Annotated in this window: 53 protein-coding genes and 4 pseudogenes (1 of these 57 cut by a window edge); 21 read left to right on the top strand and 36 right to left on the bottom strand. The window is 61.0% G+C overall.

Annotation, left to right across the window (positions count from 1 at the left end; translation table 11 throughout):
• Together AC1RDS_RS13460 and tnpC are read left to right on the top strand one after the other, a co-directional pair.
• Positions 1-132 (top strand): IS3 family transposase (locus AC1RDS_RS13460; protein WP_492227112.1); only part of this gene is annotated, 132 nt, incomplete at its 5' end.
• 31 nt (positions 133-163) lie between these two features.
• Positions 164-1,657, top strand: coding sequence for an IS66 family transposase (tnpC, locus tag AC1RDS_RS13465; protein WP_492227113.1), 1,494 nt, complete (start codon positions 164-166; stop codon positions 1,655-1,657).
• 116 nt (positions 1,658-1,773) lie between these two features.
• On the opposite strand, the gene AC1RDS_RS13470 is transcribed toward tnpC, so the two are convergent.
• Genes AC1RDS_RS13470 through phnC form a run of 4 tightly spaced genes read right to left on the bottom strand, consistent with a single transcriptional unit; the run spans position 1,774 to position 5,274 of the window.
• Entirely contained in the window at positions 1,774-2,757 is a 984-nt protein-coding gene (locus AC1RDS_RS13470) for an NAD(P)-dependent oxidoreductase (protein WP_060984578.1), read from the bottom strand.
• Between the two features lie 8 nt (positions 2,758-2,765).
• On the bottom strand, positions 2,766-3,566 hold the full coding sequence (phnE, locus tag AC1RDS_RS13475; RefSeq protein ID WP_003056093.1) for a phosphonate ABC transporter, permease protein PhnE: 801 nt from the start codon (positions 3,564-3,566) through the stop codon (positions 2,766-2,768).
• On the bottom strand, positions 3,563-4,441 hold the full coding sequence (gene phnD / locus AC1RDS_RS13480; RefSeq protein ID WP_492227099.1) for a phosphate/phosphite/phosphonate ABC transporter substrate-binding protein: 879 nt from the start codon (positions 4,439-4,441) through the stop codon (positions 3,563-3,565). Before phnD ends, phnE begins: the two co-directional genes overlap by 4 nt.
• Entirely contained in the window at positions 4,435-5,274 is an 840-nt protein-coding gene (phnC, locus tag AC1RDS_RS13485) for a phosphonate ABC transporter ATP-binding protein (protein WP_164124043.1), read from the bottom strand. The genes phnD and phnC overlap by 7 nt, the downstream gene beginning before the upstream one ends.
• 171 nt (positions 5,275-5,445) lie before the next feature.
• On the opposite strand from phnC, the gene AC1RDS_RS13490 reads away from it, so the two are divergent.
• Complete coding sequence (locus tag AC1RDS_RS13490) at positions 5,446-6,333, top strand: LysR substrate-binding domain-containing protein (RefSeq protein ID WP_027011074.1); 888 nt, start codon at positions 5,446-5,448, stop codon at positions 6,331-6,333.
• Between the two features lie 138 nt (positions 6,334-6,471).
• On the opposite strand, the gene AC1RDS_RS13495 is transcribed toward AC1RDS_RS13490, so the two are convergent.
• The 4 genes from AC1RDS_RS13495 to AC1RDS_RS13510 all read right to left on the bottom strand — a co-directional run bounded on the left by AC1RDS_RS13495 (position 6,472) and on the right by AC1RDS_RS13510 (position 8,393).
• Positions 6,472-6,747, bottom strand: a complete 276-nt coding sequence (locus AC1RDS_RS13495) for a transposase (protein WP_204298269.1) — start codon at positions 6,745-6,747, stop codon at positions 6,472-6,474.
• A gap of 80 nt (positions 6,748-6,827) precedes the next feature.
• Positions 6,828-7,139: an IS66 family insertion sequence element accessory protein TnpB gene (gene tnpB, locus AC1RDS_RS13500; RefSeq protein ID WP_108497518.1), complete on the bottom strand. Its 312-nt coding sequence runs from the start codon at positions 7,137-7,139 to the stop codon at positions 6,828-6,830.
• A 20-nt stretch (positions 7,140-7,159) separates the two neighbouring features.
• Positions 7,160-7,567: an IS66-like element accessory protein TnpA gene (gene tnpA, locus AC1RDS_RS13505; protein WP_233250285.1), complete on the bottom strand. Its 408-nt coding sequence runs from the start codon at positions 7,565-7,567 to the stop codon at positions 7,160-7,162.
• Positions 7,568-7,949: 382 nt separating this feature from the next.
• Positions 7,950-8,393 carry a helix-turn-helix domain-containing protein gene (locus AC1RDS_RS13510; RefSeq protein ID WP_304305421.1) on the bottom strand — a complete coding sequence of 148 codons (444 nt, stop codon included), beginning with the start codon at positions 8,391-8,393 and terminating at the stop codon, positions 7,950-7,952.
• A gap of 180 nt (positions 8,394-8,573) precedes the next feature.
• Between AC1RDS_RS13510 and AC1RDS_RS13515 the strand changes: the two genes are divergently transcribed.
• Positions 8,574-9,008: a hypothetical protein gene (locus tag AC1RDS_RS13515; RefSeq protein WP_304305420.1), complete on the top strand. Its 435-nt coding sequence runs from the start codon at positions 8,574-8,576 to the stop codon at positions 9,006-9,008.
• Here AC1RDS_RS13515 and AC1RDS_RS13520 read toward each other — a convergent pair.
• Entirely contained in the window at positions 9,005-9,307 is a 303-nt protein-coding gene (locus AC1RDS_RS13520; protein ID WP_304305419.1) for a helix-turn-helix domain-containing protein, read from the bottom strand. The two genes, AC1RDS_RS13515 and AC1RDS_RS13520, sit on opposite strands and share 4 nt — an antisense overlap.
• A 112-nt stretch (positions 9,308-9,419) precedes the next feature.
• Between AC1RDS_RS13520 and AC1RDS_RS13525 the strand changes: the two genes are divergently transcribed.
• The 5 genes and pseudogenes from AC1RDS_RS13525 to AC1RDS_RS13545 form a co-directional block, all read left to right on the top strand.
• Positions 9,420-9,872 carry an HAD domain-containing protein gene (locus AC1RDS_RS13525; protein ID WP_304305418.1) on the top strand — a complete coding sequence of 151 codons (453 nt, stop codon included), beginning with the start codon at positions 9,420-9,422 and terminating at the stop codon, positions 9,870-9,872.
• A 338-nt stretch (positions 9,873-10,210) separates the two neighbouring features.
• The gene (locus AC1RDS_RS13530; RefSeq protein WP_304305417.1) at positions 10,211-11,761 is read left to right on the top strand and encodes a class I SAM-dependent DNA methyltransferase; all 1,551 of its coding nucleotides are present in this window, start codon (positions 10,211-10,213) and stop codon (positions 11,759-11,761) included.
• Positions 11,751-13,145 (top strand): restriction endonuclease subunit S, encoded by a 1,395-nt coding sequence (locus AC1RDS_RS13535; RefSeq protein WP_304305416.1) that lies wholly within the window; start codon positions 11,751-11,753, stop codon positions 13,143-13,145. Before AC1RDS_RS13530 ends, AC1RDS_RS13535 begins: the two co-directional genes overlap by 11 nt.
• A gap of 38 nt (positions 13,146-13,183) precedes the next feature.
• A complete protein-coding gene (locus AC1RDS_RS13540) occupies positions 13,184-13,900 on the top strand; it encodes a hypothetical protein (RefSeq protein ID WP_304305415.1) in 717 nt (238 codons plus the stop codon).
• A 60-nt stretch (positions 13,901-13,960) separates the two neighbouring features.
• A pseudogene (locus AC1RDS_RS13545) lies at positions 13,961-15,616 on the top strand (type I restriction endonuclease subunit R); the annotation flags it as partial.
• A 47-nt stretch (positions 15,617-15,663) separates the two neighbouring features.
• Here AC1RDS_RS13545 and AC1RDS_RS13550 read toward each other — a convergent pair.
• From AC1RDS_RS13550 to AC1RDS_RS13575, 6 genes are all read right to left on the bottom strand, one after another.
• A complete protein-coding gene (locus AC1RDS_RS13550) occupies positions 15,664-15,936 on the bottom strand; it encodes a hypothetical protein (RefSeq protein ID WP_066784848.1) in 273 nt (90 codons plus the stop codon).
• Positions 15,872-16,435, bottom strand: coding sequence for a DUF4113 domain-containing protein (locus AC1RDS_RS13555; protein WP_082759047.1), 564 nt, complete (start codon positions 16,433-16,435; stop codon positions 15,872-15,874). The genes AC1RDS_RS13550 and AC1RDS_RS13555 overlap by 65 nt, the downstream gene beginning before the upstream one ends.
• On the bottom strand, positions 16,410-16,763 hold the full coding sequence (locus tag AC1RDS_RS13560; RefSeq protein ID WP_066784845.1) for a 50S ribosome-binding protein YggL: 354 nt from the start codon (positions 16,761-16,763) through the stop codon (positions 16,410-16,412). The genes AC1RDS_RS13555 and AC1RDS_RS13560 overlap by 26 nt, the downstream gene beginning before the upstream one ends.
• A gap of 110 nt (positions 16,764-16,873) precedes the next feature.
• On the bottom strand, positions 16,874-17,263 hold the full coding sequence (locus AC1RDS_RS13565; protein ID WP_066784842.1) for a hypothetical protein: 390 nt from the start codon (positions 17,261-17,263) through the stop codon (positions 16,874-16,876).
• A gap of 331 nt (positions 17,264-17,594) precedes the next feature.
• Positions 17,595-18,842 (bottom strand): hypothetical protein, encoded by a 1,248-nt coding sequence (locus tag AC1RDS_RS13570; protein WP_492227100.1) that lies wholly within the window; start codon positions 18,840-18,842, stop codon positions 17,595-17,597.
• Between the two features lie 284 nt (positions 18,843-19,126).
• Positions 19,127-20,866, bottom strand: a complete 1,740-nt coding sequence (locus AC1RDS_RS13575) for a hypothetical protein (protein WP_492227101.1) — start codon at positions 20,864-20,866, stop codon at positions 19,127-19,129.
• A 40-nt stretch (positions 20,867-20,906) separates the two neighbouring features.
• On the opposite strand from AC1RDS_RS13575, the gene AC1RDS_RS13580 reads away from it, so the two are divergent.
• The gene (locus AC1RDS_RS13580; protein ID WP_066784837.1) at positions 20,907-23,741 is read left to right on the top strand and encodes an SEC-C metal-binding domain-containing protein; all 2,835 of its coding nucleotides are present in this window, start codon (positions 20,907-20,909) and stop codon (positions 23,739-23,741) included.
• Between the two features lie 387 nt (positions 23,742-24,128).
• Here AC1RDS_RS13580 and AC1RDS_RS13585 read toward each other — a convergent pair whose 3' ends face one another.
• Genes AC1RDS_RS13585 through AC1RDS_RS13595 form a run of 3 tightly spaced genes read right to left on the bottom strand, consistent with a single transcriptional unit; the run spans position 24,129 to position 28,398 of the window.
• Positions 24,129-25,811 (bottom strand): AMP-binding protein, encoded by a 1,683-nt coding sequence (locus AC1RDS_RS13585; protein WP_492227102.1) that lies wholly within the window; start codon positions 25,809-25,811, stop codon positions 24,129-24,131.
• Between the two features lie 35 nt (positions 25,812-25,846).
• A complete protein-coding gene (locus tag AC1RDS_RS13590; protein WP_007854945.1) occupies positions 25,847-26,287 on the bottom strand; it encodes a nuclear transport factor 2 family protein in 441 nt (146 codons plus the stop codon).
• A gap of 32 nt (positions 26,288-26,319) precedes the next feature.
• Positions 26,320-28,398, bottom strand: coding sequence for an NADPH-dependent 2,4-dienoyl-CoA reductase (locus tag AC1RDS_RS13595; RefSeq protein ID WP_066788834.1), 2,079 nt, complete (start codon positions 28,396-28,398; stop codon positions 26,320-26,322).
• A 147-nt stretch (positions 28,399-28,545) separates the two neighbouring features.
• On the opposite strand from AC1RDS_RS13595, the gene AC1RDS_RS13600 reads away from it, so the two are divergent.
• The gene (locus tag AC1RDS_RS13600; protein WP_066788839.1) at positions 28,546-29,076 is read left to right on the top strand and encodes a PadR family transcriptional regulator; all 531 of its coding nucleotides are present in this window, start codon (positions 28,546-28,548) and stop codon (positions 29,074-29,076) included.
• 450 nt (positions 29,077-29,526) lie between these two features.
• Here the strand turns inward: AC1RDS_RS13600 and AC1RDS_RS13605 are convergent, their stop codons facing one another.
• From AC1RDS_RS13605 to AC1RDS_RS13655, 11 genes are all read right to left on the bottom strand, one after another.
• Positions 29,527-30,207 carry a TetR/AcrR family transcriptional regulator gene (locus AC1RDS_RS13605; RefSeq protein ID WP_066788831.1) on the bottom strand — a complete coding sequence of 227 codons (681 nt, stop codon included), beginning with the start codon at positions 30,205-30,207 and terminating at the stop codon, positions 29,527-29,529.
• A 96-nt stretch (positions 30,208-30,303) separates the two neighbouring features.
• Positions 30,304-31,455: an acyl-CoA dehydrogenase family protein gene (locus AC1RDS_RS13610; protein WP_066788828.1), complete on the bottom strand. Its 1,152-nt coding sequence runs from the start codon at positions 31,453-31,455 to the stop codon at positions 30,304-30,306.
• 43 nt (positions 31,456-31,498) lie between these two features.
• Positions 31,499-32,287 (bottom strand): ABC transporter ATP-binding protein, encoded by a 789-nt coding sequence (locus AC1RDS_RS13615; RefSeq protein ID WP_409886579.1) that lies wholly within the window; start codon positions 32,285-32,287, stop codon positions 31,499-31,501.
• Between the two features lie 60 nt (positions 32,288-32,347).
• Entirely contained in the window at positions 32,348-33,598 is a 1,251-nt protein-coding gene (locus tag AC1RDS_RS13620; RefSeq protein ID WP_082759273.1) for an ABC transporter substrate-binding protein, read from the bottom strand.
• 84 nt (positions 33,599-33,682) lie between these two features.
• On the bottom strand, positions 33,683-34,741 hold the full coding sequence (locus AC1RDS_RS13625) for a branched-chain amino acid ABC transporter permease (protein WP_260668949.1): 1,059 nt from the start codon (positions 34,739-34,741) through the stop codon (positions 33,683-33,685).
• Positions 34,738-35,622: a branched-chain amino acid ABC transporter permease gene (locus AC1RDS_RS13630; protein WP_492227103.1), complete on the bottom strand. Its 885-nt coding sequence runs from the start codon at positions 35,620-35,622 to the stop codon at positions 34,738-34,740. The genes AC1RDS_RS13625 and AC1RDS_RS13630 overlap by 4 nt, the downstream gene beginning before the upstream one ends.
• Positions 35,619-37,586, bottom strand: a complete 1,968-nt coding sequence (locus tag AC1RDS_RS13635; protein WP_066788817.1) for an AMP-dependent synthetase/ligase — start codon at positions 37,584-37,586, stop codon at positions 35,619-35,621. The genes AC1RDS_RS13630 and AC1RDS_RS13635 overlap by 4 nt, the downstream gene beginning before the upstream one ends.
• Positions 37,583-38,380, bottom strand: coding sequence for an ABC transporter ATP-binding protein (locus AC1RDS_RS13640; protein ID WP_066788815.1), 798 nt, complete (start codon positions 38,378-38,380; stop codon positions 37,583-37,585). Before AC1RDS_RS13640 ends, AC1RDS_RS13635 begins: the two co-directional genes overlap by 4 nt.
• Before the next feature lie 112 nt (positions 38,381-38,492).
• Positions 38,493-39,254, bottom strand: coding sequence for an SDR family NAD(P)-dependent oxidoreductase (locus AC1RDS_RS13645; RefSeq protein WP_056642823.1), 762 nt, complete (start codon positions 39,252-39,254; stop codon positions 38,493-38,495).
• A gap of 33 nt (positions 39,255-39,287) precedes the next feature.
• Complete coding sequence (locus AC1RDS_RS13650; protein ID WP_066788812.1) at positions 39,288-40,526, bottom strand: thiolase family protein; 1,239 nt, start codon at positions 40,524-40,526, stop codon at positions 39,288-39,290.
• Positions 40,527-40,655: 129 nt separating this feature from the next.
• Positions 40,656-41,705: a CaiB/BaiF CoA transferase family protein gene (locus tag AC1RDS_RS13655; RefSeq protein WP_421563350.1), complete on the bottom strand. Its 1,050-nt coding sequence runs from the start codon at positions 41,703-41,705 to the stop codon at positions 40,656-40,658.
• A gap of 137 nt (positions 41,706-41,842) precedes the next feature.
• On the opposite strand from AC1RDS_RS13655, the gene AC1RDS_RS13660 reads away from it, so the two are divergent.
• The 3 genes from AC1RDS_RS13660 (at position 41,843) to AC1RDS_RS13670 (ending at position 45,031) form a co-directional block, all read left to right on the top strand.
• A complete protein-coding gene (locus AC1RDS_RS13660) occupies positions 41,843-42,625 on the top strand; it encodes an enoyl-CoA hydratase/isomerase family protein (protein ID WP_067511708.1) in 783 nt (260 codons plus the stop codon).
• 12 nt (positions 42,626-42,637) lie between these two features.
• Positions 42,638-43,861: a phenylacetate--CoA ligase family protein gene (locus AC1RDS_RS13665; RefSeq protein ID WP_066788308.1), complete on the top strand. Its 1,224-nt coding sequence runs from the start codon at positions 42,638-42,640 to the stop codon at positions 43,859-43,861.
• 69 nt (positions 43,862-43,930) lie between these two features.
• Positions 43,931-45,031, top strand: a complete 1,101-nt coding sequence (locus AC1RDS_RS13670; protein WP_066788307.1) for an MBL fold metallo-hydrolase — start codon at positions 43,931-43,933, stop codon at positions 45,029-45,031.
• A 311-nt stretch (positions 45,032-45,342) separates the two neighbouring features.
• Here the strand turns inward: AC1RDS_RS13670 and AC1RDS_RS13675 are convergent, their stop codons facing one another.
• Positions 45,343-46,641, bottom strand: coding sequence for a Y-family DNA polymerase (locus AC1RDS_RS13675; RefSeq protein WP_260668950.1), 1,299 nt, complete (start codon positions 46,639-46,641; stop codon positions 45,343-45,345).
• A 20-nt stretch (positions 46,642-46,661) separates the two neighbouring features.
• The gene (locus tag AC1RDS_RS13680) at positions 46,662-47,108 is read right to left on the bottom strand and encodes a LexA family protein (RefSeq protein ID WP_057228325.1); all 447 of its coding nucleotides are present in this window, start codon (positions 47,106-47,108) and stop codon (positions 46,662-46,664) included.
• A 36-nt stretch (positions 47,109-47,144) separates the two neighbouring features.
• On the opposite strand from AC1RDS_RS13680, the gene AC1RDS_RS13685 reads away from it, so the two are divergent.
• The 5 genes and pseudogenes from AC1RDS_RS13685 to AC1RDS_RS13705 form a co-directional block, all read left to right on the top strand.
• Positions 47,145-47,843: an SOS response-associated peptidase gene (locus tag AC1RDS_RS13685; protein ID WP_066786906.1), complete on the top strand. Its 699-nt coding sequence runs from the start codon at positions 47,145-47,147 to the stop codon at positions 47,841-47,843.
• A 188-nt stretch (positions 47,844-48,031) separates the two neighbouring features.
• Positions 48,032-48,481 (top strand): HNH endonuclease, encoded by a 450-nt coding sequence (locus AC1RDS_RS13690; protein ID WP_082759142.1) that lies wholly within the window; start codon positions 48,032-48,034, stop codon positions 48,479-48,481.
• A 411-nt stretch (positions 48,482-48,892) separates the two neighbouring features.
• Positions 48,893-49,573: a DNA/RNA non-specific endonuclease gene (locus AC1RDS_RS13695; RefSeq protein WP_260669001.1), complete on the top strand. Its 681-nt coding sequence runs from the start codon at positions 48,893-48,895 to the stop codon at positions 49,571-49,573.
• Positions 49,574-49,628: 55 nt separating this feature from the next.
• Positions 49,629-49,955: pseudogene (locus AC1RDS_RS13700) on the top strand (HU family DNA-binding protein); the annotation flags it as partial.
• Between the two features lie 107 nt (positions 49,956-50,062).
• A pseudogene (locus tag AC1RDS_RS13705) lies at positions 50,063-50,176 on the top strand (IS5/IS1182 family transposase); the annotation flags it as partial.
• A 157-nt stretch (positions 50,177-50,333) separates the two neighbouring features.
• Here AC1RDS_RS13705 and AC1RDS_RS13710 read toward each other — a convergent pair.
• From AC1RDS_RS13710 to AC1RDS_RS13730, 5 genes are all read right to left on the bottom strand, one after another.
• Positions 50,334-50,732 carry a hypothetical protein gene (locus AC1RDS_RS13710; protein ID WP_492227104.1) on the bottom strand — a complete coding sequence of 133 codons (399 nt, stop codon included), beginning with the start codon at positions 50,730-50,732 and terminating at the stop codon, positions 50,334-50,336.
• A 140-nt stretch (positions 50,733-50,872) separates the two neighbouring features.
• Positions 50,873-51,697, bottom strand: coding sequence for a hypothetical protein (locus AC1RDS_RS13715; protein WP_242455313.1), 825 nt, complete (start codon positions 51,695-51,697; stop codon positions 50,873-50,875).
• A gap of 9 nt (positions 51,698-51,706) precedes the next feature.
• A complete protein-coding gene (locus AC1RDS_RS13720; RefSeq protein WP_059400412.1) occupies positions 51,707-52,498 on the bottom strand; it encodes a hypothetical protein in 792 nt (263 codons plus the stop codon).
• A 202-nt stretch (positions 52,499-52,700) separates the two neighbouring features.
• Positions 52,701-54,014, bottom strand: a complete 1,314-nt coding sequence (locus tag AC1RDS_RS13725) for a hypothetical protein (RefSeq protein WP_059400411.1) — start codon at positions 54,012-54,014, stop codon at positions 52,701-52,703.
• 277 nt (positions 54,015-54,291) lie between these two features.
• Entirely contained in the window at positions 54,292-55,002 is a 711-nt protein-coding gene (locus AC1RDS_RS13730; protein WP_059400410.1) for a hypothetical protein, read from the bottom strand.
• A gap of 481 nt (positions 55,003-55,483) precedes the next feature.
• On the opposite strand from AC1RDS_RS13730, the pseudogene AC1RDS_RS13735 reads away from it, so the two are divergent.
• Positions 55,484-55,900 (top strand): annotated as a pseudogene (locus AC1RDS_RS13735) (error-prone DNA polymerase); the annotation flags it as partial.
• 260 nt (positions 55,901-56,160) lie between these two features.
• Positions 56,161-56,299, top strand: partial view of a hypothetical protein gene (locus AC1RDS_RS13740; RefSeq protein WP_059400408.1) — the start only. Its footprint extends 143 nt past the window's final position; the window shows 139 of its 282 coding nt (coding positions 1-139); its start codon is at positions 56,161-56,163; the stop codon falls past the right edge of the window.

The following is a 56,299-nucleotide window of genomic DNA, read 5'->3' on the forward strand; positions in this document are numbered from 1 at the left end:
AGCGTCACAGTTGAGCAGTTCATTGAAGTGCTCGACGACTACATCCGTTGGTACAACGAGAAGCGGATCAAGATCTCCCTGGGGGCCCTCAGCCCGATCGAATACCGGGTGAGCCTTGGACTTGCGGCATAAAACCAGTCCAAGTTTTTATCCGCACCCCCTCCTGGGGATTAGTGTGTCACTTCTGCGTGGAAATCAACAGCTTGCCTTCAAGCAGACCCTCATCGACAAGCTCACGCACGAGAACGCGCTCTTGAAGCGCATGAAGTTCGCCGCCCAATCAGAGCGCTTCAGCCCTGAGCAGAAGAGCCTGCTCGACGACGAGATCGAAGCGGACCTGGCGGCCGTGGCCAGCGAGATCGACGCGCTGGCGCAGACGCAAGCACCGGCCACCCCCGAGAAGAGACAGGCCAAGCGGATGCCCTTGCCGGCGCACCTGCCACGCCGCGAGATCCGCCACGAACCCACGTCCACCACGTGCGCGTGTGGCTGCCAGATGAAACGCGTGGGCGAGGACGTGGCCGAGAAGCTGGACTATGTGCCCGGCGTCTTCAGTGTCGAGCGCCACATCCGCGGCAAGTGGGCCTGCGCCCGGTGCGAGACCATTCAACAAGCGCCGGTCGAGGCGCACGTCATCGACAAAGGTATCCCCACCACCGGCCTGCTGGCCCAGGTGCTGGTGGGCAAGTACGCCGATCACCTGCCGCTGTACCGGCAGGAGGCGATCTTCGGCCGCGCTGGCCTGGCCATCCCTCGCTCGACCCTGGCGCAGTGGGTGGGCACCTGCGGGGTGCGGCTGCAGCCGCTGGTCGATGCCCTGAAGACCGAGATCCTCAGCCACCGGGTGCTACACGCCGATGAGACGCCGGTGGCCATGCTCAAGCCCGGCGATGGCAAGACGCACCGCGCCTACCTCTGGGCCTATGCGCCGGGGGCCTTCGAGAGCATCAAGGCTGTGGTCTACGACTTCTGCGAATCCCGCTCGGGCGAACACGCCCGGCGCTTCCTGGGCCACGGCACCGACAAGGCCTGGAAGGGCTGCCTGACCTGCGACGACTTCAGCGGCTACAAGGCCTTGATCGCCAGCGGCGTGACCGAGGTGGGCTGTCTGGCCCATGCCCGGCGCAAGTTCTTCGACCTGCACGCGGCCAACCAGAGCCAGATCGCCGAGTTCGCCCTGCAGCAGTTCGCCCGGGTCTATGAGATCGAGCGGGACGTCAAAGAGCTGGACACCGAGCAACGGCAAGCCGTTCGGCAGCAGCAGACCCGGCCGATCCTGGACGCTCTTAAAGAGTGGATGACGCTGCAACGGCGCCAGGTGCCCGACGGATCAGCAACCGCCAAGGCGCTGGACTACAGCCTGCGGCGCTGGGATGCGCTGACCCGATTCGTGGATGACGGACAACTGCCGGTCGACAACAACTGGATCGAGAACCAGATCCGGCCCATTGCCATCGGTCGTAACAACTGGCTGTTTGCCGGCAGCCTGCGTGCGGGCCAGCGAGCGGCCGCCGTCATGAGCCTGATCCAGTCGGCCCGTATGAACGGGCACGACCCGTATGCCTACCTCAAGGACGTGCTCACGCGACTGCCCACGCACAAGGCCAGCCGCATCGTCGAGCTCCTGCCACACCGCTGGAAACCCGCCGACGCCTGATCACCGGCCTCGGTAGGCCTGGGTTTGCCGGACGCTTACGTTGCACCCAGCCATAGGACATAGGCTTTGAAGCCGCGCCCATTTCAGCTGGCGTGCAAACCGCCGAGCAACCATACCTATGCTGCCGCGCTGGCCTCGACAGCAACATCACTCAAACTCTCGCCCCTGAGTGAGCGGACTAGGTTCTCAGCAGCCCGCATTTCAATTTCGAACCGTACGCGTCTCACAGCCGAGCCGATGTGGGGAGTGAGTACTGTTCTGGCGTTGTTGGTCAATCCCGGATGAATTTCGCGAGGTCTGTCTGGAAGTAGCCAATCTTCCATCTCATAGACGTCAGCGGCGTACGCGCCAAGTTGCTCATTCGCCAAGGCATCGACAACCGCCCTTTCGTCGACCACAGACCCCCTACCCACGTTTACAAGGATCTGGCCCTTTTTCGATAGTTGAAGCATCCTGGAGTCAACCAGGTGGCGCGTATCGCTAACAAGAGGCACTGCCAGGAACACATAGTCCGATGTGCTGACAGCCTCATCGAGCGTGACCAGTTCGACCTGATCTAGACGCACACTTGGGTCTACACCAAGCAGCCGCGCGCAGCCAAAGCCCGCGAGTCGCGCCAATATGGCCTGCCCAACTTTTCCGAGACCGATCACGCTGGCCACCGACCCATGAAGCCCGGTTCCGTATAGAGCTGGCCTCCACCCAGAGTAGCCTGCTCTTGTAGCGGCGTCACCCTGAAGCACGTTCCTGCCAGCAGCAATAGCCAATCCGATGGCCAGCTCGGCTGTGGGCTCTGTGAGGAGGTCAGGAACAAAGGTGACGCTCACCCCGGCTTGTGCGCAAGCCCTCAGGTCGAAGTTGTCGTACCCCTTGAGTGCACAGGAGATGGTCTTGAGCCTGGGAGCGTTCAGCAGCGACTCTTTGGTCACACTGTCTGTCATGAAGGCCATCATGGCATCAGCATCCACGAGGTACTCCCTGAGCTGGCTGGGGCTCCAGGGTTCAGGCCCTGGATTCATGATGACCTCACCCTCAGCCTGGAGCTTCCTTAGAACCTCTTCATGAACTGGCTGCGTTACGACGATTTTCCGATGATTCATTTTTCGATTTACTTGAGACGCTTTCGCAGCATCGATCCAATGCTGTCAACCACGAGGACACAGGCAAGAATCGACAGAAGGATGGCTGAGACCTCGTCATACTTGACAAGGCGAAGTGCTGCCATCAGCTCGAAGCCGATGCCACCTGCACCGACAATGCCAAGTACTGCGGAGGCCCTGAAGTGGTACTCCCAGCGATAGATGGTTATGTCTGCCAACTGTGGAAGGACTTGGGGGATAACGGCATGCGAGATGACCTGAAAGCGGCTTGCGCCTACCGCAGCAGCTGCTTCAAGTGGCTTCGGATCCACGTGCTCAATGGCTTCCGCGTAAAACTTTGCGACCATTCCCGTGGAATGCAACGCCAGTGCGAGCACCCCAGGTAGAGCACCAAACCCTACGGCTGCCACGAACAGAATGCCAAGAATGATTTCTGGCACGGACCGGAATGCCGCCAGGATGACTCTGGCCACTCTTCCCACCAAAGGATTGGGGGTGGTGTTTGGAGCCGCCAGGAGCGCCAGCGGAAGTGAAAGCACGATAGTCAGTGCTGTGCCGGCAATCGACATCGCCAAGGTGTCCCTCAGCGGGATGACCCAGTGCTCCCAGCGGTCGAAGTTGGGAGGGACCATCTCAGATGAGAGCTGCTTGACAGCCGGGGCGCCTTCGATGAACCGCTGTGCATCGAAGAACCCCGTGACGTACAGGGCTACAAGGCAAACCAGAAGGACGAACGCTGTATTGCGCAGTCCAATGAACTGCTCCCGCTTGTCGCGACTGATGATGTTCTCGAATGCAGCCGAGGTCATTGCATACGGCCCAAATCAAGCTTCAGGATGGTTGCGGTATCCCTAAGGACGTCATATGCAGCGTCATCAGTGGCGGCAAACGCCTGGACACGAAACGCCTTGAGCACCTCAGCATCCTTCATGTCCAGAAAGGAAGAGCGGATGGCAGCTTTGAGCTCAGGCTTGAGGTCCCCCTGCATGACGATCGGATAGTTTGGAATGGGAGCAGAAAGGTCAAGCTGAACAATCTTCGTGGCATCAATGCTTCCTCGAGCGATGAGGTTGTCCAGAATCGGCTTGGACAGAGCCCCGGCTGGAATCTGACCCGACTGCACCGCACGTGCGACCGCGTCATGTGCCCCAAGGTGAACTGGCCGATAGTCCTTCTCACCATCAAGCTTGTACTTCTTGAGCAGGTGTGCACGTGGTGCAAGGTGGCTTGATGTGGACGCCTGGTCGCCAAATCCGAAGGGCTTGCCGCGCACGTCTTCAAGCGTTTTCACCGGCCCTCCGGCCGTTGCGATGAGGACCGACTGGTATGTGGGCGACCCACGTTCAACGCCCACCGCAAAGGGCTCAATCCCGGACGCCTTAGATTTGGCCAAAACGTACGAGAACGGTCCAAAGTACGCTACCTCAATCCGACCGAACCGCATTGCCTCGATCATCGAGGAGTAATCGGTAGTCACCACAATCTCAACATCCTTCTTGAGCTGCTGTTCAAGATAGCGCTTAAGAGGCTGCGCGTTCTGGATGATGCTGGCAGCGTTCTCATCTGGAAGAAGGGCGACACGAAGCTTTGATGGATCCTTTCCCTGCGCATGAGCCCACAGAGGAAGGAGTGCAGCAAAAGAAGCTGCGCTGACAACAAGAGAGAAGTTACGGCGATTCAGCATGGCAAGAGTTCCTTGGTTTGACTGGATTGAAGAGTTCGGGGGCTATCAGTGGACGCACTCGTGTTGGAAGCGTTGGACTGCTTTGCATAGAGGTTCCGCGCAACATCGGGACTCAGCTGCTCTGCCCTACCCTCGAATACAACAGCTCCCTGGCGGAGCCCAATGATTCGGTCTGCAAACGAGCGCGCGAGCTCCACCTGGTGAAGACTCACGATTGCGGTGAGGTGGTCCTTCTTGCAGATCTCATGCAACAAGGTGAGCACGCTATGTGCGGTTGCCGGGTCCAGGCTGGCAACAGGCTCATCGGCCAGCAGGACTCGTGGCTTCTGTATTAGCGCCCTAGCTATGCCTACGCGCTGCTGCTGCCCCCCAGACAAGGCATCAGCCCGGGATAGCGCCTTTTCGAGCAGCCCGACACGCTCAATCACTGTGAGCGCCTCCAGCTTGTCCTTCTTGCTCCACGGCCATAGCGAAGCGAATGCACCCCTGTCACCGAGCTTTCCCATCAGAACATTCCTTAGGACCGACTGACGTCCAATCAGATGATGCTGCTGGAAAACCATCCCACAGCGCTTGCGGTGCTCTCTCAGCGTCTTTGCGTTGACTACCCCACCTGCCAGGCCAGGTATCGATACCTCGCCTTTTGTGGGCAGCACCAGTCCATTGATGCTTCGTAACAAGGTGGACTTCCCTGCGCCCGAGGCGCCCAGAAGCACCAAAAACTCTCCCTGCTTCACATCCAGACTCGTCGGGTGCAAGGCCACGGTCGAGTCACCGTAGCGGACGGAAACTCCCTTGAGACTCAGAACGTCTCGGTCCTTCTCCAACTTCATGTTGTTACCTTTGCAAGTTTCTGCCTGCGAGCAGCGCGAGAGCGCTTATGACGCACATTTGCCGCAGAAAGAAGTTCGATACGGCTAGGCATGCGTGCAGTTTGTTCGTGGAACGTGTCATCAATATGAAACTTGCATCCCGAAAAATAGGGGTATCTATAGATAACACCTATGTCTGGACTCACGCTACTTGCGGCTTTGAAAGCCTTTGATGCGACGGCAAGGGCCGGAAGCATGACTGCTGCTGCGAAGCTGCTTGATCTACAGCAGCCCACCATCTCAGCGCATATTCAGCGCCTGGAGAATGAGTACGGCGTGGAGCTTTTTCTTCGTCAAGGCCGCCGGCTTGAGCTGACTACCTTTGGCAGGACTCTGCTGGACTACACGCGGCGGGCATTCAGCGGCGAGGAAGATGCGCACGCCCTTTTGGCAGCAGCCAAAAACCGATTCGTCGGGCGTCTTGTGATTCACGCGATCGGCCCGTACAACGTAGTCCCTGTTCTGAAGGCCTTCGGGAGCCGCCATCCCCAGGTCGAGGTCTCTGTCCGTGTAGGCGACTCCCGCTCAATCACGGAAAAGCTCCTCGACTACCAGGGTGATGTCGGCGTGGTCCTCAATCACGCCGAGCACCCCGAACTCCATTGCATGCCATACAGGTCACAGCGCCTGGTGGTCTTTGCGAACCGAGAGCACGCCCTAGCCCGGTGCGGTGAGATAGTGCTCAAGGACCTTCAGAGCCAGCGCTTCGTCATACGTGAGGAAGGTTCAACGACAAGAAGAGTCTTCGAGAGCGAGCTAATTGCCCGCAATATCAACATCCAGGTTGCGCTGGAGATGGGAAGCCGGGAGGCTGTCCGCGAGGCAGTCGCACAAGGAATAGGACTAGGCGTCGTTGCCGAGACAGCCTATGTTCCAGATCCGCGTCTTGTGAAGCTGAAGATTCTGGATACAGCAATGGCCACCCACGTCGACTTCATCTGTCGTCGCGAACGACAGAACGCTCCGCTGATAGCAACGATTTTCGACTTGGCAAAAGAGGTGAGAAGAGGCCTGGCCTAAAGATTCACGAACTTGGCGACAGGGCCCGAGTGGATCATTCATGCCAAGCCTATCGTTAGGGAAGGTCTGCACAACGCTCGTTGCGACGAGTGCAGATGCGCGAGTTTTCAGATGGCGGCAACTGCGGCGTGATTCGGGTCATTCGAGGGCCGATTCGCACCCCGTTGTCGACCCTTTCGGCCGCTGCGGACGCACTCCCTGCAGGTCTTCTTCGAGCGCGTCTTCCAGCAGACTGCGCTGATCGGCGTTCAATGCCTCAGTCTTGGCGGCGAACTTCAGCCGCTTGAGGATGGCCATCTCGTAGCTGAGCTTGTCCAGCAGCGTCTGCTTGTGTTTGAGCTCGCTCATGAGGTGCTGCAGCATCTGGCGCATTTGCGCCTCGTCCATGCTCTGCAGATCCACCGGTTCGTTCATGGCCGTCATCATCCCCGATGGGTGGGCAGCCGCCTACTGGCATATCCACGAATTGAACGCCATAGCACGGGCGACCAACATCACAGCACCGTGATCACAGCGTCTTCTCCCAGGCGCTGCCAGGACAAGCCGGTGACCAGTGCCTGCAGTTGCTCGGCGCTCAGCGTCAGTTGGGGACCCAGGCGCTCATCGCCCCAGACAAACTTGCCTTGGTTCAGGCGCCTTGCGGCCAGCCAGACGCCAAAACCATCGTGCACCAGTACCTTCAGGCGGTTGGCCCGTGCGTTGGCAAAGAGATAAGCGTGGTGCGGGCGGGCCGCGCCAAAGACTTGCACCACTCTGGCCAGGGCCGTCTCGGGGCCGGTGCGCATGTCCAGCGGTTGCGTGGACATCCAGACCGCATCGACCCGGATCACCGCAACACCTCGCGCAAGAGCGCCCCGCACTGGCCCATTGGGCACTGCAGACTGACCACCAGTTCGCCGCGTTGCAGGCGCACCTGGACTGGCGCAGATGGCGGCGGTAAAGGCGGGGATGGCGCAAACGCAGCCAGCGCTTGCTCATCATGGGTGCTGGCGGCCATTGCCGTGAGCGGCAGCGAGATGAAGCCGGGCTCAGCATCCGTACCGACGCCCGGTTGCGCGCGCACAGGGCCCGCCTCCCGAATCCATCGGTGCACCATGTTCGCGTGCAGTCCGTGCGACAAGGCCACACCACCGACACTGGCTCCGGGCTGCGCGCACGCTGCCACCAACTGTGCCTTGAACGCTTTGCTGTATTCACGCCGGCGCGGCCGGCCTTCGCTTGAAAACTGTTCCATCGTCTCCACGATCCTCCAATCGTGGACACGATGCCCGCTTCTCACGGCGCTTTCAATATGGGGTCACCGGACGGATACGATGTACGCGCGCGGCATGACGGTGCGCGAGATTCAGGGCTTCCTCGCTGCGTAATCCAGTTCTTTCGACCAGGTAGTCCAGTACCGCCCACAGTATGACCACTGGTCCTGACCACTGGTCGCGTCTCTCTCTGAGTGAATTTTCAGTAACTTATTGTGGATAACTATTCGCGGCCCAGCGATTGTGAATAACTTGCCTCCAGCATTGAAAACCTATGCTGCTCAGACAGCCCACTCCGTCCTGCGGGCCGACAAGGGAGCTTGAGAAATGTTTGCGCTGAAAAACTTCAGCCTGGACAGAAGCCTACAGCCAGAACCCACGCTTATTCACATTAGCAAACAGCGCTGAGAGTGCTCCGAGATCCTTCGTGTCAAGCAGCATTTCAGTAGTGCCATTGAGAGAGGTCGGCAACTGGGTGCCGTGGATTTCTCTCGACTGCTTGAGAACCTGGTCGAGCAAACTGCTTCGGGGAAGGAGTATGTAACGCACCTCGCAGTCCAAGCCATCGGCGAGCTTGGCCAGCGTTTTCAAAGAGATACTTTGATTTGCTTCTGCCTGCTCCAGCTTGCGCACGCCTTGGGCCGTCATTCCGGTCCGTGTACCAAGGGCCGTTGAACTCATGCCTAGGGCGAGGCGGATGGTCTTCACCCAGCCGCACCTCGGTGTGACATCGCGATGCAGCTTCGCGAATTCGCAAAACTGCCGATCAAGTTCTGCCAAGCGGGTGAAATCCAGACGGCTTTTCAATTTTCACGGATTCCTGGAAAGCAACTGATTGGTTGCCAAAGTTGTGCTGCGGGGCAACCGGATGCATTCCATTCGCCAGTGGCAACGCTACGAGCGAAATAACGCCTTGGAGCTCGGTTATCTTCGCGCTCCCCGGTTCCGAATGGGACCAAATAGTCTCACATTTCTTGAACAACCGACATGCTGCGTGTGGAAAAAACTACTCTTGGAACATTTGGAGAGCCTGAACTGGCAGGCCTCATCAACTCGCGAGGGTGGAAATCAGTCTTGCCTGATGCTTTAGATGATCAGCATCTGCTACTCGTCTCAGAGCAACTGAGGGATTTGCTTGCAGGCAAGGGCTGGGACGATAACCAGGGGCCTGGCAGCGCTGCCCTACCGATCACTTTGTTGCTGCTGTCGGAGGCGGGTGCCGAGCGGCTGAGTAAGGGCTTTGCTGTCGCGATGAGTACATTGCATGAGGCGATGACTCTTCTAAGCATCACTATTGATAGAGAGATCGTGAGCCGGATTTTGCATCGTAAGGATGGCCCCACTGGCGCTGAACTGATGGAAAGCCTGCGTGTCCTTACTCACAACGACGTCGAACACGGCCGGTCACCTCGCCCGGCCTAACCCAAGGTCAAAGCTTGGAGGTCGGCCTTCACGGTCTCAATGATTTCGTCGAACGATGCCAGCTCCAAACCTTGGCAATACGCTGTCGCGATCAGCGTCATAGGATGGATCTGCAAACTCTCAGCCAATCCCTCTATGGTTCGGATGCTCGGCACTTGGTGGCCTTGTTCAACGCGGCTGATGTGCCGTCGGCTCGTCGCAAAAAGCATGTCTTCCTGAGTCACGCCCCGTGCAGCGCGCAACACTTGAAGCGCGCGACCAAAGTCAGCTTTGGGTCGGAGTTGTTTTCGGGAAGACATACTCCCGATTTCCGCCCAATGAGACCAATAAGACCACGACCAACTAGTCTCATTGCAAATCCCGTCGTAAGAAAATTCTCCGCGTCAGGAGTCTTCCCTTGGATGTCGCCCAATGCCTATCGTGTTTCTGGATTTCGACGGTGTTCTACATCCGGAGCATTGCCATGAGTTAAAACACTTTAGCTGCTTACCCGTGTTTGAGAGCGTTCTCAGCCAGGTTCCCGACTGCAAGCTGGTGATCGCGAGTACTTGGAGGCTGCAAATTCCAGTAGAGCGTCTTCGAGAAAAACTGGGGCCCAATGTGGCTGCCAAGCTCGTGGGAGTTACCCCCCAATACTGCTATCTTCGCGACGTTCCGCCTACGCTAGTTGGTTACGAGCGGGAAGCCGAATGCCATGCGTGGCGACGCGCCAATCAGGTTCTCAATGAGCCGTGGCTTGCGATTGATGACCGTTCCTGGCTTTACAGGCCGTTTTGCAAATCGCTTTTCCTGACCAACAGCCGCACAGGTTTATGCACTACAAGCGCGGAACGGCTTGTCGCACGGCTTCTGAAGCTTCTTTGAAAACGTGCACCCTCAGAAACTGACTGAGCTGCGGTACGGTCTAGACGAAGCAAGCCCCCGGTGCGACCTCTGCGAAAGCATGCCCCTGGGGGCGACGTTGTTGATCATATGCAGGTCGAATATGAATGACTGCGAAGGAAACGAGTGAAGCGCTGTCGCCAGGGAGCGTTGGCCAGGTAGGTTGCCATTCAAGTTGAAGCCTGCGCCCTCAAGACAGTTGACCGAGCGCAGGGACCTGTATCCATCTGTGATCGTGACGGTAAGATGGGACGAGTGATTTCTATGCGTCCAACCCGCTCTTTTGAGCCGGGTTGTGCGGCCAAATTCTCTCAGCCTCCATGCTCGACGACATCAAAAAAACCCTTTGGGCCACCGCCGACAAGCTGCGCGCCAACATGGACGCCGCCGAATACAAGCACCTGGTGCTCGGCCTCATCTTCGTCAAATACATCTCCGACACCTTCGCCGCCCGCCGTGCCGAGCTGACGGCCCGCCTCACCAACCCCGACGACGAATACTTCTACGGCGACGCCGACCCCGCCGACATTGAAGCCGAGCTGGAAGACCGCGACTACTACAAGGAGGCCAACGTCTTCTGGGTGCCCGAAGGCGCGCGGTGGGAAGCCCTGCGCAATGCCGCCAAGCAGCCCGACATTGGCAAGCGCATAGACGACGCCCTCACGCTGATCGAGGCCGAGAACCCCAAGCTCAAAGGCATCCTCGACAAACGCTACGCCCGTGCGCAATTGCCCGACGGCAAGCTGGGCGAGCTGGTCGATTTGGTCTCCACCATCGGCTTCGGCGAAGACGCAGCCATTGCCCGCGACGTGCTGGGCCAGGTGTACGAATACTTTCTGGGCATGTTCGCCAGTGCCGAGGGCAAGCGCGGCGGGCAGTTCTACACGCCCGCCAGCATCGTCAAAACCCTGGTCGCCATCCTGGCCCCGCACGAAGGCAAGGTCTACGACCCGTGCTGCGGCTCGGGCGGCATGTTTGTGCAGAGTGAGAAATTCATCGAAGCCCACGGCGGCAAGCTGGGTGACGTGAGCATCTACGGCCAAGAGGCCAACCCCACCACCTGGCGCCTGGCCGCCATGAACCTGGCCATTCGCGGCATCGACTACAACCTGGGCCGCGAGCCAGCCGACACCTTCACCCGCAACCAGCACCCCGACTTGCGGGCCGATTACATCCTGGCCAACCCGCCCTTCAATATCAGTGACTGGTGGCACGGCAGCCTGGAAGGCGACCCGCGCTGGGAGTTTGGCGACCCACCCCACGGCAACGCCAACTACGCCTGGTTGCAGCACATGCTGCACCACTTGAAGCCCACGGGCCGTGCAGGCATTGTGCTGGCCAACGGTAGCATGAGTTCCAGCCAGAACAACGAAGGCGTGATCCGCGCCGCCATGGTCGATGCTGACGTGGTCGAAGTCATGGTAGCCCTGCCCGGCCAGCTGTTCTTCAACACCCAAATCCCCGCCTGCCTGTGGTTCCTGGCCAAGAAAAAGGCGCGCAAGGGCGAGGTGCTGTTCATCGACGCCCGCAAGCAGGGTCGCATGATCAGCCGCGTGCAAGCCGAGCTGACAGACGACACCATTGCCCATATCGAAGCCGTGGTGGCCGCCTGGCGCGGCGAGCCGGGCGCAGGCAGCTATGAAGACGTGAAAGGCTTTTGCCGCAGCGTGCCCCTGGCCGAAATCGCCCAGCACGGCCATGTGCTCACCCCCGGTCGCTACGTGGGTGCAGAAGACGTGGAAGACGACGACGAAGCCTTTGCCGACAAGATGCAAAAGCTCACCGAAAAGCTGGGCGAGCAAATGGCCAAGGGCGCAGAGCTGGATGCGGTGATTCGGGCGAAGCTGGGGGGGCTGGGGTATGAGTTCTGAGTGGGCCTCTCTAACGATTGGTGACTTGGTGCGGGAAGGAGAGGCTACCGTTCAAACAGGCCCATTCGGCTCACAACTGCATAGTCACGACTACGTGGCCTCTGGGACCCCAGTGATCCCGACTGAAGCCATTGGAAGAGGACGGATTCTTGATATCGACGTGCCTCGCGTAGACGCAGCGAAGGCGTCCGAGCTTTCCCGACATCGGCTTCGTGTTGGCGATATCTTGTTTGCACGACGCGGAGCGCAAGCTACAGGCCTATCTGCAATTGTCGATGAAAGATTTGAGGGTGCACTCTGTGGAACAGGCGCTTTACTACTCCGCCTCCAAAGTCCCCGAATTGACCCGCAATATCTAGCGATGTTCTTGTCTAGTGAGACTGCTTATTCATGGCTGAGGACGCACGCGGTGGGGGCTGTGATGCCCAATCTGAACACAGCCATCATTCAAGCACTCCCCGTCTCATTGCCTGGAATTCATGAGCAGCAACGCATTGCAGGGTTTATAGGTGCGCTCGACGACCGCATCACTCTCCTGCGAGAAACCAACGCCACCCTCGAAGCCATCGCCCATGCCCTGTTCAAATCCTGGTTCGTTGATTTCGACCCCGTGCGCGCCAAGATGGAAGACCGCACGCCCGAAGGCATGGACGAGGCCACCGCAGCGCTGTTTCCCGATGGGTTTGAAACGTCGGAGTTGGGGGAGGTGCCGAGGGGGTGGCGAGAGTCGACCCTTGGCGAACTGATCGAGTTGACCAAAGGATGCTCTTACAAGGGTGACGGTCTGTCAGAGGCTGAGGGCGCATACATGTTCAACCTCGGGTGCTTCAACGCCCATCGAGTGTTTGCCTCAGAAAAAGTCAAGCGATACACGGGTGAGTACAAGCCGCGCCACTCTGTGCAAGCGGGCGACCTAATCATCGCGAATACCGACATGACGCAAGCCCGCGACATTCTTGGCCGTCCCGCATTTGTGCCTATAGGATTCGACCCAGGCTTCATCTCCCACCACGTCTACAAAGTCACCGTGCGTCCTGAGTGGCAAGAAAAAGCGCGAGCTATCCGCAGTCTTTTGTTCTTCGCTTTACAGGAAAGTGCTTTTCGGGAGCGTGCGATTGGATTTGCAACTGGTACTACCGTATTGGCGTTGCCTGCGACGGCAGTTCTTGGCAGTCCAGCACTTATTCCAACCGCCGATCTGCTCGACGTGTTCGATGGTGCTGTGCAACCCATCTTCGAGGCTATTTCAATCAATGAGCAGAGAGTCACCACACTGGCCGAAACGAGAGACACCCTGCTCCCCCGCCTGATCTCCGGCCAACTGCGCCTGCCCAAAGCCCAGGCCGCTACCGAGGCCGCGTTGGGCGCTGCGCTGCAGGCATGACGGACCTTTTCGCGGGCACTGGGTCACCATCGTGGGATATGTCGCGCACCCGCGAACTGGTGTGCGCACGGTGGGGTGAGAACGAGTTAGAGGCTTTGCGCCCCGTGCTCCGTGCAGTCACCACCCGGCTTATCCATGCGCGCATTCATTTTCAGGACTATCAGCGATTGGTGAATGAACACCTGCGCCAGCCTTTGGAGTCAGGCACGCCCTGGTGGGTGCTGATGTGGGTGGATGAAGTGAAGGGAATGGGCGCCAGCAACTACTTTTTTGTAGCTGCTGAGGGCTATGTGTATGCCAGCGTGCAGGCGCAGCATGCGATTGCAGACAACTTGGCGCATGTCCTGTACTACAGCCTGGGGTGGAACGTGGACCAACGAATCCCCCTGGGCAGGGTGTCGCTGGGCACGGTATGCGCCCAATTGGCGCGAGAGACGACAACGGCGCCAGAGCTTGCCCCAATCCAGCAGGCCTTGGAGGCGTTGAGCACAGCCCCCGCATACCAAGCGCTCGCGGATGTGACGAACCACATCAAGCACCATGGCGGCCTGCCCGTCAGGGTGGGATGGGGCGACTCTGAACAAACGCCGTTTGAGGTGCTGTTGAGCGCTTTCTCGCGCAAGCAACAAACACAACCGCCACGGGAGATTGCCGCATTTATGGAGGAAACCTACGAAACCATGAGCCGTGTGGTGGTGACTACGGGATTGGCCTTGAATGAATGGCTACGCCACTCTACACACGCTAGTGCATGAGGCGAGTGCGAACAAAAGAATCATCGAGGGAATTGCACAATGACCGAAGACCAACTCGAACAAGAAACCCTGGCCAAGCTGCGGCTGAAAGACGAAGACCTGCCCAGCATTGACGACGAAGTGGATGAGCTGGCCGAGGACGAAGAAGAAAGCCAGCAGGCCAAGCTCAAAAGCCGCTGGGCCGCCCTGGAAAAGATTGTCGGTGCCGAACCCCGTGTCGCCAGCGTGGCCGCTGACCTGGTCGCGCACTTTGAAGAGCGAAGCACCGCCCAATCGGGCAAAGCCATGGTCGTGGCCATGAGCCGTGACATCTGCGTGCACCTGTACAACGAGATCATCAAGCTGCGCCCTGACTGGCACGACCCAGACCCCGAGAAAGGCGCCATCAAGATCGTGATGACCGGATCGGCCAGCGACAAAGCCCTGCTGCGCCCCCACATCTACGACGGCAAGGTCAAAAAACGCCTGGAAAAGCGCTTCAAAGACCCCCCCGACCCGCTGCGCCTGGTGATCGTGCGCGACATGTGGCTCACCGGCTTCGATGCCCCCTGCGTTCACACCCTGTACGTGGACAAGCCCATGAAGGGCCATAACCTCATGCAGGCGATTGCCCGCGTGAACCGGGTCTTCAAGGGCAAGCAAGGCGGCCTGGTGGTGGACTACATCGGCATTGGCAACGAACTCAAAGCCGCCATGAAGGAGTACACCGCCAGCAAAGGCCGGGGCACTCCCACCGTAGATGCCCGCGAGGCGTATAGCGTCCTCATGGAAAAGCTCGATGTCCTGCAATCCATGCTGCATGGCTGCGATTACAGCGACTTCCTCACCGGGGGCCACCAAACCCTGGCAAGGGCCGCCAACCACATCCTGGGCCTGCGGGAAGAAGGCGGCAAGGACGGCAAACGCCGCTTTGCAGACACTACCCTGGCACTGACCCAAGCCTTCTCGCTGTGCTGCACGCTGGACGAAGCCAAGGCAGTGCGGGAAGAAGTCGCCTTCATGCAGGCCGTCAAAGTCATCTTGACCAAACGGGACATTACCGCCAAGAAGCGCACCGACGAACAGCGCGACGAAGCCATCCGGCAAATCATCAGCAACGCTGTGGTGTCTGACCAAGTAGTGGACATCTTTGACGCTGTGGGCCTGGACAAACCCAACATCGGTCTGCTGGACGATGAATTCCTGGCGCAGGTGAAGAACCTACCCGAGAAGAACCTGGCGGTGGAACTGCTCGAACGTCTGCTCGAAGGCGAAATCAAGAGCCGCTTCGGCACCAACGTGGTGCAGGAAAAGAAGTTCTCCGACCTGCTGGGCAACGTGATCAAGCGCTACCAGAACCGCTCGATTGAAACCGCCCAGGTTATGGAAGAACTGGTCGAGATGGCCAAGAAGTTCCGCGAGGCCGCCAGCAGGGGCGAGCAACTGGGCCTGACCGAAGACGAAGTGCGCTTTTACGACGCCCTGGCCACCAACGAATCAGCCGTTCGAGAACTCACCGACGAAACCCTCAAGAAGATCGCCCATGAACTGACCGAGAACCTGCGCCAGAACTTGTCCGTGGACTGGTCCGAGCGCGAGAGCGTGCGGGCCAAGCTGCGACTGATGGTCAAGCGGGTCTTGCGCAAGTACAAGTACCCGCCAGACTTGCAGGAAGAGGCGGTGGACTTGGTGCTGCGGCAAGCCCAGGTGTTTGGAGACAACTGGGGCAGCACCTAGCCGGACTCCGGGGCGAACCGACGCGCCAATATTGATGAGCACTTCGCTCAGGGATTCTTGGTACCGAAGGCTTTCACGGCATCAAGCAAGCCCTTTGCGAGCGTGCGGATGCCGCTCAAGTTGTAGCTGCCACCGATCTGTTCATAGGCATAGCGGGCTTGAATGAAGTAGTTCGAGCACTCGGCAAGTAGCGGTGCCAGCTGTTCTCCTGACGCCTCCAGAAACTCAGACTCAATAGCAGCCTGAGTAGGCAGTTCAAGAGACGCAAACACAGCTGCGCCGACAAAGCGCGCCTGATTGCCGGGTTGAGGCATGAGCATAAATTGGCGGACCTGTTGCAGGTACCTCCCCCACCTCCAACATGTCCTCCCAGCGCGTGGTGTAGGCCGGTGACCTGCGCTCCTGTCGCATAGTCCAACTGGCAGTCTGTCCCTGGGCCTGCACTCCGGCGCTGGCGAGCTTCACCGTTCCACGTCCATAGCGCTGGTTGAGTTCATCGAGCACCCCCATCAGCCGCTCCCGAGAGCCTGCGTGGCTCTCCAGCGGTTCTAGCTCAAGCTCTCCTTGTTTGAGGCGTGCGCTGTGCAAGTCCAGCAGCATGACGCCGGCCTTGATGAATGCATAGCCCGGTCGGTAGATTCGGCGCAGGCCAGTCATGGCGGCACTGGCACCCATTTCAGTGCCCCCGGTGCTCCCAGTTCCACCACCCGCTTGGTTTTCCAAGGGCCGCGCCGGTGAATGGGGCCGACCGTTCATGAGTGTCCCCTTGAGTTCGTGATCGAAGAGCGGGCGCTCAAGGCGCCTCGTCGTACCAGGCATCTCGCAGAGGGCCGACCTTGATCTCGGCGAGATCCGGCCATCGCTCGAGCCAGCTCTCGAAGGCGGCGCGATCAGCGTCCGTGACGCTCCCGCGACGCGCGGCCACGAAGCCGCAATTGACCCCTCCGCCTAGACTCAGCGCTCTGGGCGCGACGAGGTCCTCGAGCAACTGATCGATGAACCGATCCTGCACATCAATCGACGGTGCCACGCGCCAAGTCAACTCGTAGTCGAATCCCAGCACTTGGAACTCGCCGATGTGCAGCTTCTTGCGAAGGCGCCGGGAGCGAGATCGTTTAGGTGGTGGCAGCACAAGTAGGTCAGTCATGGGTATTTCATGTGGGGGGGTATGCCGTACGTTGTGGCGGGATGTCGCACGACAGGTATAGCCCGGGCTCAATCAACCGAAAAGAAATCGGACACTTCTCCTTGGCGATTTCAGAAGCCATCGGGTTGGTCGGATTGCAAGGCGCCATCACCAACCGCCCACTGCAGCTCATCCACCACCCTGCGCATGATCCACACACACTGCGCATCGGTGCACCATCGCTTGGCCAGCAAGCCTTTCAGCGCAGCCTTGACCGTCGTCTCTTGATTGCCTTCGTAGGTCGCCAGCTTCCTCTGGCAGTACGGGACCATCTGCGACACCAGGTCGTCACACATCTGGAAGACCGTCAGAACTTCGCCCGGCGACATGCCCGGTGCATAGAACCTGCCACCTTCCTCGACCAGGTTCATCTTGGGCTGGGCGCCAGAAACAGCTGCCACGGTTGCTGTCACAGGGAAGTCGTCTGGCACCCCTGGATAGTTGGTTCGGTTCATCGTCATATCGGCTCCATATTGACTGATCCCAATGCCCACGTCGAGCTGCTGCAGGGCATGCTCCCTTCAGGGGACTGTTGGCCCTTTGGGGCGGCGCCAGCCGATTGGTTTGTGCCCCCTGGCCAACGGAGCAAAGCCGTTGCGCCGCACTCGCCCAGAGAACAGCCGCCCCTTCCACACTGGCCCCGGCTTCTTGCTGATGACGAACCCTTTTGACTTGCCTCGGGCGGCGACACTCTTGATGATGGAGAAGTACACCCGGGTTCCGACCTTCCAGTCCATCTCCTTCGGCAAAGCGAATCGGTAGTGGCGATCTATGACGGTCGTTCCAGTGGGTTCACTGCGGCGTTTTATTTAACGCAAGCACTTGCCCACGACGCAGCGCGTCAATCGCCTCAAGCGTAGGAGCCTGCTGCTGCCGAAGATGCCCCCCGCCACCGATAGCGAACGCTCGGCCCAACTGGGCGACAAGCTGCCCCAGGTCATCCACCATTGAGACCAGGAACCAGAATGGACGATTGATCCTAGGTGACGATAGCGCCGTCACGATGAACGGCCACGCCTCATGCGCCGTCAGTCGCTCGCGATTTAACTCTTGAATGAGTTGGTTGGGTCCAAAGACCCACAAGTCGAGCAGGAAGCTCTCGGGCGGCACGTCTAGATGTCCATCGTTCAGACGTCCATTCGCCGTGCCGACGTAAGCGTCGAATTGTCCGAGCACATCACCAAACGCCCGACGTAGGTGGTGGGGCGCTATTGGAAGCGCGTTCGCATCATTGGGCCGCACGGCGACCGGCAAACCCTGGCCACCAGCATTTAGCCGATGGAATCGGACTGGCGCTGCACGTTCCAGCGTCTGAAGTAAGAGGTTGATGTCATCGTTCGTTGGCGCCACAGCAGATCGGTCGAATGCGTCCAACCACTCGGGAGCTGTCGCCGGAACCTCAGGAAGTACAAGAAACAGGGACCGCAGGGCGGCGCTCCGCTCCCCCAGCGTTTCAGCTTCGATGAAGCGCCGAGCCAAGTCATCGACAATGACCTCTGTATCAAGTGTGCTTTCTGGCGAGCGAGGACGTTGTTCAAGATACGGTCGGACGCGGCTCGAACGCGCTAACAGGTCGTAAAAGACAAGCACCTTCTGCGCCTGCACCATGGCGACGGCACGCGATGGACCTTGACCTGCGTGAAGGCCCGCCGCACGTTCGCCAATAATGAGCGTGAATCCTTCTGTGGCTCTGTGGAGTTCCTGGCGGTGAGCAGCAGCGTCTAGAAGACCATAGGTCAGGAACGAAGCCCGCGGCGGAGGGGCTACCAACAGAGATCGAACGTCTTGAAGCACTTCACGCGCAGACTTGAATTGAGTCCGACTCGCCATCAACGCATCTTCGCCCAGCACCTGCACCAATATGGCGGACAGCGCTTGTTCAACCGCAACACCGATAAGCCCCGCCGACGCAGCGAATTGTGCAGCCCCAACGCGAAGCTCTTGACGTGCAGGCAATCCCAATCCGACAAATGCCAGATGCAATGCTTCCTGGCTGGCTTCAATGAGTCGGACACTGCTGGTTCGGAGATATTGCGGCATCAGAGAACTCGTATTTCTATGTTGAGTGATAGCCTAACTGAAGCAGTCACTCGCGAACTTCCCCTTGTGGTCGGGTGCGGGTGCCGCGTCGGCCACCTGCATCGACCAAAAGCGGGCGTTCAGGAGGGCACCTCCTGAGCGGCAGGTGTAGGACAAGCAATTCGGAAAGTCGTCGGGCTCGACCGGCCACAAACAGTCGTTCAGTATCGCGACGCAATACAGACACTCGGGCGACCGGAATAACCCCAGCTACTCGCCAGCCGGCTGCCGGACAGCTATCGGTCTCACGTCCCGACCGCAATATCCCTGAACCGCGAGATTTCGCCGAAGGCCAAAACGTAGGGGTTCTGCGTTGCAACGGGATAGCGGCTCACAACGAAGTGCTTGATTGCGGTAAGGCCCAACTCCCGCAAGAGCGTTTGCTCGCGCGCGCGCTCCTTCGCGAGGGCCTTCCTGTAGGCCAGGTCAAGAGAGCGGTTGTAGCGAACGAACCTCCGTACGTCGGTCTCGATCCGATTCAAGTCAACGAGGTTGTTCTTGCACTGAACGTTGTAGATCACGCCGTCGAGCGTCGCAACGACGTCGAACTCCGCGCGCTCCACTCTCTTGATCTCCGTAACGTCGAATCCTTGGGTCCGCAGAGCTGCTTTGACCGACTTCTCGAAGATGAATCCAGAGCGGATTTGATATCGACGAACGCGGTTCAGACAGACACTCTTCCAGTGGTTCGCGAATCGATTGAGCAGGGTAATCGAAGTGACTAGGTCGCCGCCGACACGCGTGAACGGCGCGTAAGTGCTGGTGTTGTCGACGTAGTCGGCGCCTTGAACGACAAGCGCCCCTATAAGGGCGTCGGGTAGCTTCTGCTCGGAACACAACTCGTCGAAGCGCTTAACTGTCAGCCGAACGAAATACTCGTCCACAACGAGAGAGAGCAAGCTGCGGATGAACGCGGCCAACTGACCAAATGACGTTTTGTGGAGGTTGAACTCCGCATACGCCGCGGCCATGAGCGCGAGATTGTTCTCCAGCTCGGCCTTGGAAAAAATCAGTCGGCGGTTTACTGAAACACGCTTCACCACGCTGAGGTCGACATCGGCCATTTCGGTGATGGCTGTTCGCTCGGGCTCCAGAAACAACGCGTCCAGTCCGTTGAAGCTGTGACTTGCCAAGATTCCCACCGCGTCGACATCTAAGGCGAAGTCCGGGTACACCAGGGCCAGCATCAGGTTGTGATGCATTGACGTTGTCCCCAGGCCGGCGGTCTCAATGAGGTAGAGGAACTGGTTGAGGCCGTCCAGTTCGTGCAGCCGCTGAGTTCCTCGGCAGACACCAGGAATCGTGTGAAGGAAAGCCAGTAGATGCCGACGGCGGGACTGTAGGTAGCCGATGGCCGTACCGACGGTTGCCAATTCCCGAGCTGCAGGCAGCTGATGCATTGCAAACGACAGGGCGATGGCTTGCAGTTGAATAAGCGTCTGCATGAGCCTCTTCGCCACCAATCGGGAGAAGCGTGACTCCAGTCCTGCTTTGATGGATGGCAGTGCCCTGAGGGCTCCGGCCATGTCCAGGAGAGCCAGTCCACCAATCTCGTCGAGGAGCGGCTCGCCACGCAGTTCTCCCGGTAGGTTGATCAGCTCTTCGATGCCACGGAAGGTCGAGAACCAGACCGCGAATGTGCTTCTTGGCTCGAAGGGCGCCAGGGACGATTCGATGCCGGCACGAGAGTGGGCCAGCGCCCGCATGGCCTCGGTCTGCGCAGCCGCTCCCGTCAATCGTTGTCCTGCCATCCGTCGGATCCCTGGGTAAGGCGCTGAATCGTTGCCCCGCGCTGTCTTGGTGTTGAAGTCGCCCAATATAGAGTAGAGCCGCCCGGGAAGTTGGCTTTCGAGCGCATCGGTCCGGCGTTGGTTGAGGTACGGCTGGGCGGCGAGCCCCAAAATGACATGTACGCTCGCTCTGCCGTTAGCCGTGGGCAGGATAGGTGTTGCATCCCAGATGGGGTGATCAGCTACTGCTGGCAAATGCCCCCCGCGAGGACCGAAACCAAGACTTCTTTCCCATATGCCCCACACCCCGACGCTCGATCCAGCCCAGGAGATCCGCATTGCGGCGGTACACCGGGGCTTCCTCTATCAGCATCTCTATGCTGCCGCGTGCCTTCTGACTTCAGAACAGACCGGCGCTACGTCCGTGGTTGTCGAGCGGGACGAAGATATCGAGCTCGTCACACCAGCGGGGCGCTGCTACATCCAGGTCAAGACGCGTAGCCAGCCGATCATGCCGGCCGACATCAACTCGACGATGGAACGATTCGATAGCCTGCGGCAAGAGCACCAGCAGGGCCGTCGGCAGGGGCGCGCAACGTGCGTGGTGGTGGTCAACCGAGCCTTAGGGCCGACATTGGCTGAACAGGTCGAGACAGGAAAGCTGGCGGGCGACGTAGAGATCCTGTGGCCAGGCCGCGTGTGTTCTGGTGACCTCGGGCAACTTCCACCGGCTTGGGCGAATATCGATGAGGCAGTCGCATGGTGCGTCGACCGAGCCACCGCAGTCCCACTTGCGATGCTGGCGCCCGACTCCCTCGTTTGGAAACTGGCCGGCCGCGTCCAGGCTGCGGCCGCCGGGGAAGCGCCCCATGCGGATCACACCTTCTTGGTCGCGGATTTCCCGTCACTGCTGGACCAGATCCTGATCCAACTGCAGGACTTCCCGGCACCGCCCGAGCAGTACCGCCCGCAGGAGAACGAACCTCAAATCGACTCGAGCTCCCGAGTCCGGATCGTTTCCGGCTTCTCGGGCGCCGGGAAGACTGCGTGGGCTTCACAGGCGGCCGCCTTGAGCAGGCACATCTGCGCGTACTTCGATTGCGCCGAGACGCCGGGGGAGGCCCTCGCCCTCTCGCTGGTGCGTGAGCTGGCCGCCAAGTTGGCCGGCGCCGGACCAGATGCGGTGCGCAAGATCTTGCTGCCGGGCGCCACTGGCGTCGAGTCACTTCGCCAGTTGGACATCTATCTCGAGCGCTTGAGGCTCTCGCCGACCGTTGTATTGGACAACGTGCATTGTGTTTCGGCTGATAGCCTCAAGCGCATGATCGATGCCACGTCGGCGCTGAAGTTCGTGCTCCTGGCGCAGCCGCTTGGGACGTTGCCCGAGATCGAAGCCCTTCTGGGATTGACGCGAGAGCCGCTGAAGGGGTGGGGTGTTGACGATGTTGCGGCGGCGGTTGTCGGTTGGGGGTGTCGAGGGGATGCGGTCACCATGGGGCGCCTGAAGATACTGACGGCTGGCATGCCTCTGTTCGTCAGGAGTGCCGTCACGATTGCTCGCGAAGAGTACTCAGGGCGCATCGACCAGATGTGCGACGCCGTCGAAGCGTTAACGAACCTGACCCAGACCGCACAAGAGGTCATCTTGGCGAAGGTGTTCTACGCATTTCACCCCGCCGCACAACAGACGATTGCGGTGCTGAGCCTGTCCGATATTGGCCTGCTACCAGCCGAGATCAACAAGCTGCTGGACGCGGCCCTTGAGATGAACGAGCAAGCGGTTGCTGGAGTGATCCGGTCACTGCGACCCGCTGGGGTGGTGGAGATCTATGGCAACAAGGAGATCCGACTGCATGACGCCATCCGTGTTGTCGGGAGCCAGCACCTGTCGGGCATGCCCGCAGAGGTCGCATCACGGGCTCGTGTTGCCCTCAAGGATCTGATGGTCATGGCGTTCAATCGTGATCGCAACACGGCGCGCTTCTCGCTCTACACGCGGCTGCTGCTGGCCACTGGGGACGTCAAGACGCTGGTGGACCTTATCGGCGAAGAGATGTTCCACGAAATGGGCGTGGCAGTAGAGGTCTGGCACGGTCTGGAGACGCTGGTCGCCAAAAACGAATCAGATCCGGAGCAGCGGTACTGGGCTCTCGATGGTCTGGTCTTCTCGGACATGAAGCTCGGGCACATGGATCGTCTGGCGCCTAGGTTGGAGGCGATGGAGCAATTAATCGATAGCGGCGCGCTCGGTGAGGAGGAAGTTCTGTCCTTCCTGATGAAGCGCATGCTCCATTTCTCGAATCAAGGTGACGAGGAGGGGGTTTGGCGCGCGATTCGCGAGCTGGACAGCCGATTGCCGGACAAGCCTGTCCACCGACGGGTTTTCCTCTACAACGCGGCAGCGGCGCTCTTTCGCCTTGAGCGCTACGAAAGCGCGATGGGCGTGGTCGATCAGGTGATCGACGAGACGTTCGCGGTTCTCGGCATTCGGCTCGAGCAGGTTGTCGGCGCGAAGCAAGCCGCGCTCTGGGCGCTCATCAACAAGCCGGGACTTGATCACGCGGACATCAAGCGACTCGCGGATGCGCTCGAACTCAAAGCCATGGTGGCCGGCAAGTTGCACGTGCTCGCGCCATTCGCGCGAATCCATGCCATGAAGTTCTACGGTATCGCCGGCGCCATCGACTCGCTGATACGTGTCGGGCAAGACCTCGCTGACGAGTTCGTCGCACGACATGATTTCGTCGGCGCGCGGGAGATTCTTGAGCAACACGTGATGCCAGTGGTCGTGGACAACCAACTGCTGAATCGACACTTGGATGTCCGTGCGCAGTACGCCGTCGTTCTGGCTTACTGCGGCTTGCACGCAGAGGCTGAGAGCGAGATGGAGCGGCTGCAGGTGTACGCGGCCGGCCTAACGCCCCAGGCCCGGATGACCCTCGCGAGCCAACGCCAACTGATCGCGCGGATCAAAGCCAATCCGCTGCAGCAGTGGCGCCCCGGAGTGCGTCCTCTGGCCATCAGACAAGACACGCCGATTTCCGCTGGAGTAAAGATCGGGCGCAATTCGCCCTGTCCCTGTGGTTCAGGCAAGAAGTTCAAGAAGTGCGGCTGTGGTCTGGCCGGATAACTGTGGCGCGCGCACGAGTGCCATCGTCAATCGCCTGACTACAACACTCCCGGTGGCGGATCACCGCTGGTTTCGCCTTCTTCAGTCCGGCCAATATCGACAGCAGGCCGTTCATGACACGGCCTCTACCGACACATACTGACAGACTGACAGTGTGCGCGCCGGGAGAACCGCCGAACAAAGTTGCACCCCACGATGGACCGCTTCCCGCGGGCGCGGAACGCCTGCTATGGGTCGATCGCTGGCGCTATCGAATGACCGCTGTGCGGCTTCCAACGCCGGCCATGTTGCAGTGCGACCTTTCAGGGTTGACCGGCAGCTCCCGCTGCATTGCCGCCGTACCTGTAAATCGAGTCTGCAAGAGCCGCAGCGCGCATCAGACCACGATCACATTGCTTCGCGCAGCGAAGCCCTGAGGATTTTGCCCACCGGCGACTTGGGCAGTTGATCGCGGAAGACGATCTGTCGCGGCACCTTGTAGGCCGTGAGCTGGGTGCGGCAGTGGCGCTCCACGTCCTCGACCGTGAGCGTGGGGTTGCGCGGCACGACGAAGGCGCGTACGGCCTCGCCGGTGGCGGCATCCTGCACACCGATGACGGCGGCCTCGGCGATGCCGGGGTGGGCGGCCAGCACGTCCTCCACCTCGTTGGGGTAGACGTTGAAGCCCGAGACCAAAATCATGTCCTTCTTGCGGTCCACGATACGGATGTAGCCACCCTCTTCCAGCTGCGCGATATCGCCCGTGTGCAGCCAGCCGTCCTTGATCGCACTGGCGCTGTCGGCCTGCGCATGCAGGTAGCCGGCCACGACCTGCGGGCCCCGCACCAGCAGCTCGCCGCGCTCGCCCTGGGGCAGGTCGCGCCCCTGATCATCCACCACGCGCACGCGGCAACCAGGCATGGGCACACCCACGGTGCCCAGGCGCGGCGTGGCCGAGGGCGGGTTGCACGAGACGATGCAGGACGTCTCTGTCATGCCATAGCCTTCGATGATGGGGCAGACCAGCGCCTGCCAGGCCTGCGCGGTCGATGTACGCAAGGCCGTGCCACCCGAAAACGCGTAGCGCAGCTTCGGTGGGCTGGCCTGGAACCAGGGCTCGGCCATCAGGCCAGCGAACAGCGTGTCCACCCCGGCGGTCCACTGCACGTCGAACTGCTCGAAGGTCTTTTGCAGGTTGGACATGGGGCGCGGGTTGGGCACCAGCAGGTTGCGCGCCCCCACCTGGAAGAACACCAGGAAGTTCACCATGAAAGCGAACACGTGGTACATGGGCAGCCCGGTGAGCATGGTCTCGCCGCGCTGGGGGCCGTCGTAGGCATCCAGAAAATCGCGCGTGATGCGCAGGGTGGCCAGGATGTTGCCGTGCGTGATCACCGCGCCCTTGCTGCGCCCGGTGGTTCCGCCCGTGTACTGATACACCGCCACGGGGTGGCTGCGGTGGTCGACAGGTGCCAGCGCCTTGCCCTGCGCCAGCGCATCGACCATGCGCGGCAGCGGCACCGCGGCGGGGTCGGCAGGCCCCGCCATCTTGGCGCGGATGGCTGAGGCCACGGGTTCCTCAAAAAAGTCCCACAGGCTGGCCGTCAACACCGGCAATCCCAACTCTTCTGCAACAGGCCGCGCCACCGGCAGGAACATGTCGCACACCAACAGCAGCCGCGCGCCGCTGTCTTCGAGCTGCAGGCGCAGCTCGCGCCCGGTGTACAGCGGGTTCACGTTGGTCACGATGACCCCGGCCTTCCACGCACCGAACACCGCGATGGGATAGTGCAGGCTGTTGGGCAACTGCAGCGCGAGCACATCGCCCACCTGCAGGCCCTGCTCGCGCACCAGCCAGACGGCGAAGGCGTCCGACAGGGCATCGATCTCGCGAAAGCTGCGCACCACGTTCGCGCCCGTGGGCAGTACGATTGTGAATGCGGGCTGGTCCCCGTGGTCCGCCGCGGCCTGCGTGGCCAGCTGCGCAGCATTGGCGGGCAGCGCCGCCAAGTCGAGCTGGTAGTTGCGCAGGGCTGGCGGGTAGGAACTCTCCCAAGGCGCGAAAGTTGGCGGTGCGGTGGTGGCGGTCATGGGCTTTGTCTCCTGTCTTTTCTTTTACGAACGCTTCAAGCCTTTGCCTTGAAGGCCGGAAGCTTGTCGCCCAGCCGCGCCCCCATCTCGGCACCCAGGGCCTGCAGGCCGCTCAAAGGGCGCACCATGACTTCGAACTCTGTTATCTGGCCTTGCTCGTTGAAGCGCACCAGGTCGATCCCCTTGAGCTGCTTGTCGCCCACGCGGGCGCTGAACTCCAGCACGATGTTCAGGCCGTCGTCGGTGGCCAGCTGGCGGTGGTAGGTGAAGTCCTCGAACACCTGGATCACCGTGGACAGGGCCAGCATCAGCGCCGGGGCCGAGGTGTAAGCCGTGTTCGCCATGGGCGAGCGGAACACCGCGTCGGGATGCACGATGGAGAGCAGGTTCGACAGGTCGCGGCTGGCCACCATGTGGTGCCAGGTGTCGAGCGAGCGGGCGACGGCGGGGTGGATGTTCTTCGGTGCTTCGGTCATGGTGTGTCTCCTGGGGATAAATCGAAAATCAGTCAGATGGATGCGGCGAGCGTCGTGCCCTGCAGGATGGCGCGCTTGGCGTCGAGTTCGGCCGCCACGTCGGCACCGCCGATGAGGTGGGAGCTCTGGCCCGCGGCCACCAGCGCGTCGTACAGCGCGCGCAGCGGCTCCTGGCCGGCGCAGACTACGATGTGGTCGACGTCGAGCACCTGGGGTGCGCCGCCATCGATGGTGATGTGCAGGCCCGCATCGTCCACGCGCTCATAGGCCACGCCCGAGCTCATGCCCACGTTGCGCGCCTTGAGCGAGGTGCGGTGGATCCAGCCCGTGGTCTTGCCCAGCTGATCGCCGACCTTGCTGCTCTTGCGCTGCAGCAGGTGCACCTGGCGCGCGGGGGCTTCCACCTGTGCAGGGCGCAGACCGCCGGCCTGGGCATAGGCGGGGTCGATGCCCCACTCCTCATTGAACTTGGCAGGTGCCAGCGCGCCGCTCTCGCCTTCGTGCGTGAGGTACTCGCCCACGTCGAAGCCGATGCCGCCCGCGCCGATGATGGCCACGCGCCGGCCCACCGGCTTCTTGTCGCGCAGAACGTCCAGGTAGCTCAGCACCTTGGGGTGGTCGATGCCTTCGATGTCCGGGGTGCGCGGCTTTATGCCTGTGGCCACCACCACCTCGTCATATCCCTGGCCCGCCAGGTCGGCCGCTTCTACTCGGGTGTTCAGGCGCACCTCCACACCGTGCAGCTCCAGCTGGCGGCGGTAGTAGCGCAGGGTTTCGTAGAACTCCTCCTTGCCCGGCACCTGCTTGGCGATGTTGAGCTGGCCGCCGATCTCGCTGCCCGCATCGAACAGCACCACTGCATGGCCGCGTTGGGCGGCCGTGACAGCAAAGCTCAGGCCGGCCGGACCGGCGCCGACCACGGCGATGCGCTTCTTGGCGGCGGTGGGGGCGATGACCAGTTCCGTCTCGTGGCATGCGCGGGGGTTGACCAGGCAACTGGTGATCTTGCCGCCGAAGGTGTGGTCCAGGCAGGCCTGGTTGCAGGCGATGCAGGTGTTGATCTCGTCGGCCCGGCCCTGGCGCGCCTTGCGCACGAAGTCGGCATCGGCCAGCAGGGGCCGCGCCATGGAGACCATGTCGGCAAAGCCCTCGGCCAGAAGGCGCTCGGCCACCTCGGGCGTGTTGATGCGGTTGGAGGTGATGAGCGGTATGCCCACCTGCCCCATCACCTGCTTTGTCACCCACGCATAGGCCGCGCGCGGCACCTTGGTGGCGATGGTGGGGATACGTGCCTCGTGCCAGCCGATGCCGGTGTTCAGGATGGTGGCGCCCGACGCCTCGATGGCCTGGGCCAACTCGATCACCTCGGCCAGCGTGGAGCCGCCCTCCACCAGGTCGAGCATGGACAGGCGGTAGATGATGATGAAGTTCGGCCCCACGCGCTCGCGCGTGCGCCGCACGATCTCCACCGGAAAGCGCATGCGGTGGGCGTAGCTGCCGCCCCAGGCGTCATCGCGGTGGTTGCTGCGCGCAGCGATGAACTCGTTGATCAGGTAGCCCTCGGAGCCCATGACCTCCACCCCGTCGTAGCCCGCGTGCTGGGCCAGCGCGGCGCAGCGCGCGAAGTCTTCGATGGTCTGCTCCACCTCATCAGCGGTGAGCGCATGCGGCACGTGGGGGTTGATGGGTGCGCGCAGCGCGCTCGGGGCCACCAGGTCGCGGTGGTAGGCATAGCGACCGAAGTGCAGGATCTGCATCGCGATCTTGCCGCCCTCAGCATGCACGGCCTGGGTCACCTTGCGGTGCTGCGCGGCCTCGTGCTCGTTGACCAGCATGGCCCCGCCCTGCATGGGCCGACCGCGCTCGTTGGGTGCAATGCCGCCCGTGACGATGAGCCCGACCTCGCCGCGCGCGCGCTCGGCATAGAAAGCTGCCATGCGCTCGAAGCCGTTGGCCACCTCCTCCAGCCCCACGTGCATGGAGCCCATGAGCACGCGGTTCTTCAGCGTGGTGAAGCCCAGGTCCAGCGGGGCATGCAGGTGTGGATAGGGGCTATTGCTGTCAGCCGGAGATTTCAGCGGGGCCGGGGCGGGTTTCAGGATGGCGTTCATCGCAGGTCTCTTTCTTTTTTATGCAACCAGTTGCACAAATATAGCCAGTATCCCGCATTTATGCAACTGGTTGCATAAACAATGAAGAACCCTCCCGATTCAGGCAAGATGGCGGCCTTTGCAGTTTCCTCCCGGCGCACCCTTTCGATGTCCCTGCCCCACGCCCTTCTCACTGCCCTTGTCGAGCACCCCTGCTCGGGCTCGGAGCTCGCCGAGCGCTTTGACAAGTCCATCGGCTACTTCTGGCACGCCACGCACCAGCAGATCTACCGCGAGTTGGCACGGCTGGAGGAAGCAGGATGGATCGAGGCTTTGCCCGCGGAGACGGGCCGCGGCCGAAAGCGCCAGTTCCGCCTGCTGCCTTCAGGTCGCAAGGAACTCCGGCGCTGGATCGCCGAGCAGCAGGACCCCACGCCCCTGCGCGACGAGCTCATGGTGCGCCTGCGCGCCGAGGCTGCGGTTGGCCCCACGGGGCTTGAGAAGGAAATCGCCCGACTGCAGGCGATGCACCAGGCCAAGCTTGACATCTACCAGCGCATTGAACGGCGCGACTTCATCGGCAAGGAGCCTAGTCGCGAACGTCGTTTGCAACACTTGGTGCTAAAGGCTGGGATTCTTCATGAGGAACTCTCGCTGGCGATTGCGAAAGAGGCTCTGGAGATTCTGGAACAGCAGTAGGCAGCTTAGGCAGTCCGAGACCAACGATCCTAGGAAGTGCCATGTCAAGTTGCTGTACGGCATCGAACATTGCCCAAGCTTCGATGTTGCTCAGGCCGGATTGGCTCGTCTTAGTCAGCTAGAAAGTTTCGTTCGAATGCAAACAGAAGTTGACGACATCCAACCCTGAACCTTCAGGCGTGGCGGCTTTAGGCTGGGTGCTGCCGTTCGTACTTGACGGCTGAACGACAGCAAAAGGCTGCGTGCGGTCGTCCAAGTTTTCTTGGTCAATGTCGACTTCCGCCGCAACCTGACCTTTATCGCAATCATCAGGGATCAACCGCTGAGACCCCAGCTAGCGCTGGGCAGCAAGATGCCTATGCCGACAATAAAAGAGTGGCTCGGGGGTCTTATACGCACCTGGTCCAGACGCGACCATATAGTCGCCCGGAATGCGACAAGTAAGCAGATTCACCCTTGATTGGGACGAATACCATGCGCAAGAAAACCGATAAAAATATCGGCCACTTCGTCGCTTCCAAGGCTGCCATCGATATGCATCCATTGGGTAATCGAGCTAACAGCGCCCATGAACCAGAACACCGCCAATTTCACGTTGCACGGGGCAATGGAACCATCCTGAACACCCCCCTCGAGCACTTTGCGCAGCTCTTGATCAAACTTTCGCCGACGCAAAGTGATTTTTTTCTGATCCGCCACAGTCATACCGGAGAAATCCTGGAGGATCGCCGGTGCGCCCATTTCATCCGTTAGCAACGAGATGTAGTTCTTAATGAAGACCGAGATCCGACCGAAACCAGTATTTTCCGAAGCGATCGCGTCTTGCAAGACGCGATCTCCCAAATGCATGGCAAGCTCGTGGCATTCGTAGACAAGTTCCTGCTTGTTCTTGAAGTAGTAGTAAAGGGCAGGCTTGGTGACGTTGAGCGTTTTTGCAATCTCGTCCAAGGAGACATTCTTGTACCCATGGCGGCCAAATGCGCGCGAAGCTTCCGCAATGACAGCTTGCTTTTTGAGCTGGTACTGCTCATCCGCGCCGCTGACCGCATTGTTCCATTTCGCGCCCTTGCCCGATCTCTTTGCAGGATCGCGTGGGCGTGACTTGGGTTTTGCCTCAATTTGCGTACTCATTGATGTTGTATTCCTTGCGGGCATTCGTATCGCTAACTGAGGCAAATGGTTTCGAACTGCTTTCGCCGGTAGGGCTGCGGAGAAAGGCCGTGCTCATCAGCCAGCCAGGATGCTGCGCGCAATGATCAACTTTTGAATGTGACTAGTGCCTTCGTAGATCTTTGTAACGCGCACATCGCGATAATAGCGCTCGACCGGGAAGTCGTTGACATACCCGTAGCCACCATGCACTTGCAGCGCCGCAGAGCAAACCTTTTCAGCCATTTCACTGGCATAGAGTTTAGCAACGGAGGCCTCCTTACTGGTTGGCAGGCCCGCATCCGTAAGACGAGCTGCATACAGCATGTACTGATGCGCCACCTCAACCTGCATGGCCATTTCCGCCAAATCAAAGCTAATGGCCTGCAGTTCGGTGAGTGGCTTGCCATAGGCCTCGCGCTCTTTGGCGTAGCGGATGGCCGCCTCCAACGCTGCACGGGCAATGCCGATGGCCAGGGCGGCGATTGCGATGCGCCCATCGGACAACAGCGATAGTGCTTTGCCATACCCGCGCCCTTCCTCGCCGATCATGTTCTGAACTGGAACACGCATGTTGTCCAGCTGAATCTGAGCCGTGTGGGCCGTGTGCTGGCCCAGCTTCCTTTCGATACGCAAGCATTGGTAGCCTGGATCTTCAGGGTCCGCGATGAACAGGCTGAAGCGGTGACGGGCACCTGGTTCCGCAGTTGCTGCCACGACGAGCGCAAAGCCCGCTTCACTGCCGTTGGAAATCCATTGTTTGCTGCCATTGATCACATAAACGTCGCCGTCCCGCTTAGCCGTGGTCCGGATGGCTGCGGTATCCGAGCCTGCATGGGGCTCTGACAATAAAAAGGCACCAATGCGCTTGCCACTGGCCAGATCCGGCAGATGGCGGGCCATCTGTTGTTCGGTTCCAAAACTACGTAACACGTGCGCAGCTGAGTTGTGGACGTGCATCATGGTGGCGAAGCCACCATCGGCCGCTGCGAATTCTTCAATAGCCAGGCAATACTCCACAAATGAAAGCCCGGAACCGCCGTGTGCTGGCGGGGCGAGCATGCCCATGAAGCCTACGTCGGCAACTGCCTTGATTTCGTCGTGTGGCCAAGCCCCCGTGCGATCACGTTCGGCGGCCGTGCTACCCACCACTTCAGTCGCGACACGCCGGGCAGACTCCCGAATAATGACTTCTTGTTCGCTCAGCAATGCATTGGAAACGATGCTCATAAACCCATCCTTGAAAACTTGGAAAACGGCTGACCCAATGCGGTCAACCCAGCCAGCGCTTGCGGCGGCGGTAATGTTTCATGTCGCGGAAACTCTTGCGCTCCCCATCGACCGTCAGGCCGAGGTAAAACTCCCGTACGTCCTCGTTGGTCTTTAGGCTGCTGGATGGTCCTTCCAGAACGATCCGCCCACTCTCCATCACATAGCCATAGTCGGCCAAGTCGAGGGCAACGCGCGTGTTTTGCTCAACGATTAGCAGCGTCAGGCCGCTCGTTTTGAGGTCATTTAACAAACCATAGACCTCATCGACCATCAACGGGGCCAGGCCGAGTGAGGGCTCGTCAATCATTACCAGTTTGGGCCTGGCCATCAGGGCTCGGCCAATCACTAGCAATTGCTGCTCCCCGCCGGACAAATAACCCGCCGTGCGACTGCGCAAGGCTGCCAGGCGCTTGATGCGGTCGTACACCTCGTCCAGCATTTCCTTGGCCTCGCTGGCGCTGCCCATGTGGCCGCCCACTACCAGGTTCTGCTCCACCGTCATGTGACGCAAAACCTTGCGCCCTTCCATGACGTGCACCAACCCTTTGCGAACGACATCGACTGGGTTCGCACCTGTGATGTCCGCATCATCAAATTTGATACTCCCCGCCGTCACACGACCATCCTCTGTCCTAACCAGGTTGGAGATGGCCTTGAGCGTGGTGCTCTTGCCAGCGCCATTGGCGCCCAGCAAGGTCACGCACTGTCCAGCGGGGACTTTGGCGGTAATGCCTTTGACAGCAAGAATGACGTCGCTGTAGAGGACTTCAACGTTGTTCAGTTCAAGCACGGGTAGCTCCAGATGATGTGGCCTGGGTCTCGGTGGCCCGAGACCCAGGCCGATTTGCAATTACCACTTGTTCAACACAGGAACCGGAACGTTCTGCTCGAGAAGTTTGTACTTTCCCTTTTCGACGGTGCCGATGTTGACGGCTGTGCCCGAGGTCGGGAACGGCGCATCATTGTTGAACTTGATATTGGGCAACAAGCCAAAGCTGCGCTCGGTAGGCATGGGGGTGGACAGCAGTGCAGCGCGAACCTCTTCGCCCGTCACACCGCCAGCACCTTTGACCTTGACAACATTTTCAACGGCACGAACCGTCAACATCGCTTGGCTCATGCCCATAATGCAGGCGGAGTTGTAGGCGGCTTGCAACTTGTATTGGCTGCGCAGTTTCTCGAAGAAGTCCCGTGCCGGTGTTGCGCCTTCGGCGGCCATGGCCATGCCATAGACCTCAAAGTTTCCATCCATTTGGCTCAGGTCACCCAGCGCTTTCCCCGACGAAAGCAACCCGTTATGAGCGCTAACCACTATCGGAATATTGGTTTTTCCAAGGCTTTGCAGGGCGCGCCGTGTCGCCACTACCGATGCTGTATTGTTGAACACCTGCAGTACCGTGGCCCCCTTGCGGACCAGGCGGCTGACCTGCTGGGTAAGGTCGGTCGGCTGTGCTTCGGTATAAATCGTTTCAACGACTTCAATGATCTTCGGATTGTCCTTAGCGAACTTCTCGACACCTTTGTGGATGTCCACGTAGGCCGGCGATACTTCCGATGAAATCACCCCCACCTTGAGAGGAACAGGCGAACCCGACTTCTTCTGCATCCACACATAAAACGCAGCCGCTTCGTGCGGGTAAGTGGCACGGGCATTGAACACCCAGTTATCACCCTTCCAAGCGAATCCATATCCTGCTGTCGACTGGACAAGAGGCACCTTGTCACTAGGCAAGCGCTGCTGCAGTGCATTGGTATCTGCACCGCCCACACCCAGAACAGCCACCGGGTTGAGCTCGGACTTGATGCCTGGCCAGAGGCTGGCCACTTGGGCGACGTCATAGCGGGTGTCGAAATCCTTGATTCGCAATGCCACGCCCTGCGCCTTACCGACCTCTTCGCTCCACCAGTCGAGTACCGCACGGCGGCATCCCGTCATATCTTTCATGATGTCTGCGAAAGGTCCGGTGAAGTCAGCCAGGCCAGCCACGTTGTAAGTAGTCTGAGCTTGTGCCATGCCGCCAAGGCACAAGGTTGACGCCAGCAAAGCGCCGCGTTGCCCCAGCTTGACCATTGCCGACAACTTTGCTCGATTCGTTTTCATAAAAATGTCTCCTTTTGTAGTAGCGCTTTGCATTGGATCAGCCCTTCCCAGCGCCTAAGGTGGCTGCAGAAAACAGGATTGCGGTCAATATGGGTAGGGCCACATGCGATAAGACCGCTTGACGATGTTCCACCGGTGCATCAGACCGCGTGGCTCAAAGATCAGAAAGGCCGCGATGACTCCACCCAGGAAAATATTCATCACTGCGAAAACAACGTCTCCGCTCAGGAAGGAAAAGTTCTCGACCAGTGAAGGGCCCACGATGGTGATCGTCTCCTGGGCAGTACGGATAACAAAAACGCCGATCAGCGCGCCCGTCACCGACCCCATGCCACCCACAATGATCATCGCGATGAACCATATCGAGTGGATCAGGGTGAACTGGTCAATCGCCACGAACCTGACGTAGTAAGCCCAGAGCCCTCCACCGATGCCCGCGTAAAACGCACCCAGCAAGAAGGCAAGTACCTTGGTGCGCACGACATTGATGCCCATCATTCCTGAGGCCACGTCGTCATCACGCACTGCCGCAAAAATTCGACCATGGCGGCTGCGTGCGACGCCGTAGGCGCCCGCAATCATGATGAAGGCCACTACCAGACACAGGTAGTAAATGCGGGTATCGGTGTTGAAAACGAACCCAAGGAACTGTGCTGGTTCCAGAGTGATGCCGTTAGATCCCCCCAGCCATTTGGCAGGCAGGTTGAGCACAAAAAAGTGGAACAAGATCTGCGCAGCAATCGTGGTCAAGGCAAGGTAAAAACCCTTTATGCGCATTGCGGTTAATCCAAACACCAGCCCAAAAAGCGCCGCGCACAGCCCGCCGATGGGCAAAGCCAGCCAGAAAGGCAGGTGGCCTTTCGTCGCTAGGAGCGCTGTTGCATACGCACCAACCCCCATGAACGCAGCTTGGCCCAAATTGATCTGACCCGCTAGACCAGTATTGATCTGCAGCCCCATGACCACCACTGCAGTAATCAGCATAGAGGTCATGATCGCCACCCAGCGGACCTCGCTGATCAGGGGCAGCGCAAACAGCGCGATAACAAACAGGCCCAATGCCACCGCCTGGCTGCGCGTGCGAATTAGTGCTTGGTCTTTGGCGAAAGAAGTCGCGAATACACCTGCGGGATCCATGCTCATACCCTCTCAATGGTTTTCCACCCGAACATGCCGGTGGGACGAATTAACAACACCACCAGCATGATGATGAAAGGAAAGACGGAGCCCAGCGCTCCCCCCACCAGGGGATCGAGATAGGCCGAAGCCAAACCCTGAATCACACCCACCAAAACACCGGCGATCAGCAACCCTGCGAGGGACTCCAACCCAGCCAGCAAGGCCACCGGCAAAGCAGCCAGGCCGATGTCGGAGCTCATCATGTTGATGGAGCGGCCACTCAAATGCACTATCGCCCCCAGTGTGGAAAGCACGGATCCCAGCACCCACGCAAAGGCAATGGAACGCTGCACCGAGATGCCCATGGACATGGCCACCTGGTGGTCTTCCGCCACGGCCGTCATGGTCAAACCAGCCCTTGTCCGGTTGAAAAACCAGGAGAGACCAACGCCGATGAAGATGGTCATAATTCCACCGTAGAGCATCGAACGGGAGACGATGAGATCGCCAACGATGATCGGATCCAGAGGAAAGATCATCGGAAAAGCACGCACCTGTGGGCCAAAAAGCACCAACACAACGCCTCGGATCAGAATCAAGAGACCGATCGTCACCATGACCATCGAGAAGACAGACTCTCCAACCAGACGGGCAAAAAATATCCGCTCAATCATGAAACCAAAAATTGCAGCACTAACGAATGCCACGGGCAATCCGACCCACAGCGGTAGACCCATCTGAATAATCGTCCACCACACCATGTAGCCGCCAAAGACCACCAACTCACCTTGTGCAAAGTTGAACACCTTTGACGCGCGATAGATCACGACGAACCCCATGGCGATCAACGCATACAGAAGCCCTGACAGCGCACCGTTTATCAGGTAATTAATAAAATCGATCATTTCCGTCCTCTGCTTCGGGCTGCGCCCAGGTGGTCTGACCCTGCGGCGTCCGTGTCATGGATGGACACCAGAGCCTCGAAATTGCCGCGCCGACCGTCCTGGTAGGTCACAGGAATATCGATACGCACGGCGTGCGAGCCGTCATATAAACCGTTGATCAGCGTGGCGTATCGCACCTCCAGGAATTCGCGCCGCAGCTTTCTCGAACGTGTTAGCTCGCCCTCGTCCGGATCAAGCTCTTTCGGAAAATTGGCGAATCGCTTGACTCGCGCATGCGCCGGCAAAAACTGGTTCACGCGGGCAATTTCCTGGCCGATCAACTCGGCGATCTCTGGCCGCTGTGACAGATCGGTGAAGGTTGAGAATCCGATCCGCTTGTCTTCTGCCCACCGCGACAGAACAGACATGTCGATATTGATGAGAGCGGCCACGAAGTCCCTTGTCTCGTCTCCCACCGTCATGATGTCCTTGATGAAGGGACTGAACCGAAGGCGTGTCTCGACGAACTGCGGCGGGAAGGTTTCGCCGCTGCGCAAGCGCTTCAAGTCCGACAACCGCTCCAGGAACACGAGCTCGCCTAGCTCCGTTTTCGTTACGGCATCGCCCGTGTAGAACCAGCCATCTTTCACCTTAGACTCTACGGAGCTCTCTCTGCGGTAGTAGCCCAGAAACGGGCTTCCGCCACGGATCTGCAGTTCGCCGTCCGCACTCAAGCGCCATTCCAATGGTGGGCCCGCCTCTGGATGCGCCTTCATCCAGTGTCCTACGGTCTCCAGATCAAATCGGTCACCCTGGTGGCATGTCAGCAACCCGGTTTCGGTGGAGCCATAGATGTTGCGCAGCGGTATACCCATGGCATGGAACATGCGAAACACATCTGGTGCCATGGTGGCACCACCGCAGCTGGCACAGCGCAGCCGGGTCAGGCCGAGCAGATCTCGCAACGGGCGCAGAACCAGTGCATTGGCGATAGGAAACAGCAACCGGTCCAGCAGGCCAACGGGTTTTCCATCCAAGCGCCCCACATTGACGGTGTGACCGATCTTCATGCCCCACTCGTAGACACCTCGTCGAATGGGTCCTGCGTCGAGCATGTGCGCCTGCACAGAGGACGCCATGCTTTCCCACTGGCGCGGAGCAAATGTCATACCTTCCACTGCCAATTCCCGAATGTTGGACAACACCTGCTCCGGGCCCTCAGGGAAGTTCACTACCATGGGCAATCCCAATCCCATGGTGATGCCATATATTTGTTCAGTGGCCCAGGATGGCGCGATGTAACTCAGGTATTCCATACCCGGCCTCACATCCATGGAATCGATCAAGCGCTGCGCGTTGTCGATTAAGAAGCGATGCGTGAGGATGACGCCCTTAGGCTGCCCCGTCGTGCCGGAAGTGTAAGAAAGAACCGCTATGTCATCGGGGGCTCCCGCATCCACTAGCGCGTCGTACATCTTTCCGTTACGTTGATGGATTTCACGCCCTTGCCGCTGCATGCCATCGAAGGTATGCAGGATGGGGTCGTTATACGACCACATCCCCGTTTCGTCCCAATACACAATGTGGCGCATCTTCAAAGTCTTGTTCCGGACATCCAGGCCCTTGTCAACCTGTTCTTGGTCCTGCGCGAACAAGATGACTGCTTCGCTGTCGTCCAGAAGATAAGCCACCTCCTCCGAAGTGAGGTCCGGGTACATGGATACAACTTTGCATCCCAGTGCATGCGCGGCATACTCGGCCCAGTAATGCTGTGGCTCATTCTCACCAATGATGGCAATGGTCTCGCCCGCTTTGACGCCCGCTTGGTGCATGCCCAGCGCAATCTCTCGAACGTTGCGCTGCACATCCGCAAAGCTGTACTCCCGCCAAATTCCGCGCTGCTTATGGCGCTGGGAAAGACGGCTGGGATTGGCATGCGCATGCTTGCGCAGCAACTGGGGAAGAGTCGCGATTTCGAGTTTCATTGGACGCCCTCTCCAAGGTAGGCTTTAAGCACAGCGGGATTAGCCTGGATTTCCTTGGGCGTTCCATCGGCGATCTTGCGTCCAAAGTCCAGCACAGCGATGCGGTCAGCTAGGTCCATCACCACACCCATGTCGTGCTCCACCAAAACAATAGGAATGCGCTTTGCCTCGCGCACATCCAGAATGAAACGTGCCAGGTCTTCCTTCTCTTCCGTATTCATACCGGCCATAGGCTCATCCATCAGCAGAATCTTCGGGTCTTGGGCCAGTGCGCGCCCCAAGTCCACGCGCTTGCGAAGCCCATAACCGAGGCTGCCCACCGGCACATGCCGGATGGATTCAATTTCAAGAAACTCAATGATTTCTTCCACTACCTCCCGATGCAAAACTTCTTCGCGCTTTGCCGGGCCGAAATGGAAAAACGACTGCACGAGATTGGCCCGCATGTGCATGTGGCGCCCCACCATCAGGTTCTCGATAACGGTCATGCCCGAAAAAATGTGCGTACCTTGAAAAGTGCGCGCCAGGCCCTGTGCCGCCACGTCGTGAACCGCCATGTCGCGCACGTTGCGCCCGGCCAGGGATATCTCGCCTTTCTTGGGGCGGTAGAACCCGCTCAGGCAGTTCATCAGAGAAGACTTTCCCGCTCCGTTCGGCCCGATGATTGCCAGCAGCTCGTCCTTGCGCACATCAATCGAAACATCATTCAGCGCCACAACTCCACCGAACTGCAGCAGCAGATTCTGGGCTGTCAGCACCACGCCTTCCCGCTGGCTTTGAATGGCTGCATTCATTGGCACCTCCACTCTGAATTCTTGGCTTTGTCCATCGAATTTCCTTCATAAGACCTTTGCAGGGTCTACGCATCCATTTGCGGGAATGCTCGCAGCGATCAATGGACCACGACTAACAACGGACACCCGCATCCAGGCTGATCGTGGTGGCATTCAAATAGGCGTTTTCCACAACGTGCCGAACCAGTCCACCGAACTCTTGTGCCTGCCCCATGCGATGAGGAAAGAGGATGACGTTGTCAATAATGTTTTGCGACACCTTCGTTGGCATGCCTGCAGACATGGCGGTCTCAAACAGACCAGGCGCCACGGCCACCACTCGGATTCCGTGTTGCGCAAGATCCCGCGCCACCGGAAGCGTCATTCCAATGACCGCCGCTTTGCTGGCGCTATATGCGGCCTGGCCCACTTGACCCTGCCACGCAGCACCAGATGACGTGTTCACGATGACCCCCCGTTCACCGTCGACATTGGGCTCGTTCTGCGACATGGCCAACGACGCATAGCGCACCACGTTGAAGGTCCCGGTCAGGTTGATGGCGATCACCCGGTTCCAAAGATCCATCGGGAATAACTCGCCCTTTGAAAGCGTCTTGCAGGGACCCAGAATTCCCGCGCAATTTACCGCCACATGCAGCGCACCAAATTCCGCCACTGCCGCGTCTACGCCAGCCTTCACACTGGCCTCGTCCGAAACATCAACCTTCTGGATTCGCACGCGCTCGCCCATCGGCAGCACCTCGCTCGCAAGGCGCTCTTCGTCCAGATCAACCGCCATGACGCTCGCTCCGGCCGCAAGCAATGCCTTGCAAGTGGCGAGCCCCAGGCCTGAAGCAGCTCCTGTGACGAAGGCAATGGTATTTTTGACATCCATACTATTTCTCTTGTCTCTTATTGAGTGCAGCGCTCAGCGCGCCAAGATGGTGATACAGGCAACAGCTTCTTCAATGCCCTCAAGACCGCCACCGTTTTCTGCCAGCGCAATCCTTGCGTCAGTCACCTGCCGCAGTCCGGCTTCCCCGCGAAGCTGAGTTACCAACTCATGGACTTGGGCAATACCGGTGGCCCCAACAGGGTGCCCCTTAGACTCCAGGCCGCCGGACGGATTAACGGGAATGCGGCCACCAATCCGGGTATCACCCCGCTCGGCAATCACACCGCCCATGCCGAACTCACAGAAACCGAGGTTTTCTGTCTGAATGATTTCACCCATGGCCGTGGCATCGTGCACCTCGGCCACCGAGATATCTGCTGGGCCAACACCCGCCAGCTCATACGCCTTGCGCGAAGCCAAAGCCGTGCAGTGGTTGGTGTAGTCGTCCTCGCTCCGGTCAGAACCGCTTTGCACCACGGCCGCCAACACCTTGATGGCACGTTTTTCATCGATGTTGAGGCGTTTGAGCGCCGAGCGTGTGCACAGGACGGCCGCTGCTGCGCCGTCAGACACAGGAGAGCACATGGGCAGGGTCAAGGGATAGGTGATCGGCGGCGCAGCAAGCACTTCCTCGATGCTGTAGGCCATCTGGTACTGCGACAGCGGGTTGTGCATGGAATGCGCATGGTTCTTGGACGACACGGCAGCCAACTGGCGCTGCGTCGTCCCGAAGGTGCGCATGTGCGATCGTGCAAACGCGGCATACACGTCCATGAAAACGCTGTACGGCCTGGGTGAGGTACTCCCCTCAGGCACAGCCACGTCGCGTCCCATCTTCATCAGCTCCGCACGGATCTCTTCTGCACGCGAGAGATCCCAGGCACTGTCAAACACCGAGAACATCTTGAGCTTGTCGGTTGAGAACATCTTCTCTGCACCAACGGCCAAAGCGACATCGCCAGCACCCGACTTGAGGTGATTGCAGGCTAGAACGAACGCCGACGAGCCGCTTGCACAAGCGTTTTCGACGTTCACCACCGGAATGCGCCCGATGCCCATTGCCCGTAGCGCAATTTGCCCACGAATCATGTGCTGGCCATCCATATGCCCTTGGGAAGTGTTGCCAAAAAAGGCGGCTTCCAGGTCTTCCTCTTGCAAACCCGCATCCGCCAAAGCAGCTGCAGTGGCCTCACGCGTGAGCGCCTTAATGTCCTTGTCCAGATGCCGACCAAAGGGCGTCATACCGACACCGACCACATAGATATCTTCCATCTTTCTTCTCCTTGGCAGGTTTCATGCAATCCATGCAACCAAAAAATTACTCTATATAAAGTTGTTTTACTTTAAAGTAAAATTAAAAAAAATTTGCTAGGGAAATCCCTTGGCAATCACATTCGCTGCTCAGCGCAGCGGCAGGAATCGCATGCCCCGCATGGTCTCAATATCGCCCTGCGCAGTCACGCCGTACAGGCCACGGGCCACGTTGTGGGGATGAGAGGCGGCTTCGGCCATGTTGAGCACCGGCGCGAAGCAACTGTCAGTGCCCTCCATCAGTGCATTCCAGTGCACACTGGGTTGCGAAGCAAAGCGCTGCGCGATCCGCGCCTTGAGAGACGGCCACGAAGACTTGTCCATCTGCTGCGCGGGATCCACATCCGTCAGCTCCAACTGCTTCAACAGCAAGGCATAGAACGGGGGCTCGATCGCACCGACCGTGATGTATCGGCCGTCGCTGCACAAGTAACGGTCGTAGAAGGGCGAGTCATGGAAGACACTGGGTTCACTGCCGTCCACGCCACCGCCTTGGCGAATCAGCTGCACAAGCGGCGACAGCATGGCCAACACATCCACGATGGCGCCGTCGACTACGCAACCCTGCCCAGTATTCCGGGCGCCAAGCAACGCCGACACCATTCCAAACCCGAGCCCAAGCGCACCGGCAGCATCCCCGACCACCGTAGGCGGAAGCATGGGGGGGTGTCCCGGCTGCTCGGTGAGCGACATCAGCCCCGTAAGAGCGACATAGTTCATGTCGTGCCCGGCTGCCTGGGCCAGCGGCCCATCCTGCCCCCAGCCTGTCATGCGTCCATACACAAGCCGCGGGTTGCGTTCACCGCATACATCGGGGCCCAGACCCAAGCGCTCCATCACACCCGGGCGGTTGCCTTCAATCACTCCGTCGCTTTGCGCGACCAACTCCAGCGCCTGCGCCTTGTCCTCCGCCCGCTTGAGATTTAACGTGACGCGCCGTTTACCACGAGACAAGAGCGCCCCGTCTTTCGGCGTTAGCTCGTCAGGCAGTGAGCCCGCACCGGGCCGCCCAACCACGGTCACGTCCGCACCCATTTGCATCAGCATGAACCCCGCCAAGGGCCCTGGGCCAATTCCCTCGAACTCAACGATCTTGATTCCAAGAAGCGGAGGCATTGGCGATCGCGTCTGAGTTTTCATCAAAAAATTCCACAAATTTAATTTTTTACTCTAAATTAAAATAATTGACTTGATAGTAATGGAAAACCCCATACCCACGAAAACCGAGGCAAAAGCAGAATCGACCCATGAACACACAAGTCACCAATGAAAGACAGATGTCGACGCCGGTTGTTATTTCAGAGGTCCGAAAAGGCAGCATGTGGATCCGCCTGAACCGGCCTGAGGCAATGAACTCACTGACCCCAGAGGTACTTCGAGGGATAGACCAGGCACTCAACGAAGCACAGAACCGGGCGGACGTGAGGTCCGTCGTCTTGACGGGCACTGGCCGGGCCTTCTGCGCAGGCGCCGACCTAAAGTACGTCAAGACACAAACGGGCGAAACTGGCACCATCGGCTTTCTGGACAGCGTTCTGGTCACCATGAACCGCATCGATCGCTTTCCAAAACCCGTGATCGCAGCCCTGAACGGCATCACCCTGGCGGGCGGACTAGAACTGGTGCTCTGCTGTGACCTCGTGCTGGCGGCACGCAGTGCCAAGATTGGCGACGCGCACGCCAACTACGGTCTACTCCCAGGCGGTGGAGGCTCGGTGCGCCTGCCACGAGTTATTGGCCCCACGCGCGCCAAGTACCTTCTATTCACGGGTGACTTCGTGGACGCAGCAGAACTGGTGGAGGCGGGCCTCGTCAACCAGGTGGTGGACGACGACCAACTCGAAAGCGCGACGCAGGCTGTGGCTGACAAGATCGCCAGCAAGAGCCCTCTGGGCCTGCGCCGCATGAAAGCGCTGATCGACGATGGCTTGCAACAGCCCCTGGACACTGCCTTACGGCTGGAGTTGCTGGCATCCGAAGTGCATGCACATAGCGCCGATCTCCACGAAGGCCTGGCCGCCTTCAACGAGAAGCGCGCCCCGCGCTTCACGGGCCACTGAGCCGGCAACGCCATGCGTACGTCCCCGACCACCAACCGATTCGAAGCGCTGCGCGCTTCGCAGCAATTCGCCTACGACCGCGCCCCCTCCATCCGCGCGGTCTATGAGCTTGCGACAATGACACCGCAAGATCTCCAAGGCCCGGCCGACCTCGCGCGACTCGCCGTCACAAGCAAGGATGCACTGCTTGAGAAGCAGCGCCAGTCACCGCCATTCGGTGGGTTTCTGGCGGCCGACGACGCATCCATCCGTCGGGTCTTTGTCTCACCGGGCCCCGTCTACGAACCCCAGTTGTTCGACGACGACACTGGCCACGGTTTTTCGCATGCATTCCGTCAGGCAGGCATCGGCCCGGGTGACCGCGTTCTCAACACATGGTCCTACCATCTTGTGCCAGCCGGCCTTTTGCTGGATGCGGGCATTGCCGCTACCGGAGCAACGCTCATCCCCTGCGGACCCGGCGGCGCCGAACAACAGGCGCAGCTCATCATGGAACTGGGCATCACCTGCATTTGCGCCTCCACATCCTTCTTCGTGACCTTGGTCGAAACGCTTGAGCGCATGGGCTACGACCTGCCTTCTCAATGGAAGGTCCGCTCCGCAATGCTGGGGGGCGAACTGGGTGACTGGATGGGCAAGCGCCGCAGGCTGGAGGAGAAGTACGCCATCCGCACGTTCTCAGCCTACGCCACCGGCGACTTCGGGCTGATTGCCTACGAGGAACCAGGACAAGTGGGCTACACGGTTCAGCCTGACCGGCTTGTCCAGATCTGCGACCCCCGCACCGGCGCTCCCCTTCCCCTGGGCGAACCAGGTCAAATAGTGGTCACCACGCTGGACAGCGGCTGGCCCCTGGTCCGCTTTGGCACAGGCGATGTGGCGCAAGCGCTGACCCATTCACCGGATGGTCTCGTCGAACGCATCAGCATGTTGCAAGGCCGAGTGGGCCAAGGTGTCAAAGTGCGCGAAATTTTCATCTATCCACGCAACGTGGAAGAACTGCTCATCCGGCTCCCTGCTATCGAACGTGCCCAGGTCATCGTTGGAAAACAACAGCATCGGGAAACCGCGACCTTGCGCGCAGTACTGACGCCAGGGGCCTCTCAGGACGCCACACAAAGTGACTTGATGGAAGTATTCAGGCAACTGACCCGCCTGAAGCTCGACTCAGTCGAGTGGCTAGTCCAGGAAGATATGCCCACTGACGCCCCCTTGTTGGTTGACAACAAGCATTGAAATCCTAAAAAGCGTTTGGTCTGATGCACCAGGTGGCTACACCGTCGCTCACCCCATGAAACGATAGTAATGATTGATCCCGCAGCCAATGCACTGACCTACCCATTCGAGCCACCAACACCACGCCACTGGGTCGAGGTCGCCCCTGGTGTGCGCTGGATCCGGCTGTCCATGCCATTCCGGCTCGACCACATCAATGTATGGGCCATAGACACCCATGATGGCTGGGTACTGGTAGATACCGGCCTGAACACCCCCGACACCGTTGCCGACTGGCTGGCCCTCATGGCGCAGGGGCCGCTGGCACGGCCGCTCCAAGGCGTGTACGCCACACACATGCACCCCGACCACATCGGCCTAGCTGGTTGGTTCACGCGTCGCGTTGGTGTGCCGCTGCACATGAGCCGCCTGGAATACCTGACCTGCCGCGTGATGCATGCCGACACTAACCGCGAGGCCCCGCCCGACGGCGTGCTCTTCAATAGGCGCGCCGGCTGGTCGGAGGCAGCCATTGAAAGCTACCGCAGCCGATTCGGCAGCTTTGGCAAACATATCCACGCTCTGCCCGAGAGCTACCGACGCTTGCAGGACGGCGATCACGTCCAGTTGGGTAAGCATGACTGGCGGATCATCACCACCGGCGGCCACTCACCAGAACATGCTTCTCTGTACTGCCCCGATTTGAAGCTACTGATCGCCGGCGATCAGGTACTGCCGAAGATTTCGTCGAATGTGTCGGTGTTCGCCAGCGAGCCACAGGCCAATCCGCTGAAGGAGTGGTATGGGGCGCTCGACAAGCTGATGAGGGATGTTCCCAACGATGTGTTGGTCCTCCCCTCTCACAACGAGCCCTTTTATGGACTGCATGAACGCCTTGAATCGCTCAGGTTGGGTCAAAATAGTGCTCTGGAGCGGCTGCGTCAGTCACTGTCTACCGGACCTCAACGGATCGTCGATGCGTTCGCTGCCCTCTTTAAGCGCGCCATCGGAGAGCAGGATCCGCAGCAACTGAGCCTGGCAACAGGTGAGGCCGTTGCTTGCATGAACTTTCTCATTGCACAGGGCACCGTAGAGTTCATGATGGACGAAAACGGGGTCGCGTGGCACTCAAAAAAGCTTGAAGGCGCTGTCGCCGAGGTCAAACGTTCTCCACGTGCCAACTTTGACTGACCCCGTCTCGATGGGGCGATAGCTATGGCGTCTGCTCTGAAGTCACCCTGCAATCCGCATGAATGCTGAGGCTTCTTGTGTATGCTCATCTCACGCTCACTGGGCGTACATCATGCTTAGCATGCATCGGCGTTCATCGCAGTCGCCAGGAGGCTGCTCGTAAACGGCCGCTATGAACCGCCCCGGGATTTAGGAACTCGTTTGGAGTCCGTTCAATGACTGCTTCGTGGCGAGTAGCGTGAGTCCGGCCACCGGTTGCCACCGTCCGCAACCGCTGCAGAGCCGACTCGAGCGCGGGAGCTCCCTCACGCTTAGGCCCGTGCCACAGGCACATCCTCCCACCGCGTCGTGTACTGCGGCGTGCGCCTCTCCTGCTTCATCCCCCAGCCCTTGCCCTTGTTGGTGCCGCCCGTGGCACCTGAGTGCACGGTGCCTTTGCCATAGCGCTGGTTGAGCGCATCCAGCGCCGCCATCAGCTGGGTTCGGTCCCGGTGGTCTTCATCCTCCAGATCCAGCTCGCCCTGCAGCACATTGCCCGGCACCAGGTCCAGCAGCATCACCCCGGCCTTGGCCATCTTGTAGCCAGGCTCGTACATGCGGCGCATGCCAGCAACAGCCGCCCACACCAGCTTGCCGGTGTCCGCCGTAGGCCGGCGCAGGGGCACCACCACAGACTTGTTAAAGCGCGGGCCTGGGCGGAAGGGGGATGTGTGGCTGAACACCAGCAGCTGGCTGGCCAAGCTGCCCTGCTTGCGCAGCTTCTCCGCCGCGCGGCTGGCGAACTCGCTCACGGCCTCCACCAGCGGCGGCAGCTCGGTCACCGCCTGGCCGAATGACCGGGTGCAGGCGATTTCCCTCTTGGGCTCGGGCGCATCATCCAGCTCTATGCACTGCATGCCCTGCAACTCCCGCACGGTGCGCTCCAGCACCACGCCCCAGCGCCTGCGCACCATAGCCGGGTCCAGCCGAGCCAGGTCCAGCACCGTCTGCACCCCGCACTGATGCAGCTGCGCGCCGATCTTGCGGCCCACGCCCCAGACTTCTTCCACCAGCGTGCTGGCCAACACATCGTCCAAGTCCTGGGCGGGAAGGGCGGTCAGGTTGCACACCTGGGCCAGCTCTGCGGGATAGCTCCCCGGTTTGCGCTCGGCCGTCTTGGCGATGTGGTTGGCCAGCTTTGCCAGCGTCTTGGTGTGACCGATTCCGATCCCGCAAGGTATGCCAGCCCATTGGTGGATGCGCGCACGGATGGCGTGGCTGCGGGTGGTCAGGTCGCCGCGCATGCCCTGCAGGCCGATGAACGACTCATCGATGCTGTAGATCTCCTGTGAGGGGCCCAGACCCGCCGCGAGGCTCATCATCCGATTGCTCATGTCGCCGTACAGCGTGAAGTTGGCACTCAAGGCCACCAGGCCGTGGGTCTCTTCCATATGCCGTATCTGGAACCACGGCGCCCCCATCTTGATTCCCAGGGCTTTGGCCTCATTGCTGCGGGCGATGGCGCAGCCGTCGTTGTTGCTCAGCACCACCACCGGGCGGCCGTTCAGGCTGGGGCGGAACACCCGCTCGCAGCTCACGTAAAAATTGTTGCCATCCACCAGCGCATACATGCTGGCCTCCGTCCATCAGATCAGGTGAGAAACAGCTTCACGCAACCACTCACCACGCCCCACACCTCAATGGTCTGGCTGTCGCGGGGGATGATGTCGGGATAGGTTGGGTTGGCCGCGCGCAGCTTGATCCGGCCGGCACGCTGGTGCAGATACTTCACGGTGCATTCGCCGTCCACAATGGCCACGACGATGCTGTTGTGCTTGGGCTTGATCGCCCGGTCCACTGCGATGATGCTGCCGTCCTCAATGCCCGCGTCCCTCATCGAGTCGCCACGCACGCGCCAGAAGTAGGTGGCCTGGGGATGCTTCACCAGCAGCTGCATGATGTCCAGCCGCTCCACCACGAAATCGTCAGCTGGCGATGGAAACCCCGCGCGCACGCTCACCCCGCACAAGGGCAAGGCCAGCGACTGCGCCGCCGTGTCGTACGGCACGGGTAGCGGGGAGTTCCAAAGACTGTACATATTTACAGTATAGCTCCCTGCTGCCAGAATGTTGCCATGTGTACCTACTACGAGGTCCCGGGCCGCGAGCAGCTGGTGCTGCACTTTGGCGACGTACCCGAAGAGGAATGGCGCGACAAGATGAGTCCGCTGTACCGAGGGCCGTTCCTGCGGGCAAAGGGGGCGGTAGGGCGCGAGCTGGTGGTGGGCCAGTGGGGCATGATCCCGCCGCACTCCAAAACACACATCCCCACCGGCAAGGACGGCAAGCGCCTGAGCACCGTCAACGCTCGGCGCGAAGGGATGGCCAAGTCATGGACCTACGGCGGTCCTTGGCGCAAGGGGCAGCGCTGCATCATCCCCGCCCAGTTGTATGTCGAACCCTACTGGGGGACCAAGAAGCACATCCCCTGGCAGTTCGAGCGGGCCGATGGCGAGCCCTGGGGCCTGGCGGGCCTGTGGAGCGAGTGGACCGACCCGGCCACGGGTGAGGTGCTGCCCAGCTACACCATGATCACGCAGAACTGCGACGACGTGCCGGTTCTCAACCTGATGCACCGGCCTGACCCCAAGCGCGCGCCCGACAAGCAGGACAAGCGCACGGTGGTGCCGCTGGAAAAGGGGGATTGGGATACCTGGCTGCACGGCACCATCGAGCAGGCAGAGGCGCTGATCAAAGTGCCGCCGCTGGAGCTGTTTGTGCATCGGGCGAAGGACCCGGCACAGCAAGTCGAGTTACCTGTTGAGTCAGCATGACGCATGCGTGCAACAGCCGGTACTTGCGCCGACTGGACGCAGCAATATAAATTATTGGGTGTCCGGGCTAACGCGAACCCGGCCGCGTCCGGGTTACCTGGCGCATAGCCGAGTGGTGCGATGCCCCGGCGCCCGACCTGTCCGGCTATCGGCAACGGGAGTAGCTTCAACACTACCCCTGGTGCCAGATGAACAAGATAGCCAAACTCCGTATCCAGTCCGCGCTCATCCAACAATGCCGTTGTTTCTACTGCGGTTTGGCAATGATCGAACCTGCGTTGCCTGAGTTCACGCCCAAAGAACTCAAGCCTAAATTCCAAAAGTACCTTCGTTGCACGGCTGAGCATCTAACTGCTCGCCAGGATCAAGGGCGCGATTCCGCACAAAACATCGTTGCTGCATGTTGGTGGTGCAACACTCGGCGACACAAAGGGCGTGAGGAGAATGCGCCAAATCCACAGAAATATCGGCAACGGGTGCAAAGCTTGATGAAAAAGGGCCGTTGGCACCCAGTTAGCGCGATAGCTGCCGCTTTCCGAGCCAACGCCTACGGAGTGGGCGAGCCTTCAAAACCAAGGGCAAGCGTGACTTCAGCAAAACTGACGAACCTGCAGGCGTTCCCGCAAGGCGGCTTGTGAATGCCTGCGTATCTGGCAGACCAACTGTTTGAGTTGGATTAAAGCAGTTGCGGGACTTCCATGGCGGTGGCACTTCGCGCGGTGCGGGTGCTGCTGCCATGGGAAGTATTAATTGAATCGCAGGGGCGGGCAGGCAGATCGGGCTCCCTTTGGGGGCCCTCTCTGTTAGTGGACTCCATCTCTGCAAGCAGCTGTAAAACCCTGCGGGATCCGAGCATTCGGGCCAGAAGCGAGAGGTGAACGGTGCTCCAATCGGGCTCCGTCAAATTCGACTCGAATGCCTCTTCTGTGAATCGCTTCCTCTCTTGGCCAGGCCGTGTGCGCCTGGCAGCTGTGCTGGCCCTGTCTCTCGTCAGCGTTGCTCTCCCGAATCTTTCCTGGGCGCGGTCTCCGCAGTTCGACAGCACAGCCCTGCTCACACCCGAGCCCAGCTCCTTTGCGCAGTGTCCGCAGTTCTTTGCGAACGGCGCGCCACCCGCCATCACGCCCCGGCCGCAGCTGCGCGAGCTTTGCTATGAAGCCTTTGCGGTCCTGCACTCTGGCGCCACAAAGACACCGGTGTTTGTGGCCCAGCGGTTGAACCGCAGGCTCATCGAGGATGCCGATGAGAAGCGGGCCAAGCGGTTCTTTGCAGATGCGCGACTCCCGAGTGGCGAGCGGGCGGAGCTGGAGGATTACAAAAACTCAGGCTATAGCCGTGGGCACATGGCCCCTGCAGGAGATATGCCAACGCCAACGGCCATGGCGCAAAGCTTCAGCTTGGCGAACATGGTTCCCCAAAACGCTCAGCACAACGGGGGCGCCTGGAACAAGATCGAGCAGGACACGCGGCACTATGTGAAGCGGGCCAAGGGAGATGTGTTTGTGATCACGGGGCCGGTGTTCACGGATGCGGGGCCACGTATTGGGGCCAATGGGGTGAAGGTGCCGACCTATCTGTACAAGCTGGTCTATGACGCCACGACCAACAAGGCCTGGGCGCATTGGCAGGAGAATCGCGAGGGCGAGACGGTGGGGCGGCCGATCAGCTACCAGGAGCTGGTGAAGAGAACCGGAGTGGAGTTTTTGCCAAGAAGTGCACTGCAGCATTGAGTGGTAGCAAGAGCCGTGTCAGGGGCGGCGGTATAAATCGGTCCTTTCCAACCTCTACACGCGAGCATCCATGAACCGCGCAGAACTCGTTGAAATCCTGGCTTCCAAGAATGATCTGTCCAAGGCCGCAGCCAATGCGGTGCTGGAAACGCTGATCGACACCATCCAGACCGCCGTCAAGAAGGGCGACGCCGTTCAGCTGGTGGGCTTTGGCACCTTCAAGTCCGCCAAGCGTGCAGCACGCACGGGCAAGAACCCATCGACTGGTGCTGCGCTCAAGATCCCTGCGAGCACGGTGCCGAAGTTTGTGGCGGGTGCGAAGTTCAAGGCGGTGGTGGACCCCAAGGCTGCCAAGCGCAAGGCGGACAAGGCTGGGAAGTAAGTACAGCGTTCTCGGTCGCTACCAAAACAAACCGCCACAGGCTCTTGCCGCTGGCGGTTTTGTTTTTGGGGGGCGCAGAAGGATTGCGACACCGGCTGTGCACCAGATACACCAAGGTGCGCTACCGGGGGCTGAAGAAGAACACGCTGCAGCTCAAGACGCTGTTTGCGCTGTCCAATCTGTGGATGGTGCGCCACCAATTGCTGGGGGCGCAGGGATGAGTGCGCCTGAAAACAGGCAAGGGGCCGCGAAAGCGGTGCAAGCGCCCCGAAATGGGGCCGCAAAACAAGGCTCAAGTGCTGCCAAAACGGCATCCATCGCCTCATCTGAAAACATCGGACTTGTAGCACTCACGAATCCGAGTTATTCAGGACATCCTTAGAGCAACGCGATCCATTCGACGTTGAGAACACCAGAGTACCCCATGGTTGAAGTATTTGAGCAATTCTTCTTGGGAAAAATTTCAAAAATACCGTTGACACATTCCATAACGCCATAGGGCACGTGCGAGATGCAGGCGTCCACGGGCTCGCCGCCGATGGTGGCCAGGATCGAGTGCCGCAGCGCGTTGAAGCCCATGCGCAGGTCCAGGCCGTGGGCGAGGATGCCTAGCTCGCGCGCCACCTCCACCGAGGTGCCGCTGCCCGCCATGGGATCGCAGAAGCTGCGGGGCCGCAGCATCTCGAACAAGGCGCGGTAGACATGGCCGGAGCAATTGCCCCGGTAGCGCGCGTTGCCCCATGGGCCGCGCTCTGGAAAGCTGAGGATGGATGACATGGCCGGATGGCTCCTTTGCGCGTCCAGTCTCCCGCGCGCCGCCTTCATTTCAAGCGCGGCGGCGCCTGCGGACGCGACGATCCCCCGGCAGCCGAGCTGCGCGGGGGATCCACGGTTCGTCGATGTCCTGCCAGGGACGGCTATCCGCCCTTCTCCGACGCCATGCGCTCCCGCATCTCCTCGACGAAGGCGAGCGGCTGCATCAGCCCGTACCGTGCGAGGCGCACGGGAATGTCCTCGGCGGCCAGCTCACCGTTCTCGATTCGCCGGCACAGGAAGTCAGCGATCTCGTCCTCGGACAAGGCGGCGGCGTCCGGGTCCCCGGGCTGCTCCGCGCCGAGGATCTCCGCGTCGGTGACCGAGACGCCGACGGTCCGCGAATGGAATCCCCAGTCGAGGCGCCCGACGAACTCGGCGAGACTCGCTCCCGCCGCGACGCGGACCTGCAGCGCCACCGTCAGATGGACGCAGGCCTTCACCGGCGCTTCCTCGTACCAGCGCCAGCGCGCGAACGCGAGGGCCTCGTCGGTGATGTCCGCCACGTCGTCCACGCCGAAGAACTCGCACACCGATTCCACGAGGGTGACCCGGAAAGGACCGTTCCACGCCACGTGCGCCTGCCCCACCGCGTCGCTGCTATCCCGGTTGTCGCGCAGCGCGCGCAGCTCTCCGCCCGCCATGCGTAGCACGTGGCCGGTCGCGTCGAACTCGAGCGCTTCGCACTCCACCGCCTCCTCCCTTGCGCTCCAGTATTCCTTGTGGAAGGTCCCGGTGATGCGGCGGTTCGTCACGCTCGCCAGCAGTCGGCCGTCGCGCTCCACGGTGAAGGTCGAGCACTCGCCGACCGGGATGCCTCCCATCAACTCTTCTGCGAGGCCGATCGCCTCGCAGAGTGTGCCCAGGTCGTCATAGCGACCGCCATCTTGAAAAACGCCATATCGAGGCATGTCCATCTCCTTGTTCATTGCGCCGCGTCAGCGCAGCGGGACGGAAGCTAGCAACGCATCCAGCGCGCGGCCGTGCAGCGAACAGAAGCGCTCGCAGTGCTCCGCCACATGGCGCTCGAGCCCCGCCCGGCGCGCCAGCGCCAGCAGTTGCAGCACGGCCTCCGAGGGCACGAACCGCAGTTCGCGCCGCCGCTCATCGACCCACACGATGGGGCCGCATCCGGCGCCGGGCCGGGCGGCCTCGACGCCGTCGATCTCCCGGGAGAACCTGGCGCACACGGCGTCGAGCCAGAGCACCTGGTTGTTCCTCAGCCACGCCGTACCGTCATCGAGCCCGTGCGCGCCCGTGAGCAGGTCGCCCGCACGCCGCCACACTTCCTCCAGCATCTGGCTGTGCGAAAGCACCCCGGCTTGGCGGTCGCTGATCCAAAGCCAGGACAGCACCCACGCGCCGCCCTCTCCGCGCGCCGTGGCCGTGTGGACGTCGATCCGGATGTCCGCGTTCGACGCCGTGGCTTCGCGGGCCGCCGAGACATACGGGTCGTCTTCGGGCGCGGCGAGCACTTGGAGGCACTCGCCGATGGTCAGGCCGTCGCGGCGCAGCGCGTTCAGCGCTCGCGCGCGCGCCGTCCCGCGGTTCGCCTCGGCATCCTCTGCGTCCTCGCCCGGCCTACGCTGGTGCTCGGTCTCGCGCAGGCAGCGCCGCGCCTGGGCGACCAGGTCCCAGCAACTGGCGCTGGCGGCCTTGCCGTCGTCGGCGGCGTACCTCAGCGCGTACGCCAGGAGGCTGTCGACAAGATCTCTCATGTCGTTGCTCATGTGATTTCTCCTTCAGGAAGTGAAGGGGCGGCCTGCCCCCGAGGGGCACGGCGCCCCGGGGGGTGATCGATGACGCCGCGGCGGCGCCTTGCCGCCTACGGCCTTTTGTGCCCAGCCCGTACGCCGGGACTGAACGGATGTGAAGTGCCACGGCGCCACGCCCCGGATGGGACAGTGGCCGGCCGCGGCAGCCGTTGCGCGGCTAGTGCGCCGCGGCGCCCAGGCGCACCACCGTGGACAGCACCGTGTCCTCCAGGGTCTCCTCGGCATACGCATGGCCGATGAAGCCCCAGCATTCCTCGTCGCGGTCCTCGATGCGCCGTCCGGTGGCGCGGTCTAGCACGTAGACGACGACGCCGTAGACCTCGCCGTTGACCCAGGCGTTGTATTCCTCCAGCACGGCCTGGCAGTAGCGCGTGGCCTCCTCGGCGAGCGTGGCCGCGAGCTCGGCCGGCGCGAGGCTCAGGCCGCGCGCGTCGGCCCACGCGGCCAGAGGGCCGGCCTCGGTCGCATGGTCACCGTCCCAGGTGTGCCCGCCGTCGTTGGAATGGCGAACGACCGGCGGTTCGTTCCCGCCGCCGGTGGCGCCGAACCAGCGCACCTCGCCGCCGCCCAGCGCCCGCAGCACGTTGCAACGGATGTTGTCCTCGGCCTGCTGGTCCGGCACCCAGATGGCGCCGCCGCGCGTCGTGTCCCAGGGGCATTGCATGCCCTGACCCGCGACGCTGTAGACCACGCCACCATGCTCGTAGATGTCGAGCAGGACGGCGAGCGGGCTGCCGATGCGGCCCGCGGCGCGGGCGCGCTTCCACGCGGCCTCGGCCTCGCGCTCGTCGAGCAGGCTGGACAGGTCCTTGAGCTTGTCGCGCCAGGCCTGCGGCAGCTCGGCCCACCACGGCACGTCGAGGAACCACTGCGCCACGTAGTCCAGCGCGTACGCCCAGCCTTCCTGGTGGATGGCCTGCGCGACCGTCTTGAGGACCGCGTCCCAGCTGGCGGCCGCCCGGCCACGGCTGCGCAGCAGATTGCCGAGTGTCGCCATCAGCGAACGGTTCGAACGGATCGACGCGCAGACCTGTCCGGCCAGGAGGTCGGACACGCATTCCGCGGCGAGGTCCTTGTTGCCCTCGCCGTCGCGGCCCAGCGCCTCGAAAAAGGACGCCTCCTCGCCAGGGCGCGCGCGGCGCCCGCGGTGGTACAGGCTGCCGTTGCCCTGGTCTTCGGTCAGGGGGTTGCAGTGCCCGGCATCGTCGTCGTGGCACAGGCCGCCGGCCACGATGAATTGCTCCATCACGACCATGCGGGCCTCGGTGTCGGGCTCCAGGCGGCATCCGGCCTTGACGTCGATCCCTTCGTCCGCATCGGCCGCGCCGCCGGGGGCGACTTCGGACAGCGACTCGCGTGCTGCCTCGACGCCAGGCAGTGCCAGCGCGCGGCTGGTGAACGGAACTCCTTCCACGGCAACGACCGTCTCCGGCCGCAGGTTGGAAAGAGCCATGACTTGGTGCTTGTTCATTGACGGTCCCATTGAACAGGTCGCGGGGCCGCCCCCTGCGGGAGTGCGTCCCGCGGGGGTTGAAACATGTCCGGCGCCCGATCGGCGCGTCGGACGGCGATGAAGGTCTGGCGCCCGGTCCGCGCACGGCGGTCCGGTGCCCAGAGCGAAGGCCGGCAGGCGCCGGCCAGGGCGGGCCGAGCCGCCGCGTACGCAGGCAAGCCCAGCCCGGAAAAATCGAGGCCATCCGGCATTGGCCGATGCAACGCCGGCGGCGCCTGTGCCTGTCCCGACCGGATCAGCCCAGCGGGATCACGGTCAGAACCGCGTCCAGCGTCCTGCCGTACTGCGCGCAGAAGCGCTCGCAATGTTCGGCGAGCTTCGGCGCCAGGCCGGCCTTCCTGGCGAGCCCAAGCAGATGCAGCAGCGCCTCGGAAGGAACGAACCACAGGGCGCTCCCCGTCTCGTCGACCCACAGGATGGCGCCGGGTTCGGCCGTGGGCCGTACCGACGTGATCGCATCGATCTCTTCGGCATGGTGGGTGACCAGTTCCTCCAGCCAGAGGAGCTGGTTCTCGCGCAGCGCGAAGGTCTCCTTGTCGAGGCCGTGGACGGCGGCGAGGGCCTGGCCCGCGTGCTCGGCCAGTTCCTCCAGCATCTCGCTGTGCGAGAGAACGCCGGCCTGGTGGTCGCTGACCCACAGCCACGCCAGGACCCAGGCGCCGCCGTCGCCGACCGAGGTGGTCGTCTCGTCGTCGATCTCCACGTCGTCGTCCCATCGGATGGCCTCGCGGGCCGCAGTGACGTAGGGATCGTCATTGGGGACGGCCAGCGTCCTGATGCACTCGCCAATGGCCAGGCCATCGGTCCGCAGCGCCGCGAGGGCCGCGGCGCGATGGCTACCGGCGGTCTCGGGGCATGCGCATGCCGCTGACGGCGGTGCTGTGCCCGCAGGCACCTCGCGGGGCTCAGTGCCGGAAGCGCCCGGGTTCGATTCGGGATGGGTCATGGTGGCTCCTTGAAGAACGCGCGGGGCCACGCCGATCCCTTCGGGGAAGTGGCAGCTTCCCGCGGAAAGGGTAAGACGATCCCGCATGCGCAGGCACGCGGGACACAAAGAAACGGGCCATCCTGGAAAGGGATGCCGCGGGTCGGGTGTCGGGCCGTCCATCGGAAGGGCGGCGGGGTCGCACAACGGGCGGGAGTCCGTGGTCTCTGAGGGCTGCGATTCGCTGGATCGACCAGCGGGCTGGCAGCTTGCCCACGCCGGTGCATGGCACCGCAAGCGCGTTCACTCTATCACTGGCCACCACTTCCTTCAATCCTTACGCAGGGCCTCGCGGCTGGCGGACGCCCGCCACCACGCCCGGGCGATGCACGCCGGGTGGTCACGGCGGCGGCGCACTGTTTCAGCGGGACGAGCGCCGCGGCGTGCGGAAGGTGATCGACCACCGCAGCACCCTCACCGGCACTGCCCGCAGCGCTGGAGGGAGGGCGGGGAGCTGGGCCACGACTACGCCACGGTCGGCCTGACGCTGCGCAGCCACCCGCTGGCGCTGCTGCGCCCTGCCCTGGCCCGGCGCCAGTTGGCCAGGGCGGCCGACCTCGAGGACGTGCCCGACGGCCGTTTCGTGCGCTGCGCCGGCATCGGCACGGTGCGCCGGCAGCCGGAGGCGGCCAACGGCACCATCTTCGTCAGCCTCGAGGCCGAGACCGGCAACGTGCAGGTCACCGTGTGGAAGTCGCTGCGGGAAAAGCAGCGGCCCGAGGTGCTGCGCTCGCGCCTGGCCGCGGTGTACGGGAAATGGCAGCGCGAGGGCGACGTGAAGAACCTCGTCGCGCACCGGCTGGCCGACCTCACGCCGCTGCTGGGGCGGCTGGCGACGACGTCGCGGGATTTCCGTTGAAGGCCGCGCCGCATCGCCACCCGAACCGCCCGCGTACTGGGGCGGTTTCGCGGGCATGCGCGCTGCGCCGCGCCGCGTGCCGCCGGCGATGCCCACAATGACCTCGCGCGCTGTCTCCTTCAAGGAGGCGCCTCCCGGCCCTGGCCGGGCGCCGCAGACGTCACCTGCCCCGACCTGAGCGCGACCCGCGCTCGCCGACTCCCCTGGGAACACCGCTTCCCTGGGGAGGCGGGTGTTCCCCTTTTCACCTGGAGAACACCATGCCCACTCCCGACCATGCCGGTGCCGATGCGGCACCGGACCGAGACCCCTCCGACCTCGAAGAGGTCCTCGGCGACGACGACGCGCAGCTCGTCGTGGACGCCCTCTACCGCCTGCGCGCGGACAAGCTCGAAGCGC

The organism is Acidovorax sp. GW823-FHT02H02, from assembly GCF_058797075.1.

Bases quoted from the DNA above. Each gene is read 5' to 3' on its own strand.
- AC1RDS_RS13530 (WP_304305417.1), top strand. From the start codon at position 10,211: ATGCTCGACGACATCAAAAAAACCCTTTGGGCCACCGCCGACAAGCTG.
- AC1RDS_RS13525 (WP_304305418.1), top strand. From the start codon at position 9,420: ATGCCTATCGTGTTTCTGGATTTCGACGGTGTTCTACATCCGGAGCAT.
- AC1RDS_RS13555 (WP_082759047.1), bottom strand. From the start codon at position 16,435: ATGCCTGGTACGACGAGGCGCCTTGAGCGCCCGCTCTTCGATCACGAA.
- AC1RDS_RS13590 (WP_007854945.1), bottom strand. From the start codon at position 26,287: ATGACCGAAGCACCGAAGAACATCCACCCCGCCGTCGCCCGCTCGCTC.
- AC1RDS_RS13680 (WP_057228325.1), bottom strand. From the start codon at position 47,108: ATGTACAGTCTTTGGAACTCCCCGCTACCCGTGCCGTACGACACGGCG.
- AC1RDS_RS13625 (WP_260668949.1), bottom strand. From the start codon at position 34,741: ATGAGCATGGATCCCGCAGGTGTATTCGCGACTTCTTTCGCCAAAGAC.
- AC1RDS_RS13725 (WP_059400411.1), bottom strand. From the start codon at position 54,014: ATGAACAAGCACCAAGTCATGGCTCTTTCCAACCTGCGGCCGGAGACG.
- AC1RDS_RS13660 (WP_067511708.1), top strand. From the start codon at position 41,843: ATGTCGACGCCGGTTGTTATTTCAGAGGTCCGAAAAGGCAGCATGTGG.
- AC1RDS_RS13665 (WP_066788308.1), top strand. From the start codon at position 42,638: ATGCGTACGTCCCCGACCACCAACCGATTCGAAGCGCTGCGCGCTTCG.
- AC1RDS_RS13565 (WP_066784842.1), bottom strand. From the start codon at position 17,263: ATGACGATGAACCGAACCAACTATCCAGGGGTGCCAGACGACTTCCCT.
- AC1RDS_RS13560 (WP_066784845.1), bottom strand. From the start codon at position 16,763: ATGACTGACCTACTTGTGCTGCCACCACCTAAACGATCTCGCTCCCGG.
- AC1RDS_RS13715 (WP_242455313.1), bottom strand. From the start codon at position 51,697: ATGAACAAGGAGATGGACATGCCTCGATATGGCGTTTTTCAAGATGGC.
- tnpB (WP_108497518.1), bottom strand. From the start codon at position 7,139: ATGTCCACGCAACCGCTGGACATGCGCACCGGCCCCGAGACGGCCCTG.
- tnpA (WP_233250285.1), bottom strand. From the start codon at position 7,567: ATGGAACAGTTTTCAAGCGAAGGCCGGCCGCGCCGGCGTGAATACAGC.
- AC1RDS_RS13620 (WP_082759273.1), bottom strand. From the start codon at position 33,598: ATGAAAACGAATCGAGCAAAGTTGTCGGCAATGGTCAAGCTGGGGCAA.
- AC1RDS_RS13655 (WP_421563350.1), bottom strand. From the start codon at position 41,705: ATGAAAACTCAGACGCGATCGCCAATGCCTCCGCTTCTTGGAATCAAG.
- AC1RDS_RS13550 (WP_066784848.1), bottom strand. From the start codon at position 15,936: ATGCTCATGCCTCAACCCGGCAATCAGGCGCGCTTTGTCGGCGCAGCT.
- AC1RDS_RS13645 (WP_056642823.1), bottom strand. From the start codon at position 39,254: ATGGATGTCAAAAATACCATTGCCTTCGTCACAGGAGCTGCTTCAGGC.
- AC1RDS_RS13495 (WP_204298269.1), bottom strand. From the start codon at position 6,747: ATGAACGAACCGGTGGATCTGCAGAGCATGGACGAGGCGCAAATGCGC.
- AC1RDS_RS13720 (WP_059400412.1), bottom strand. From the start codon at position 52,498: ATGAGCAACGACATGAGAGATCTTGTCGACAGCCTCCTGGCGTACGCG.
- AC1RDS_RS13730 (WP_059400410.1), bottom strand. From the start codon at position 55,002: ATGACCCATCCCGAATCGAACCCGGGCGCTTCCGGCACTGAGCCCCGC.
- AC1RDS_RS13540 (WP_304305415.1), top strand. From the start codon at position 13,184: ATGTCGCGCACCCGCGAACTGGTGTGCGCACGGTGGGGTGAGAACGAG.
- AC1RDS_RS13675 (WP_260668950.1), bottom strand. From the start codon at position 46,641: ATGTATGCGCTGGTGGATGGCAACAATTTTTACGTGAGCTGCGAGCGG.
- AC1RDS_RS13610 (WP_066788828.1), bottom strand. From the start codon at position 31,455: ATGAGCATCGTTTCCAATGCATTGCTGAGCGAACAAGAAGTCATTATT.
- AC1RDS_RS13470 (WP_060984578.1), bottom strand. From the start codon at position 2,757: ATGAATCATCGGAAAATCGTCGTAACGCAGCCAGTTCATGAAGAGGTT.
- AC1RDS_RS13640 (WP_066788815.1), bottom strand. From the start codon at position 38,380: ATGAATGCAGCCATTCAAAGCCAGCGGGAAGGCGTGGTGCTGACAGCC.
- AC1RDS_RS13520 (WP_304305419.1), bottom strand. From the start codon at position 9,307: ATGTCTTCCCGAAAACAACTCCGACCCAAAGCTGACTTTGGTCGCGCG.
- AC1RDS_RS13630 (WP_492227103.1), bottom strand. From the start codon at position 35,622: ATGATCGATTTTATTAATTACCTGATAAACGGTGCGCTGTCAGGGCTT.
- AC1RDS_RS13570 (WP_492227100.1), bottom strand. From the start codon at position 18,842: ATGCCGCAATATCTCCGAACCAGCAGTGTCCGACTCATTGAAGCCAGC.
- phnE (WP_003056093.1), bottom strand. From the start codon at position 3,566: ATGACCTCGGCTGCATTCGAGAACATCATCAGTCGCGACAAGCGGGAG.
- AC1RDS_RS13585 (WP_492227102.1), bottom strand. From the start codon at position 25,811: ATGACCGCCACCACCGCACCGCCAACTTTCGCGCCTTGGGAGAGTTCC.
- AC1RDS_RS13635 (WP_066788817.1), bottom strand. From the start codon at position 37,586: ATGAAACTCGAAATCGCGACTCTTCCCCAGTTGCTGCGCAAGCATGCG.
- AC1RDS_RS13690 (WP_082759142.1), top strand. From the start codon at position 48,032: ATGAACAAGATAGCCAAACTCCGTATCCAGTCCGCGCTCATCCAACAA.
- AC1RDS_RS13600 (WP_066788839.1), top strand. From the start codon at position 28,546: ATGTCCCTGCCCCACGCCCTTCTCACTGCCCTTGTCGAGCACCCCTGC.
- AC1RDS_RS13515 (WP_304305420.1), top strand. From the start codon at position 8,574: ATGCTGCGTGTGGAAAAAACTACTCTTGGAACATTTGGAGAGCCTGAA.
- AC1RDS_RS13670 (WP_066788307.1), top strand. From the start codon at position 43,931: ATGATTGATCCCGCAGCCAATGCACTGACCTACCCATTCGAGCCACCA.
- AC1RDS_RS13595 (WP_066788834.1), bottom strand. From the start codon at position 28,398: ATGAACGCCATCCTGAAACCCGCCCCGGCCCCGCTGAAATCTCCGGCT.
- AC1RDS_RS13490 (WP_027011074.1), top strand. From the start codon at position 5,446: ATGTCTGGACTCACGCTACTTGCGGCTTTGAAAGCCTTTGATGCGACG.
- AC1RDS_RS13605 (WP_066788831.1), bottom strand. From the start codon at position 30,207: ATGAGTACGCAAATTGAGGCAAAACCCAAGTCACGCCCACGCGATCCT.
- AC1RDS_RS13580 (WP_066784837.1), top strand. From the start codon at position 20,907: ATGCCCCACACCCCGACGCTCGATCCAGCCCAGGAGATCCGCATTGCG.
- phnD (WP_492227099.1), bottom strand. From the start codon at position 4,441: ATGCTGAATCGCCGTAACTTCTCTCTTGTTGTCAGCGCAGCTTCTTTT.
- AC1RDS_RS13535 (WP_304305416.1), top strand. From the start codon at position 11,751: ATGAGTTCTGAGTGGGCCTCTCTAACGATTGGTGACTTGGTGCGGGAA.
- AC1RDS_RS13685 (WP_066786906.1), top strand. From the start codon at position 47,145: ATGTGTACCTACTACGAGGTCCCGGGCCGCGAGCAGCTGGTGCTGCAC.
- phnC (WP_164124043.1), bottom strand. From the start codon at position 5,274: ATGAAGTTGGAGAAGGACCGAGACGTTCTGAGTCTCAAGGGAGTTTCC.
- AC1RDS_RS13650 (WP_066788812.1), bottom strand. From the start codon at position 40,526: ATGGAAGATATCTATGTGGTCGGTGTCGGTATGACGCCCTTTGGTCGG.
- AC1RDS_RS13710 (WP_492227104.1), bottom strand. From the start codon at position 50,732: ATGTCATCCATCCTCAGCTTTCCAGAGCGCGGCCCATGGGGCAACGCG.